This is a genomic window from Rhizobium sp. 10PS4 (genome assembly GCF_032464805.1).
In the GTDB taxonomy this organism is placed as follows: domain Bacteria; phylum Pseudomonadota; class Alphaproteobacteria; order Rhizobiales; family Rhizobiaceae; genus Rhizobium; species Rhizobium laguerreae.
The window spans coordinates 1-56,363 of the sequence record NZ_JAWDIW010000003.1; the positions used below are offsets into that span (position 1 = coordinate 1).

Annotated in this window: 55 protein-coding genes and 1 riboswitch (1 of these 56 running past the window's edge); of the genes, 39 read left to right on the forward strand and 16 right to left on the reverse strand. The window is 62.4% G+C overall.

What is annotated here, in order from left to right:
* Positions 1–179: 179 nt before the first annotated feature.
* Complete coding sequence (locus tag RWJ89_RS05765) at positions 180–1,706, reverse strand: ABC transporter substrate-binding protein (protein ID WP_316030688.1); 1,527 nt, start codon at positions 1,704–1,706, stop codon at positions 180–182.
* Between the two features lie 226 nt (positions 1,707–1,932).
* Here RWJ89_RS05765 and RWJ89_RS05770 point away from each other — a divergent pair, with 226 nt between their 5' ends.
* The 19 genes from RWJ89_RS05770 (at position 1,933) to RWJ89_RS05860 (ending at position 20,908) form a co-directional block, all read left to right on the forward strand.
* On the forward strand, positions 1,933–2,517 hold the full coding sequence (locus tag RWJ89_RS05770; RefSeq protein WP_221945076.1) for a DUF1349 domain-containing protein: 585 nt from the start codon (positions 1,933–1,935) through the stop codon (positions 2,515–2,517).
* Positions 2,518–2,742: 225 nt separating this feature from the next.
* The gene (locus RWJ89_RS05775) at positions 2,743–3,876 is read left to right on the forward strand and encodes a transporter substrate-binding protein (protein WP_131662264.1); all 1,134 of its coding nucleotides are present in this window, start codon (positions 2,743–2,745) and stop codon (positions 3,874–3,876) included.
* Entirely contained in the window at positions 3,873–4,454 is a 582-nt protein-coding gene (locus tag RWJ89_RS05780) for an ANTAR domain-containing response regulator (protein WP_168283405.1), read from the forward strand. The genes RWJ89_RS05775 and RWJ89_RS05780 overlap by 4 nt, the downstream gene beginning before the upstream one ends.
* Positions 4,454–5,302 (forward strand): ABC transporter permease, encoded by an 849-nt coding sequence (locus RWJ89_RS05785; protein WP_131640561.1) that lies wholly within the window; start codon positions 4,454–4,456, stop codon positions 5,300–5,302. The genes RWJ89_RS05780 and RWJ89_RS05785 overlap by 1 nt, the downstream gene beginning before the upstream one ends.
* Positions 5,302–6,222 carry an ABC transporter permease gene (locus tag RWJ89_RS05790; RefSeq protein ID WP_168283403.1) on the forward strand — a complete coding sequence of 307 codons (921 nt, stop codon included), beginning with the start codon at positions 5,302–5,304 and terminating at the stop codon, positions 6,220–6,222. Before RWJ89_RS05785 ends, RWJ89_RS05790 begins: the two co-directional genes overlap by 1 nt.
* A 25-nt stretch (positions 6,223–6,247) precedes the next feature.
* On the forward strand, positions 6,248–7,867 hold the full coding sequence (locus RWJ89_RS05795; protein ID WP_168283402.1) for an ABC transporter substrate-binding protein: 1,620 nt from the start codon (positions 6,248–6,250) through the stop codon (positions 7,865–7,867).
* Positions 7,868–7,934: 67 nt separating this feature from the next.
* A complete protein-coding gene (locus RWJ89_RS05800; RefSeq protein ID WP_316030689.1) occupies positions 7,935–8,879 on the forward strand; it encodes an acetamidase/formamidase family protein in 945 nt (314 codons plus the stop codon).
* Entirely contained in the window at positions 8,876–10,564 is a 1,689-nt protein-coding gene (locus RWJ89_RS05805) for an ABC transporter ATP-binding protein (protein WP_316030690.1), read from the forward strand. The genes RWJ89_RS05800 and RWJ89_RS05805 overlap by 4 nt, the downstream gene beginning before the upstream one ends.
* A gap of 160 nt (positions 10,565–10,724) precedes the next feature.
* A riboswitch (TPP riboswitch) is annotated at positions 10,725–10,821 on the forward strand.
* A gap of 51 nt (positions 10,822–10,872) precedes the next feature.
* Entirely contained in the window at positions 10,873–11,676 is an 804-nt protein-coding gene (gene thiM, locus RWJ89_RS05810) for a hydroxyethylthiazole kinase (protein ID WP_131662270.1), read from the forward strand.
* Positions 11,673–12,308 carry a thiamine phosphate synthase gene (gene thiE / locus RWJ89_RS05815; RefSeq protein WP_131662271.1) on the forward strand — a complete coding sequence of 212 codons (636 nt, stop codon included), beginning with the start codon at positions 11,673–11,675 and terminating at the stop codon, positions 12,306–12,308. The genes thiM and thiE overlap by 4 nt, the downstream gene beginning before the upstream one ends.
* Positions 12,305–13,114: a bifunctional hydroxymethylpyrimidine kinase/phosphomethylpyrimidine kinase gene (gene thiD, locus RWJ89_RS05820; protein WP_316030691.1), complete on the forward strand. Its 810-nt coding sequence runs from the start codon at positions 12,305–12,307 to the stop codon at positions 13,112–13,114. Before thiE ends, thiD begins: the two co-directional genes overlap by 4 nt.
* Positions 13,115–13,332: 218 nt before the next feature.
* The gene (locus tag RWJ89_RS05825) at positions 13,333–13,812 is read left to right on the forward strand and encodes a GNAT family N-acetyltransferase (RefSeq protein ID WP_316030692.1); all 480 of its coding nucleotides are present in this window, start codon (positions 13,333–13,335) and stop codon (positions 13,810–13,812) included.
* A gap of 24 nt (positions 13,813–13,836) precedes the next feature.
* Positions 13,837–14,859, forward strand: a complete 1,023-nt coding sequence (locus RWJ89_RS05830; RefSeq protein WP_316030693.1) for a glycoside hydrolase family 3 N-terminal domain-containing protein — start codon at positions 13,837–13,839, stop codon at positions 14,857–14,859.
* A gap of 43 nt (positions 14,860–14,902) precedes the next feature.
* Positions 14,903–16,549, forward strand: a complete 1,647-nt coding sequence (locus RWJ89_RS05835) for an ABC transporter substrate-binding protein (RefSeq protein WP_316030694.1) — start codon at positions 14,903–14,905, stop codon at positions 16,547–16,549.
* 57 nt (positions 16,550–16,606) lie between these two features.
* Positions 16,607–17,584: an ABC transporter permease gene (locus tag RWJ89_RS05840; protein ID WP_020052701.1), complete on the forward strand. Its 978-nt coding sequence runs from the start codon at positions 16,607–16,609 to the stop codon at positions 17,582–17,584.
* Between the two features lies 1 nt (position 17,585).
* The gene (locus tag RWJ89_RS05845) at positions 17,586–18,464 is read left to right on the forward strand and encodes an ABC transporter permease (protein WP_033183630.1); all 879 of its coding nucleotides are present in this window, start codon (positions 17,586–17,588) and stop codon (positions 18,462–18,464) included.
* A complete protein-coding gene (locus RWJ89_RS05850; RefSeq protein ID WP_316029213.1) occupies positions 18,461–19,264 on the forward strand; it encodes an ABC transporter ATP-binding protein in 804 nt (267 codons plus the stop codon). The genes RWJ89_RS05845 and RWJ89_RS05850 overlap by 4 nt, the downstream gene beginning before the upstream one ends.
* Complete coding sequence (locus RWJ89_RS05855; protein WP_131662083.1) at positions 19,261–20,160, forward strand: ABC transporter ATP-binding protein; 900 nt, start codon at positions 19,261–19,263, stop codon at positions 20,158–20,160. Before RWJ89_RS05850 ends, RWJ89_RS05855 begins: the two co-directional genes overlap by 4 nt.
* Positions 20,161–20,230: 70 nt before the next feature.
* Positions 20,231–20,908 (forward strand): spermidine synthase, encoded by a 678-nt coding sequence (locus RWJ89_RS05860; RefSeq protein ID WP_131662278.1) that lies wholly within the window; start codon positions 20,231–20,233, stop codon positions 20,906–20,908.
* Positions 20,909–20,911: 3 nt separating this feature from the next.
* Here the strand turns inward: RWJ89_RS05860 and RWJ89_RS05865 are convergent, their stop codons facing one another.
* From RWJ89_RS05865 to RWJ89_RS05880, 4 genes are all read right to left on the reverse strand, one after another.
* Positions 20,912–21,538: a CatB-related O-acetyltransferase gene (locus RWJ89_RS05865; RefSeq protein ID WP_131662279.1), complete on the reverse strand. Its 627-nt coding sequence runs from the start codon at positions 21,536–21,538 to the stop codon at positions 20,912–20,914.
* A gap of 110 nt (positions 21,539–21,648) precedes the next feature.
* Entirely contained in the window at positions 21,649–22,443 is a 795-nt protein-coding gene (locus RWJ89_RS05870; protein WP_131662280.1) for an HpcH/HpaI aldolase family protein, read from the reverse strand.
* Positions 22,444–22,543: 100 nt separating this feature from the next.
* Positions 22,544–22,747 (reverse strand): hypothetical protein, encoded by a 204-nt coding sequence (locus RWJ89_RS05875; protein WP_026265569.1) that lies wholly within the window; start codon positions 22,745–22,747, stop codon positions 22,544–22,546.
* Between the two features lie 101 nt (positions 22,748–22,848).
* Positions 22,849–23,751, reverse strand: coding sequence for a choline sulfate utilization transcriptional regulator (locus RWJ89_RS05880; RefSeq protein WP_131662281.1), 903 nt, complete (start codon positions 23,749–23,751; stop codon positions 22,849–22,851).
* Positions 23,752–23,893: 142 nt separating this feature from the next.
* Between RWJ89_RS05880 and betC the strand changes: the two genes are divergently transcribed.
* Positions 23,894–25,402 carry a choline-sulfatase gene (gene betC, locus RWJ89_RS05885; protein ID WP_131662282.1) on the forward strand — a complete coding sequence of 503 codons (1,509 nt, stop codon included), beginning with the start codon at positions 23,894–23,896 and terminating at the stop codon, positions 25,400–25,402.
* A 137-nt stretch (positions 25,403–25,539) separates the two neighbouring features.
* Here the strand turns inward: betC and RWJ89_RS05890 are convergent, their stop codons facing one another.
* Both RWJ89_RS05890 and RWJ89_RS05895 read right to left on the reverse strand, forming a co-directional pair.
* Positions 25,540–26,400, reverse strand: a complete 861-nt coding sequence (locus RWJ89_RS05890) for a sugar phosphate isomerase/epimerase family protein (RefSeq protein WP_131662283.1) — start codon at positions 26,398–26,400, stop codon at positions 25,540–25,542.
* A 64-nt stretch (positions 26,401–26,464) separates the two neighbouring features.
* Positions 26,465–27,835, reverse strand: a complete 1,371-nt coding sequence (locus RWJ89_RS05895) for an amidase (protein WP_131662284.1) — start codon at positions 27,833–27,835, stop codon at positions 26,465–26,467.
* Between the two features lie 274 nt (positions 27,836–28,109).
* On the opposite strand from RWJ89_RS05895, the gene RWJ89_RS05900 reads away from it, so the two are divergent.
* Positions 28,110–28,388, forward strand: coding sequence for a hypothetical protein (locus RWJ89_RS05900; protein WP_018071151.1), 279 nt, complete (start codon positions 28,110–28,112; stop codon positions 28,386–28,388).
* 173 nt (positions 28,389–28,561) lie between these two features.
* Entirely contained in the window at positions 28,562–29,002 is a 441-nt protein-coding gene (locus tag RWJ89_RS05905; protein WP_316030695.1) for a DUF1810 domain-containing protein, read from the forward strand.
* Positions 29,003–29,048: 46 nt separating this feature from the next.
* On the opposite strand, the gene RWJ89_RS05910 is transcribed toward RWJ89_RS05905, so the two are convergent.
* A complete protein-coding gene (locus tag RWJ89_RS05910; RefSeq protein WP_025397491.1) occupies positions 29,049–29,237 on the reverse strand; it encodes a hypothetical protein in 189 nt (62 codons plus the stop codon).
* An 82-nt stretch (positions 29,238–29,319) separates the two neighbouring features.
* On the reverse strand, positions 29,320–29,943 hold the full coding sequence (locus tag RWJ89_RS05915) for a TetR/AcrR family transcriptional regulator (RefSeq protein WP_168282206.1): 624 nt from the start codon (positions 29,941–29,943) through the stop codon (positions 29,320–29,322).
* Between the two features lie 127 nt (positions 29,944–30,070).
* On the opposite strand from RWJ89_RS05915, the gene RWJ89_RS05920 reads away from it, so the two are divergent.
* Entirely contained in the window at positions 30,071–30,286 is a 216-nt protein-coding gene (locus RWJ89_RS05920; RefSeq protein WP_018448558.1) for a hypothetical protein, read from the forward strand.
* A 124-nt stretch (positions 30,287–30,410) separates the two neighbouring features.
* Here the strand turns inward: RWJ89_RS05920 and RWJ89_RS05925 are convergent, their stop codons facing one another.
* A complete protein-coding gene (locus RWJ89_RS05925; RefSeq protein ID WP_003547845.1) occupies positions 30,411–31,268 on the reverse strand; it encodes an SDR family oxidoreductase in 858 nt (285 codons plus the stop codon).
* A gap of 246 nt (positions 31,269–31,514) precedes the next feature.
* Here RWJ89_RS05925 and RWJ89_RS05930 point away from each other — a divergent pair, with 246 nt between their 5' ends.
* Entirely contained in the window at positions 31,515–32,363 is an 849-nt protein-coding gene (locus RWJ89_RS05930) for an IclR family transcriptional regulator (RefSeq protein ID WP_041472614.1), read from the forward strand.
* A 22-nt stretch (positions 32,364–32,385) separates the two neighbouring features.
* Here RWJ89_RS05930 and RWJ89_RS05935 read toward each other — a convergent pair whose 3' ends face one another.
* The gene (locus tag RWJ89_RS05935) at positions 32,386–33,603 is read right to left on the reverse strand and encodes an amidohydrolase/deacetylase family metallohydrolase (protein WP_222061379.1); all 1,218 of its coding nucleotides are present in this window, start codon (positions 33,601–33,603) and stop codon (positions 32,386–32,388) included.
* Positions 33,604–33,868: 265 nt separating this feature from the next.
* Positions 33,869–34,738, reverse strand: a complete 870-nt coding sequence (locus RWJ89_RS05940) for a sigma-70 family RNA polymerase sigma factor (protein ID WP_222061378.1) — start codon at positions 34,736–34,738, stop codon at positions 33,869–33,871.
* Between the two features lie 107 nt (positions 34,739–34,845).
* On the opposite strand from RWJ89_RS05940, the gene RWJ89_RS05945 reads away from it, so the two are divergent.
* A complete protein-coding gene (locus RWJ89_RS05945; RefSeq protein ID WP_168336582.1) occupies positions 34,846–35,304 on the forward strand; it encodes a carboxymuconolactone decarboxylase family protein in 459 nt (152 codons plus the stop codon).
* 94 nt (positions 35,305–35,398) lie between these two features.
* On the opposite strand, the gene rhaI is transcribed toward RWJ89_RS05945, so the two are convergent.
* Positions 35,399–36,691 carry an L-rhamnose catabolism isomerase gene (gene rhaI / locus RWJ89_RS05950; protein ID WP_131640520.1) on the reverse strand — a complete coding sequence of 431 codons (1,293 nt, stop codon included), beginning with the start codon at positions 36,689–36,691 and terminating at the stop codon, positions 35,399–35,401.
* A gap of 78 nt (positions 36,692–36,769) precedes the next feature.
* Here rhaI and RWJ89_RS05955 point away from each other — a divergent pair, with 78 nt between their 5' ends.
* Entirely contained in the window at positions 36,770–36,928 is a 159-nt protein-coding gene (locus RWJ89_RS05955; protein WP_003547831.1) for a YqaE/Pmp3 family membrane protein, read from the forward strand.
* Between the two features lie 63 nt (positions 36,929–36,991).
* Here the strand turns inward: RWJ89_RS05955 and RWJ89_RS05960 are convergent, their stop codons facing one another.
* Positions 36,992–39,088 (reverse strand): bifunctional rhamnulose-1-phosphate aldolase/short-chain dehydrogenase, encoded by a 2,097-nt coding sequence (locus RWJ89_RS05960; RefSeq protein WP_131640519.1) that lies wholly within the window; start codon positions 39,086–39,088, stop codon positions 36,992–36,994.
* A gap of 198 nt (positions 39,089–39,286) precedes the next feature.
* Here RWJ89_RS05960 and RWJ89_RS05965 point away from each other — a divergent pair, with 198 nt between their 5' ends.
* From RWJ89_RS05965 to fhuB, 13 genes are all read left to right on the forward strand, one after another.
* Positions 39,287–40,099: a DeoR/GlpR family DNA-binding transcription regulator gene (locus tag RWJ89_RS05965; protein ID WP_131662072.1), complete on the forward strand. Its 813-nt coding sequence runs from the start codon at positions 39,287–39,289 to the stop codon at positions 40,097–40,099.
* 48 nt (positions 40,100–40,147) lie between these two features.
* Positions 40,148–41,143, forward strand: coding sequence for a rhamnose ABC transporter substrate-binding protein (gene rhaS, locus RWJ89_RS05970; protein ID WP_026265566.1), 996 nt, complete (start codon positions 40,148–40,150; stop codon positions 41,141–41,143).
* A gap of 73 nt (positions 41,144–41,216) precedes the next feature.
* Positions 41,217–42,752: a sugar ABC transporter ATP-binding protein gene (locus tag RWJ89_RS05975; RefSeq protein ID WP_131662071.1), complete on the forward strand. Its 1,536-nt coding sequence runs from the start codon at positions 41,217–41,219 to the stop codon at positions 42,750–42,752.
* A 9-nt stretch (positions 42,753–42,761) separates the two neighbouring features.
* Entirely contained in the window at positions 42,762–43,763 is a 1,002-nt protein-coding gene (locus RWJ89_RS05980; protein WP_003553868.1) for an ABC transporter permease, read from the forward strand.
* A complete protein-coding gene (locus tag RWJ89_RS05985) occupies positions 43,760–44,767 on the forward strand; it encodes an ABC transporter permease (RefSeq protein ID WP_025397480.1) in 1,008 nt (335 codons plus the stop codon). Before RWJ89_RS05980 ends, RWJ89_RS05985 begins: the two co-directional genes overlap by 4 nt.
* Positions 44,764–45,084: an L-rhamnose mutarotase gene (rhaM, locus tag RWJ89_RS05990; RefSeq protein WP_132614300.1), complete on the forward strand. Its 321-nt coding sequence runs from the start codon at positions 44,764–44,766 to the stop codon at positions 45,082–45,084. Before RWJ89_RS05985 ends, rhaM begins: the two co-directional genes overlap by 4 nt.
* A complete protein-coding gene (locus RWJ89_RS05995; RefSeq protein ID WP_132614302.1) occupies positions 45,081–46,460 on the forward strand; it encodes an FGGY-family carbohydrate kinase in 1,380 nt (459 codons plus the stop codon). Before rhaM ends, RWJ89_RS05995 begins: the two co-directional genes overlap by 4 nt.
* An 80-nt stretch (positions 46,461–46,540) precedes the next feature.
* Positions 46,541–47,299, forward strand: a complete 759-nt coding sequence (locus RWJ89_RS06000) for a fumarylacetoacetate hydrolase family protein (RefSeq protein ID WP_222061374.1) — start codon at positions 46,541–46,543, stop codon at positions 47,297–47,299.
* A 127-nt stretch (positions 47,300–47,426) separates the two neighbouring features.
* Entirely contained in the window at positions 47,427–48,311 is an 885-nt protein-coding gene (locus RWJ89_RS06005; protein WP_222061372.1) for a helix-turn-helix domain-containing protein, read from the forward strand.
* Positions 48,312–48,478: 167 nt separating this feature from the next.
* On the forward strand, positions 48,479–50,638 hold the full coding sequence (locus RWJ89_RS06010) for a TonB-dependent siderophore receptor (protein ID WP_316030696.1): 2,160 nt from the start codon (positions 48,479–48,481) through the stop codon (positions 50,636–50,638).
* A 92-nt stretch (positions 50,639–50,730) separates the two neighbouring features.
* Positions 50,731–51,510 carry an ABC transporter ATP-binding protein gene (locus RWJ89_RS06015; protein ID WP_222061368.1) on the forward strand — a complete coding sequence of 260 codons (780 nt, stop codon included), beginning with the start codon at positions 50,731–50,733 and terminating at the stop codon, positions 51,508–51,510.
* 3 nt (positions 51,511–51,513) lie between these two features.
* On the forward strand, positions 51,514–52,389 hold the full coding sequence (locus tag RWJ89_RS06020) for an ABC transporter substrate-binding protein (RefSeq protein ID WP_222061366.1): 876 nt from the start codon (positions 51,514–51,516) through the stop codon (positions 52,387–52,389).
* Positions 52,382–54,370 (forward strand): Fe(3+)-hydroxamate ABC transporter permease FhuB, encoded by a 1,989-nt coding sequence (fhuB, locus tag RWJ89_RS06025; RefSeq protein ID WP_168282222.1) that lies wholly within the window; start codon positions 52,382–52,384, stop codon positions 54,368–54,370. The genes RWJ89_RS06020 and fhuB overlap by 8 nt, the downstream gene beginning before the upstream one ends.
* Before the next feature lie 34 nt (positions 54,371–54,404).
* Here fhuB and mmsB read toward each other — a convergent pair whose 3' ends face one another.
* Both mmsB and RWJ89_RS06035 read right to left on the reverse strand, forming a co-directional pair.
* Positions 54,405–55,286 (reverse strand): 3-hydroxyisobutyrate dehydrogenase, encoded by an 882-nt coding sequence (gene mmsB, locus RWJ89_RS06030; RefSeq protein ID WP_077980139.1) that lies wholly within the window; start codon positions 55,284–55,286, stop codon positions 54,405–54,407.
* 9 nt (positions 55,287–55,295) lie between these two features.
* Positions 55,296–56,363: the 3' portion of a GMC family oxidoreductase gene (locus RWJ89_RS06035; RefSeq protein ID WP_316030697.1), read on the reverse strand. It continues 528 nt past the right edge of the window; 1,068 of the gene's 1,596 nt are visible here — the last part of the coding sequence; its start codon lies beyond the right edge, outside the window; its stop codon occupies positions 55,296–55,298.

Genomic DNA, 56,363 nt, shown 5'->3' on the forward strand with positions numbered 1-56,363 from the left:
TCCTGTGCTTGTCACAGGAATCCAGCGCGCCCAAGTCCTTGGGCGCGGAAGACTCCTTGACCGAATAAGGGTCAATCACGGCACAGACGCGCCGTGGCTGGATCCCTGTGACCTCACTCGGGCAAAGCCCTGAGGGCACAGGGATGAGGGAGCAAGCGGTGGCCATCAAAGTCACTCCATCACTTCTTGATCGAAGCATTCCAGAAATACGGCCAAGGAGCCGGATCGACGCCTTCGAGCTTGGTCGATTCTGCCGAAACGGCGTTGAAGTCGCCGATCTTCATGAAGGGGGCGTCGGCATAGATCGCCTTCTGGACATCGGCCCAGAGTGCCACGCGCTTCTTCGGATCGACTTCCGATGTAAAGGCGTCGACGGCGGCCTTGCGGGCCGGCGTATCCCACCAGCCCGGCGAGCTGGTCGACAGCGAGCCGATGAGAGCAGGCTCCGGCAGGAAGGGGCTATGGGTGATGTAGATATCCCAGAGCTTCGGATCGGCGCGGCGCTGCGTCAGCGTCGCCCAGTCCACCACCTGCATATCGACGTTGAAGCCGGCAAGTTTCAGATATTCGGCGGCGACCTGCGCCATCTTGTAGTGGAATTCGTACTGGCGGCTGGTCAGTATACGGATCGGTTCACCATTGTAGCCGGCCTTCTTGGCGGCAGCGGCCGCCCCTTCCGGATCGGCGACGTTATAGGCGCCCTCGACGCCGGCATCCGTCGACCAGGCAAAGGTCTTTGGATAGATGGCGCCGTCGAGCGCGTAGAAATCCGTGCTGCCGAAGGCCGCGGCCAGCATATCTTCCATGCTGAGCGCCTGACGGATCGCCTTGCGGACCTCGACATTCCCGGCAATACCTTCTTTCGTGTTGAAGACGAAGACGGGATAACCGAAGGGCTTCAGGATGATCGGCTGCGAGGCGGTGGAGGCCTTCAGCTTGTCGTAGGATTCGACCGGGATCGAGTCGACATAATCATACTGGCCGGAAACGGCTGCCTCGACGCGGGTGTTCGGATCCGGCACCGGCACGAAGCGGATCTCATCGAGATGCTGGTGGCGGGCGCCGCCATAACCATTGCTGTCGCCTTCGCGGGACTTGTAGCCATCGAAACGGACGAGCTGGATATACTGGTCAGCCTTGCGCTCCTTCAACATGTAGGGACCGGTGCCGATGAAGTCCTTCATCGGCTCGTCCTGCTTTTCGGACGGGATGATGATTGCGGCCGAATTGTTGAAGGCGAGAAGCGAGGTCAGCGGCGCATAGGGCTGCTTCAGCGTGATCGTCACGGTCGCCGGATCGACGGCGGTGACCTTATCGATGAAGCCGGCCACCTGCTTGCCGCGCGAGGCGATCTTCATCCAGCGGCCAAGCGAGGCGACGACATCTTCCGAGGTCATATCGCTATTGTCGTGGAACTTGATGCCGGTCCTGAGCTTGATCGTATAGGTTTTGCCGTCGGCGCTGATCTCAGGCAGGCTTTCGGCGAGAAGCGGCGTGACGTTCCAGCCTTTGTCGAAGGTATAGAGCGTTTCGAAAATGTGCTGGGTGACGATGCCGACCAGATCGGCCGTCGACGACATCGGATCGAGCGTCGGCGGCTCGCCGATCGTCGCGACATTGATGACGCCGCCCTTTTCCTGGGCAAAGAGGGTCGAAGGCAGGGCGACAAGCGCGGTGCCGAGAAGGAATGCGACCAGTGTTTTCATGTGACAGCTCCCGTTTAGTTCCACAATTATGTAATTCATATTTTTGTAACAGAATAAGAGATGGATCGATCCTGTCAAGCACGAGCGACGGATTATGCCCTCGGCCGAAGCCGAGACGCCGGAAAAACACACAACTTCGGCTGCGCCGGCCTGCAACAAGACCGCGCATTATGCCAAGGTGAGTCAAACACCCTGCGGTGACGCCTCAACAGAACGGGACAATCAGATGAGCACCAATTTCAACGACGGAAAATGGCTGAACGAACCGGCCATCTGGCACGCGGAGGAAGCCGGCCTCACCCTAACGACCGACGAGAAAACAGATTTCTGGCGGGAAACCCATTACGGCTTCACCCGCGACAGCGGCCATTTCCTCGCCTTTCCCACCACCGACGCCTTCACCGCGCAGATCCGCGTCCAGGGCGAATTCCGCACGCTCTACGACCAGGCCGGCCTGATGGTTCGCATCGACGAAAAACGTTGGGTGAAAACAGGCGTCGAGTTCACCGACGGTGAAGCCTTCCTCAGCACCGTCGTCACCGACGGCAAGTCCGACTGGTCGGTGGCACAGCCCTTCAGGGAATTGGAGGATTTCCGTATTCGCGTCACTGTCGCCAACGGCGCGATGCGCATCCAGGCCTCGCGCGATGGCAGCTTCTGGCCGCTGCTGCGGCTAGCGCCCTTCCCGGCAGCGGCAAACTACGAGGTCGGACCGACCGCCTGCACGCCGGAGCGTAGCGGACTGACGGTGCGTTTTTCCGAATTCTCGATTGGGCCGGCGACCGCCAAGGATCTGCACGATTTGAGCTAGAAGAGCGACCTTTGGCTGCTCTACCGAAAGAACAAGATCAAATGACTGCGAGTGCAGAGCAGCACACTTGACAAAGACAAGCTGCCTGTATTTTACTCAGGCCTGCGGATTAGGCAGAAGGCCAGCCGCATTGACATGACTCCGATAGTCTCTGGGCAGTTTCGCCCCATGACGCCTCATCGCTCGATGGGACCAGCGTCGTGGGGTTTTTGATGTGGTCACTTGATGAACGACGCGCTGAAAATCGGCATCCTTTTTTCGACCACCGGGCCCTACGGCTCGATGGGCCGCGACGCGCGCGACGGCGCCGATTTCGCGATGGCCGAATATGCCGGCGTCGAAGGGCTGGCGATCGAACCCGCCTTCTTCGACCCGCATGCCGATCTTGCCGCCTATCTGGACGGTGCGCGCCATCTTCTGCGCGCCGGTTGCCGCCATATCGTCGGCACGATCACATCTGCGGCACGCAAGGAAGTCATCCCGCTCGTCGAGAAACATGACGGCCTGCTCTGGTATATGTGCCCCTATGAAGGTTTCGAGGCCAACGAGAACGTCATCTATGTCGGCGGCTGCCCGAACCAGCATCTGCTGCCGCTTTTCGAGCACCTGATCCCGCGTTACGGCGCAAGGCCCTATCTCGTCGGCGCCAACTACGTCTGGGGCTGGGAGATGAACCGGCTCGCCCGCGAACTCATTACCAATGCCGGCGGCGAGGTGCTTGGTGAACGCTATCTTCCGCTCGAGGAAACCGCCGTCGAGCGCATCGTCGCCGAGATCGCGCAACGCCGCCCGAGCTTCATCCTCAACAATCTGATCGGCCCCTCGAGCTACGCCTTCCTGGAGGCGATCAAGGCCCTCGGTGATCGCGACCCGGCCTTTCGCGCGGAAAACTGCCCGGTCGTGAGCTGCGACCTGATGGAATGCGAACTCGACGATATCGCCGCCGGAGCTGCTGCCGGCCAGCTTTGCGCCGCTTCCTATTTCGATAGTATCGCGACCCCCGAAAATGCCGCCTTCAAGGCCCGTGTCACCGAGCATCACGGCGCCGAGCGGCGTGTCTCCAGCGTCTTTGCCAGCGCCTATACCGCCGTCCGGCTCTGCGTCGACGCGATCGTCGCTGCCGGTAGTGACGAGCCCGAGGCCGTTCGGCGCGAGCTCTACAATCGATCCTGGCCGACCCCGTTCGGCGCACTTTCGATCGACCGCGAGACCAATCATGCCGCCCTGCCCTTCCATCTCGGCCGGATCAACGCCGACAACGGCTTCGATGTCGTCGCCTCGCAGCCGCCTCTCGCCGCCGACCCCTATCTGACCGGCCGCAACCGACAGGCCTTGCCGCGGTTAAGGGTGGTGTCATGAGAGAGACACCCAATTTCACCGGCTGGCAGGCGATGGTCCTGCACCGCGAGGACGGCAACACCGAAAAGCTGATCCGCCAGCTTCGCCTGCTCGGCATCCATGCAACGCTGCAATGGGCGCCGCTCTCGGCCGCGACACTGCCCGATCTCGTCATCGTCGATGCCGATCAAGGCTGGGACGATCTGCTGCCCTGGAACGGCGAAACGCCTGCCTGCCCCGTCGTCGCCTTGCTTGGCTCGGAAGCGCCCGGCCGCATCGCCTGGGCGCTCGCACAGGGCGCCGGCGCGATCATCGCCAAGCCGATCGCCACATCGGCCGTCTATCCGGCGCTTGTCATGGCCGTCTCCATTCATCGGGAGCGCAAGGCGACCGTGGAGAAGCTGCAATATCTCGAAGAGCGCGTCCGGCTGCGGCCGCTCGTTCATGCCGCCGTCGAAAAGCTTCAGGCCGCACACGGCATCGACGAGGAGAGCGCTTACTCAATCTTGCGCAATTGCGCCATGCGCCGCCGCCTGCCGATGGAGCAGATATCAGCCTTCATCCTGGCGGGTGCCGAACCCCTGCCGGAGGCGGGTTGATGCATGTGCTGAAACAGATGATCCGCCAGCCGACGGCGCTGTTCGGCCTGATCGTCGTCACACTCGTCATCGCGCTCGCGATTGCAGCGCCGTGGATCGCGCCGTTCAGCCCGGACGAGCAGATGTTTGACGGCCTCTCGCTCGAAGGCGCGCCGCTGCCACCGGGCGGTCCCTATCTGCTGGGCACCGACACGCTCGGCCGCGACCTGTTCTCGCGCCTGCTCTTCGGCGCCCGCACCTCGCTGATCATCGGCCTTGTCGCCAATGGCATCGCGGTGACGATCGGCCTCTTCGTCGGCATCGTTGCCGGTTATCTCCGCGGGCTGCCGGGCAACATCCTGATGCGCTTCACCGATCTGATGATGGCATTTCCTGCGCTGCTGCTCGCCATCGTGCTGGCAGCCCTTTTGAAGCCGAGCCTCTGGATCGTTGCCATGGTGATTGCGCTGGTCAACTGGGTGCAGGTCGCCCGCATCGTCTATACCGAGACCCGCGGCCTGGTGGAGCGAGATTTCATCATGGCTGAGCGCTCGCTCGGCGCCGGCCACATGCGCGTGCTCTTCATGCATATCCTGCCGCACCTCATGCCGACGGCAATCGTCTGGGGCACGCTCGGCATCGCCACCACGGTGCTGCTCGAGGCCACACTCTCCTTCCTCGGCGTCGGCGTCCAGCCGCCGCAGCCCTCCTGGGGCAACATCATCTTCGAGAGCCAAAGCTATTTCCAAGCCGCCCCCTGGCTCGTCTTCATTCCGGGCGCGATCATCCTTCTGACGGCGCTTTCCTTCAATCTCGTTGGCGACGCGCTGCGCGACATTCTCGACCCGACCCAGCGCGGGAGGGGCTAATGGCGTCACTCATGCTCCGGAGGCTGGCACAGGCGGCTCTCATCCTGCTCGGCGTCGCGGCAATCACCTTCGTGCTGCTCTACGCCCTTCCGGCCGATCCGGCCCGCATGATCGCCGGCCGCAGCGCCACCGCCCAGACGGTCGCCAACATCCGCCGTGAGCTTGGCCTCGACCAGCCGCTGCTGGTCCAGTTCGGCACCTATCTCGGCAATCTGCTGCACGGGAATCTCGGCCGCTCCTATGCGCAGAAAACCGAGGTCTGGACGTTGATCGCCGCCCGCCTGCCGGCAACATTGACGCTGATGCTTGCAGGCATCTTCGTCGAGGTGGTGCTCGGCCTGACGCTCGGCACCATCGCTGCCATGCGCCGCGGCGGCTTCGTCGACCGGCTGGTGATGATGGCCTCCTTTGTCGGCACCTCCGCACCGCAATTCCTCGTCGCCCTGCTGCTGCTCTACCTGCTGGCGGCAACGCTCGGCTGGTTTCCGATGAGCGGCTACGGCAGCTTCTCGCATCTCGTCCTGCCTGCCGTAACGCTCGGCATCTGCGGCGCCGGCTGGTACGCCCGCATGGTGCGCTCGTCGATGATCGACGTGCTGAACCAGGATTATGTCCGCACGGCGCGCGCCAAGGGCCTTTCCTCGAAGCGCGTCATCCTGCGCCATGCGCTGCCCAATGCCGTGCTGCCGATCATCGCCATGATCGGCATCGACATCGGCCAGTTCATGGGCGGCGTGGTCGTGGTTGAAGCGGTCTATGGCTGGCCCGGCATCGGCCAGCTCGCCTGGCAGGCAATCCAGCAGGTCGACATCCCGATCATCATGGGCGTCACCCTGACCTCGGCACTCGCCATCATCATCGGCAACCTGCTTGCCGACCTCGTCGCGCCGGTCATCGACCCGCGCATCCGCACACGCTGACAGCAACCAAAGAAGGGGAACCAAGATGTTCAAACGCTGGCTGCAACAGACGACCATGGCAACGATGGTGGCGCTCGCGCCATTGTCCGTCATGGCGCAGGAAACGCCCAAGCAGGGCGGCGATATCGTCGTCACCTACAAGGACGACATCACCACACTCGACCCGGCGATCGGCTACGACTGGGTCAACTGGTCGATGATCAAGAGCCTGTATTCCCGCCTGATGGACTACGCGCCCGGCACGCCGAACCCGGTTCCCTCGCTTGCCGAAAGCTTCACCGTGTCGGCCGACGGCTTGACCTATACCTTCAAGCTGCACAAGGGCGTGAAGTTCTCGAACGGCCGCGAGGTCGTCGCCTCCGACGTGAAATATTCGATCGAACGCGCCGTCGACCCGAAGACTCAAGGGCCCGGCGCCGGCTTCTTCGGGGCGATCAAGGGCTTCGAGGATGAAACTGGCGGCAAGACGACGACGCTCTCCGGCATCGAGACGCCGGACGATAGCACCGTCATCTTCAACCTCTCGCGCCCCGACGCCACCTTCCTGCACGTGCTCGCCATCAACTTCGCCTCGGTCGTGCCGAAGGAAGCCGTCGAGGCCGCGGCCGGCGACTTCGGCAAGAAGCCGGTCGGCTCCGGCACCTTCATCCTGAAGGATTGGACAATCGGCCAGCAGCTCGTTTTCGAGCGCAACAAGGATTATTTCGTCAAGGGCGTTCCCTATATCGACAGCTTCAAGGTCGAGGTCGGCCAAGAGCCGCTGGTGGCGCTCTTGCGCCTGCAGAAGGGCGAGGTCGATATTGCCGGCGACGGCATTCCGCCGGCGAAGTTTCTTGAAATCAAGAATTCGGCCGACGGCGCGCAGATGATCGTCGACGGCGAACAGCTGCATACCGGCTACATCACCCTCAACACCAAGGTGAAGCCCTTCGACAACGTCAAGGTTCGCCAGGCGCTGAACATGGCGATCAACAAGGAGCGCATCACCCGCATCCTCAACGGCCGCGCAACGCCTGCCAACCAGCCGCTGCCGCCGCTGATGCCGGGCTACGACAAGTCCTTCACCGGCTATGCCTTTGACGTGGCGAAAGCCAAAGCGCTGCTTGCCGAAGCCGGCTATTCCGACGGCTTCGAGACCGTGCTCTACTCCACCAACACCGATCCGCAGCCGCGCATCGCCCAGGCGATTCAGCAGGATCTGGCCGCTGTCGGCGTCAAGGCCGAGGTCCGAGCGCTGGCCCAGGCAAACGTCATCTCGGCCGGCGGCACGGAAGGCGAAGCGCCGATGATCTGGTCGGGCGGCATGGCCTGGATCGCCGACTTCCCGGATCCGTCCAACTTCTACGGCCCGATTCTCGGTTGCGCCGGCGCGGTTCCGGGCGGCTGGAACTGGTCATGGTACTGCAACGCCGAACTCGACAAGCGCGCCGTTGCCGCCGACTCGATGTCCGATCCGGCAAAGGTAGCCGAGCGCACCGCCGCCTGGGGCAAGATCTTCACCGATATCATGGCCGATGCGCCATGGATCCCTGTGATCAACGAACGCCGCGTCGTCGCCAAGTCGATGCGCATGGGCGGTGCTGACAACATCTACATCGATCCGACCCGCGTCATCAATTACGACGCGATCTACGTCAAGCAATAGGCCCTGAAGAAACAAAGCCTTCCCGGTCCATGCCGGGAAGGCATCATAAAATCGAGGGAGATATGACATGTGCATCGCCTGCACCCACACCATCCACCGCGCCCAGCATAATTTCGGCTGGAACAAGGATTTCCCCCCCGCCGTCGTCGCCAAGCCCGGAGAGACGATCCACTTCGAATGCATGGATTCATCGGGTGGCCAGCTCGGAAACGACGCGACGCTCGAAACGCTGAACGCGCTCGATTTCGGCAAGATCAACCCGGTCTCCGGCCCGGTCTATATCGAAGGCGCCAAGCCCGGTGATGCGCTGAAGGTGACGCTGCGCAAGTTCATTCCGTCGGGCGTCGGCTGGACGGCCAATATTCCGGGCTTCGGCCTGCTCGCGGATCAGTTCACGGATCCGGCACTGCATGTCTGGTCCTATGACGCCAACAGCATGGTGCCCGCCCTTTACGGCCCGGGCGGCCGCGTGCCGTTAAAGCCCTTCGCCGGCACGATCGGCGTCGCACCCGCCGAGCCCGGCACCCACTCCGTCGTTCCCCCACGCCGCGTCGGCGGCAACATGGACATCCGCGACCTGACGGCCGGGGTGACGCTCTACCTGCCCGTCGAGGTCGACGGCGCGCTGTTTTCGATCGGTGATACCCATGCCGCGCAGGGCGATGGCGAAGTCTGCGGCACGGCGATCGAAAGCCAGATGAACGTCGAAGCGACGATCGAGCTCGTCAAGGACGCCAAGCTGCAGACGCCGCGCTTCACCACGACCGAACCGGTGACCCGCCACCTCGACGGCGCGGGCTACGAGGTCACGACGGGCATCGGCCCTGATCTGATGACCGGGGCGCGCGAAAGCGTCATGCGCATGATCGATCTTCTCGGCGCCGAACACGGCATCAGCGCCGTCGATGCCTATCTGCTTTGCTCGGTCTGCGGCGATCTGCGGATCAGCGAGATCGTCGACCAGCCGAACTGGGTGGTTTCCTTCTACTTCCCGAGGATCGTGTTCGCGTGAACGAAGCCATGCCCGCCGCCGCAGCGGTGCTCAGCCTTCGCAATCTGAGCGTCGATGCCCGCACCCCCGAAGGCCGCAAGCCGGTGCTCCAGGATGTCAGCTTCGAGCTTGCAAGCGGCGAAACGCTCTGCATTGCCGGCGAATCCGGCTCCGGCAAGTCGGTCACCTCGCTGTCGATCATGGGGCTCCTGCCGAAGGCCTCGCTGCGGGTCGCCTCCGGCAGCGTGCTGCTTGGCGAGCGCGACCTGCTCACGCTTTCCGACCGCGCGATGCGCAGCGTGCGCGGCGGCGATATCGCCATGGTGTTCCAGGAGCCGATGACCTCGCTCAACCCGGTCATGTCGGTGGGCAACCAGCTGACTGAGGCAATCCGCGCGCACCAGGGCAGCGACAATGCCGAGGCGGTGGCTCTGAAGATGCTCGACGCCGTGCAGATCACCGAGCCGGCCCGGCGGCTGAAGCAGTACCCGCACGAGCTTTCCGGCGGCATGCGCCAGCGGGTGATGATCGCCATGGCGCTCTCCTGCCGGCCGAAGGTGCTGATCGCCGACGAGCCGACAACGGCACTCGACGTCACCGTGCAGGCGCAAATCCTCAAGCTGATGCGAGAGTTGAAGTGCGAATTCGGCGCCTCGATCATCCTCATCACTCACGACATGGGGGTGGTCGCCGAAATGGCCGACCGCGTCGTCATCATGCAGAATGGCAGGATCGTCGAGCAGGGAACGGCGCTCGCCATCTTCCAGCGGCCGAAGGAGGCCTATACGCAGCAATTGCTCGCCGCCGTCCCGCGGCTCGGCGCGCTTGCCGGCACCGACCGTCCGCCGCGCATCAGCCAGCGCGCCATCGAGACGCTGCATCCGGACCGCACGCCGGTGCTGAACGTGCGCGACCTCACCGTCACCTATGGCAATGCCGCAAGCCGGTTTTTCAAGGGCAAGCCGCCGGTCGCAGCCGTCGAAGGCGTTTCCTTCGATATCCTGCCGGGCGAAACGCTCGGCCTCGTCGGCGAAAGCGGCTCCGGCAAATCGACCACCGGCAAGGCCGTGCTCGGTCTCATCCCCTTCAAGGGCAATGTGCTGATCGACGGCCGCAAAATTGCCGGCCTCAGCCAGCGCAAGATGCGGCCCGTGCGCCGCTCGGCGCAGATGATCTTCCAGGATCCCTATGCCTCGCTCGACCCGCGCATGGCCGTCGGTAAGGCAATCGGCGAACCGATGGTCATCCACGGCATCGGCAACCACAGCGAACGGCAGGACCGCGTCGCCGAACTGCTGCGCCGGGTCGGCCTGACGCCTGATGCGGCGACGCGCTACCCGCACGAATTTTCAGGCGGCCAGCGCCAGCGCATCTGCATCGCACGGGCGCTCGCGCTTGAGCCAAAGCTGATCGTCGCCGACGAGAGCGTCGCAGCCCTTGACGTCTCCGTCCGCGCCCGCGTGCTCGACCTGCTGCTCGAACTGCAGGAAACGATGGGGCTCGCCTATCTCTTCATCTCCCACGACATGGCCGTGGTCGAGCGCATGTCCCACAACGTCGCCGTCATGCGCGCCGGCCGCATCATCGAAACCGGCACGCGGCGGGATATCTTCGAGAACCCGACGGATGACTACACCCGCGCACTGATCGCCGCGGTTCCGATCCCCGATCCGGAGGTCTATCGCGGCAGGGAAGCGCATGCGTGATTGAGGGTCAAGCATGGCGAAACTGTCGCCAACGAGGATATCGGACGGCTGCTGACAAAGATCGTCGGCTGACCGCCTTTTCGTAGAAGAGACGCGTCGGCAGGTCGTGGAATTGTCATTTTCGGGGTGACAGTCGCCCCGTTCTCTGCGAAAAGAGCGCGATGAGAGACAGGGGCGCCCGTCGACAGACGGGCTGAGAAGCACCCTTCGAACCTGAACCGGATAATGCCGGCGGAGGGAGTCGCTCGGGGCCGCGGCACCGCCCGCATGAACCGCCCCGTGCCCGCCCCCCGCCTGAAAGGGGCCACATGCAGACCAGGACCACACCAGGAGCGATGCTGAAGGCGATGCGCGAGAAGCCGCCGCTCGTTCAGTGCATCACCAATTACGTCGCCATGAATATCGCCGCGAATGTTCTGCTTGCATCAGGCGCCTCGCCCGCCATGGTGCATGCCGCCGAAGAAACCGGCGAATTCGCCGCGATCGCCGGCGCGCTGACAATCAATATCGGCACCCTGTCGACGCAATGGATTGACGGCATGCAGGCGGCGGCGAAGGTGGCGACATCAGCCGGCAAACCTTGGGTGCTCGATCCAGTCGCGCATTATGCCACGGCCTTCCGCCGCAATGCGGTTGCCGAACTGCTCGCCCTGCGACCGACTATCATCCGCGGCAACGCTTCCGAGATCATCGCGCTTGCCGGCGGCGAGAGCCGCGGCCAGGGGGTCGACAGCCGCGACCCGGTCGAGCAAGCGGAAGGTTCGGCGCGATGGCTGGCGGAACGGCAGCAGGCGGTGGTCGCCGTTACCGGCGTCGTGGATTTCGTAACCGATGGCGAGCGAGCTGTGCGCATCGAAGGCGGATCGGTCCTGATGCCTCAGGTTACAGCACTCGGCTGCTCGCTCACCTGCCTTGTCGGCGCCTTTGCCGCGACAGCGCCTGAGGACATCTTCGGTGCGACGGTCGCTGCACTTTCAACCTTCGCCATCGCCGGCGAGGAGGCCGCCCTTGGAGCAGCCGGCCCCGGCTCCTTCTCCTGGCGCTTCCTCGATGCGCTGGCCGCGCTCGACGCCGAAACGCTTGACGCCAGGGCAAGGATATCGGCGGCATGAAGGCTTTCGACCTTTCGCTCTATCTCGTCCTCGACCCCGATCTCTGCGCGGGGATCGGCATGGTCGAGACCGCGCGCCTTGCCGTTGCCGGCGGCGCGACCATGGTGCAGCTGCGCGACAAACATGCCGGCACCATCAGGATGATCGAGACCGGCCGCGCCCTGAAACAGGTGCTGGATGGGACCGGCGCCCTCCTCATCGTCAATGATGACGTCGAGGCGGCAATCGCCATCGGCGCCGACGGCCTGCATATCGGTCAGGAGGACATGGATGCGCGTAAAGCCCGGGCGATGATCGGTGCTGAGATGATCCTTGGCCTGTCGGTCGAGAGCGAGGCGCTTGCTAACGCCGTCGATCCTGATCTCCTCGATTACACCGGCGTCGGGCCGGTGTTTGCGACACCGACCAAGGCCGATCACAAGCAGCCGATCGGCTTTGACGGACTTGCAAGGCTGGTAAAGGCCTCGCCGGTGCCATCGGTCGCGATCGGCGGACTCAAGGCGGATCATGTCGTTCAGGTGTTCGCCGCAGGCGCCAAGGGCCTTGCCGTCGTTTCGGCCATCTGCGGCACGCCCGACCCCGAAGCCGCCACGCGCCGCATCGCTGCAGAAATTAGAAAGGTCCGCACATGATCCGCAACGTTCTCTCCATCGCCGGCTCCGATCCCTCCGGCGGCGCTGGCATCCAGGCCGATCTCAAGGCCTTTTCCGCCCGCGGCGTCTACGGCATGGCGGTGCTGACTGCGCTGACGGCGCAGAACACGCAAGGTGTCAGCGGCGTGCATCTGGTGCCGCCGCAATTCGTCGCCGACCAGATCAATGCCGTCTTTGCGGATGTGCGGGTCGATGCGGTCAAGATCGGCATGATCGCCAATGCCGGCATCGCCGACGCCGTTGCCGGTGCGCTAACTGACCGCCGCGACATTCCCATCGTCATCGACCCTGTTATGATCGCCAAGGGTGGAGCCGCCTTGCTCGCGCCTGAAGCGGTCGACGTGTTGACCCGGCGGCTGCTGCCGCTTGCCACACTGCTGACCCCGAACCTGCCAGAAGCCGCCGCCCTGCTGCACCAGCCGGTGGCGACAAACCGCGCTGACATGGCGGCGCAGGCCGAGCGCCTGCGCGCGCTTGGCCCGGCCGCGGTGCTGGTCAAGGGCGGCCATCTCGACGGCGACGAGAGCCCTGACGTGCTTGCCACCGCTGCCGGACTGCACTGGTTCGAAGCTAGGCGCGTGCCGACCAAGAACACCCACGGCACCGGCTGCACGCTCTCCAGCGCGCTGGCGGCCGAGCTAGCCAAGGGCGCTTCGGCGCGGGAGGCCGTCGCCATCGCGAAGGATTACCTCGCCGGCGCGGTCGCGGCTGCCGCACGCCTCACCGTCGGCTCCGGCCACGGCCCGGTGCAGCATTTTCATGCGCTTTGGAAAGACGGCGAATAGGCGCTCGCTCAACCAACATGCCGCCAATCAAAACGGCCCGGCCCTTCCCGGGCCTTTTTTGCGTTCGGCACCTACCTTGCGTTGAAACTGCAGGACAGCGGCAGGTCGTGCCTTTGGCCGTTTGAAAAACCTTGTTGACAAGCCCGGCGAGATGGCCAAGTCTATGACACTAAAAGGGGATATGTTCTGCAATAACGGAATAATTGGAGGTGTGACAGGTGCCAGACCTGCTTGTGAGCTTATATTCCATTAAGCTCGCCGACCTGAAACGCAAAGCCGATGATGTCGGCGTCTCCATCCGTCCGGCCCTCGCCCCGGAACTGCATCTTATCGTCAGCTGGGTTCGCGAATGGTTCAGCGAGAACTGGGCGAGCGAAGTCACCGTCGCCTTCTCCCGCCAGCCCGTTGCCTGCCTGATCGCCGTTGAAGGCGGCAAGCTGCTCGGCTTTGCCTGCTACGACACGACGGCGCGCGGCTTCTTCGGCCCGACCGGCGTCGGCCCAGACGTCCGCGGCAAGGGCATCGGGCTCGCCCTCTTTTCCGCCTGCCTTCAGACCATGAAGGCGCTCGGTCACGCCTATGCCTTCATCGGCGATGCCGGCCCGGTCGATTTCTACGCCAAGGCCGCAGGCGCAATCGTCATCCCCGCCCCCGACAAGGGCATCTACGAAGGCATGCTGAGAAGCACGCCGAAATGACCAGCTGATCCCGGAGCACCAGAATTGTCCTCGACCCCGCTCGCCCTTTTCGTCGGCCTTCCGAATCCCACCATTTCGGATGATGAATTCGCCCTCTTTCGCGACACCAATCCGCTCGGCCTCTTCGTCGGCCGACGTAATCAGCGCGAGCCGGAGCAGACGAGGCGGCTGATCGAGCGCTTCCGCGAAGCCGTCGGCCGCGACGACGCGCCTGTCTTCACCGACCAGGAAGGCGGCCGCGTTCAGCATCTCGATGCCGGCCCCTGGCCGCTCTTCCGCAGTTTCGGCCAGTTCGCCGAACTTGCGCGCCGCGATTTCGATCTCGGCAAAAAAGCATTGCGCCTTTCCTCCCAGGCCATGGGCGCGATGATGACGGAACTTGGCCTTTCCAGCGGATGCTCGCCCGTTCTCGATCTCGTCTTCGAGACGACGAGCGCGGTCATCGGCGCCCGCTCCTTTGGCCCTGATCCCGATTTCATCGCTGCCCTCGGCCGCGAGGTGGTCGATGGCCTGCTCGAGACCGGCAACATGCCTGTTATCAAGCACATACCCGGCCATGGCCGTGCGACGCTCGACTCCCACAAGGAGCGTCCGGTGGTCAATGCCAGCCGCGAGACGCTTACCGCCACCGATTTCAAGCCATTCGTGGCGCTGAAAGATACGCCCTGGGCGATGGTCGCCCATGTCGTCTACTCGGCCTATGACGCCGAGCTGCCGGCGTCCGTCTCGCCTGTTATGCACGACGTGATCCGCAAGGAGATGGGTTATGACGGCGTGCTGATTTCCGACTGCATCTTCATGGAGTCGCTCTCCGGCACTTTGCCGGAACGTGTCAAACAGGTGCTCGACGCAGGCTTCGACATTGCGCTCCACAGCCACGGCGACATTCCGGAAAGCGAAGCCGCCGCCAAGGCCGCCCGTCCGCTGACGGAAGCTGCCCTGCAGCGGATCGCTGCCGGCAAGGCCCGCCTCGGCAATCTCAAGGTCGATGTCCGCGCCGCCCATGCAGAAGTCGAAGACATGTTTGCAAGCGCGTTTGTCTCCTGACCGGCGCGCCATCTCTCACCGCATAAGAAAAGGGGAATAAAACATGAAGAAACATTTTCTTGCAGCCGCAGCAATCACCCTGCTTTCCGGATCCGCCATGGCGCAAACGGTGCTGACGGCGAATATCGAACCGGCAACGACCTGGGTTCGCAACTTCAACCCGTTCAACCAGACCTCGGCGCGCCAGTCGACGCTCGATTTCATCTACGAGCCGCTGGTCGTCTTCAACCGCTTCGACAGCAACAAGCCGGTCTATCGCCTGGCCGAAAGCTTCAAGCTCTCCGATGATCTGAAGAGCATCGAATTCAAGCTGCGCTCAGATCTGAAATGGTCTGACGGTAAGCCGCTGACGGCAGCCGACGTCAAGTTCACCTATGATTACCTGAAAAAATTCCCGGCGCTCGACTTCGTCAGCATCTGGACCTTCGTCACCGACGTGCAGGCGGTCGACGGTCAGACGTTGCGCTTCACGCTCGCCAATCCGAGCTCGCTTGCCGCCGAGCAGATCTCGCAGCTGCCGATCGTCCCGGAACATGTCTGGAAGGACGTCGCCGATCCCGTGACTTTCGCCAACGAGACCCCTGTTGGTAGCGGCCCGCTGACGGAGGTGCCGCGCTTCACCGGCCAGACCTATGACCAGTGCCGCAACCCGCACTATTGGGACAACGCTCACCTGAAGGTCGATTGCATACGCTTCCCGCAGCTTGCCGACAACAACCAGATCCTGACGGCAACGGCCGACGGCACGCTCGACTGGGGCGTCTCCTTCATTCCCGATATCGACAATGTCTATGTTTCCAAGGATCCGGCGCACTTCCATTACTGGTATTCGCCAAGCAGCATGGTCGCCTTTCTGTTCAACTTGGAAACGGCAAACGAGAACAACAAGAAGGCCTTCAACGACCTGAAATTCCGCCGTGCGGTCAGCATGGCGCTCGACCGCAAGACGATGATCGACGTCGCCGGCTATGGCTATCCGACGCTGAACGAAGACCCCGGCCTGATGGGCGAGCTTTACAAGAGCTGGGCGGACCCATCCATCAAGGCCGACTTCGGCAAGTTCGCAACCTATGACGCCGATGCAGCCAAGGCCCTGCTCGACGAGGCAGGCTACAAGGACAAGGACGGCGACGGCTTCCGCGACAATCCCGACGGCAGTAAGATCTTCTTCTCCATCATTGTCCCGAATTCCTGGACGGACTGGGTCGATACAGTCAACATCGCCGTGGAAGGCATCCAGGCTGTCGGCATCGACGCCAAGATCGAAACGCCGGAGGAAGCCGTCTGGACCGGCAACCTCATCAACGGCACTTTCGATGCGGCGATCAACAGCCTGCCGGCTTCGGCTTCGCCCTATTACCCCTATAAGCGCGCCTTCAGCGCCTCGGACAAGGGCAAGACCCGCTTCACCGCGCAGCGCTGGTTCAATCCGGAGGTCGAAAAACTCGTCACCGAGTTCACTCATACCGCCGATCTTGCCAAGCAGAAGGACGCGATGAACAAGGCGCAACGCATCGTCGCTGAAAACATGCCGATGATTCCCGTCTTCAACAATCCGAACTGGTATCAGTACAACACCAAGCGCTTCAGCGGCTGGTCGACCAAGGAAAACCCCTTCGTCAATCCGTCGATCTCCCGGACCAACCCGGCACGCCTGCTGAACCTCCTGGCTCTCGAGCCGGTCAAGTAAGCATCGCAAATTCTCGGGAGCGGCGTAAAACGCCGCTCCCGTCACGACGGAGTTCCCATGGCTTTCCTGCTTCGCCGCCTCGTCTTCTACATGGCAGCTTTCATCGCGGCAGCGACGATCAATTTCTTCCTGCCGCGTCTGATGCCGGGCGATCCGGTGCAGATCATGTTCTCAAGCGCCGGCACCGAATTGCCGCCGGAAAGTCTGCAGGCGCTGAAACTCACCTTCGGCTTCGTCGACGGGCCGCTCTGGCAGCAGTACCTCACCTATCTCGGCAGCATCTTCACCGGCGATCTCGGCCGCTCGATCAAGTATTTCCCGCTACCCGTCACCTCGGTGCTCGGCAATGCGCTCATCTGGACCGTTGGCCTGATGGGTACGGCGACGATCGTCAGCTTCGCGATCGGCACCTTCCTCGGCATCGTCGCCGCCTGGCGGCGCGGCAGCAAGTTCGATGTCGTCGTCTCCGTCGGCGCGATCTTCGCAACCTCGGTACCGGCCGTCGTCACCTCGCTGATCGTGCTCTTCATCTTCGGCTTCACGCTCGGCTGGTTTCCGAACGGCTATGCCGCCGACCCATCGCTCGATCCCGCCTTCAGCCTGCAATATATCGGCAGCCTCGCCTACCACGGCATCCTGCCGATGGTGACCCTCTGCACCGTGCTGATCGGCGGCTTCACCGTCACCATGCGCAACAACATGATCAATCTGCTCGGCGAGGACTATATCGTCATGGCCCGCGCCAAGGGCCTTTCGGATCGGCATGTGATGCTCTGGTACGCGGCGCGCAACGCCCTGCTGCCGACCGTCTCCAGTCTTGCCATCGCCATCGGCACCATCCTCGGCGGATCGCTGGTGACGGAGGTCGTCTATAACTATCCCGGCCTCGGCAACATTCTCTACCAGGCGATCCTCGCCCGGGACTACCCTGTCATCCAGGGCCAGCTCCTCATCATGACCGCAACCATGCTGATCGCCAATTTTATCGTCGACGTCAGCTATGTGCTGCTCGATCCCAGGCTGAAGGGAGCGTGAAATGAAGACCCTGCTTCGAAACCGCAAGGCGCTCGTCGGTCTCGTCATTATCGCCTTCATCGTCCTCGTCGCGATCGCAGCGCCCCTGCTGACGCAGTACGATCCCGCCGCCCGCACCGGGCGGCCGCACCAGCCGCCATCGCTCGATCATATCCTCGGCACGACCCGCATCGGCCAGGATGTCTTCGCCCGGCTGATCTACGGCGCCCGTACATCGCTTGCCGTCGGCTTCGGCGCCGGCCTGCTGATCACCCTCGTCGGCACCGCGCTCGGCATCATCTCCGGCTATCGCGGTGGCAAGACCGACGAGATCATCAGCTTCTTCACCAACATGGTGCTGGTCGTTCCGAACCTACCGTTGCTGCTCGTGCTTGCCGCCTTCATCGGCCAGGCAAGCCCCCTCGTCATCGCCCTTATCCTCGGCGCCACCTCCTGGGCCTGGGGCGCACGCGTCACCCGCGCAGAAACGCTCTCCGTCAAGCAGAAGGATTTCGTCAAATCGGCCGAGATGATGGGTGAGCCGCAATGGCGCATCATGACATTCGAGATCTTTCCCAACGTGATATCTATCGTCGGCATCAATTTCATCGGCAGCGTCATCTTCGCGATCATCACCGAAGCGACACTCGAATTCCTCGGCCTCGGCGATCCCCGAGCGATCTCCTGGGGCACGATGCTCTACAATGCACAGAAGGCCTCGGCCCTTTCGGTCGGCGCCTGGTGGGATATCCTCACCCCCTGCTTCGCGCTCGCCTTCCTCGGCATCGGCATGTCGCTCTTGAATTTCGCCGTCGACGAGATCGCCAATCCGCGACTGCGCACCGGCAATCATCTGAAGCGCTGGTCCCTGCTCGTTCGAACAGGGGAGGGCCGCCTGTGACGCAGCCGCTGCTCTCGGTGAGGAACCTCACCATCGACTATATCGGCGAGGAGAAGGATTTCCGGGCCGTCAGCGATGTCAGCTTCGATGTCGCGCCCGGCGAAGTCTTCGGCCTTGCCGGCGAATCCGGTTGCGGCAAGAGCACCATCGCTTTTGCCATCAGCCGCCTGCACAAGCCGCCGGCGCTGATCCGCAAGGAGAGCCGCATCCTGCTCGACGCTCGCGACGTGCTCGGCCTCGACCGGCAGGCGCTCAACGCATTCCGCTGGCGCGATGTCGCCATGGTCTTCCAGAGCGCCATGAACTCGCTGAACCCGGTGCTGCGCATCGAGACGCAATTCTACGACATGCTGCGCACCCACAAGGGCATGAGCCGTGCTGCAGCCCGCGAGCGCACCGCCGAGATGCTGACGCTCGTCGATATCGCGCCGGATCGCATGCGCGACTATCCGCACCAGTTTTCCGGCGGCATGCGCCAGCGCATCGTTATCGCCATCTGCATGGCGCTCGATCCGAAGCTCGTCGTCATGGACGAACCGACGACGGCGCTCGACGTCGTCGTCCAGCGCGAGATCCTGCAGCGCATCAACGAATTGCGCCGCAGCTTCGGCTTCTCCGTGCTGTTCATCACCCATGATCTCGGGCTGATGGTGCAATTCTGCGACCGCATCGGCATCATGCTATCAGGCCAGTTGGTGGAGCAGAACACGGCCGAGGCGATCTACAGGACGCCCAAGCATGACTACACGAAAAAGCTCTGGGCTTCCTTCCCCTCGCTGCATGGAGGAGTGCTGCTATGACAGACGCCATTCTCGCACTCGACACGGTGACGAAGACTTTCGGCCATGGCTTCGGGGCCGTGCATGCGGCGCGCGCCATCTCGTTTTCGCTGCATGCCGGCCGGGCGCTGGCGCTCGTCGGCGAATCCGGCAGCGGCAAGACCACCTGCGCCCGCATGGCGATGCGCGAATATCTGCCGACATCGGGCCGGATTCTCTACAAGGGCCGGCCTGTCGAGGCGGCGAAATCCGCCGAGATCGCCCGTTACCGCCGTTCGGTGCAGATGATCTTCCAGGACCCCTTCGCCTCGCTGAACCCTGCCCACACCATCGCCCATCATCTCCGGCGGCCACTGAAACTGCACCGCCCGGAAATCAAGGGGGCCGAGATCGACGCCGCGATCCGCGAACTGCTGCAGCGCGTCAGGCTCGATCCCGATCTCGTCGCGCCGAAATATCCGCATGAGCTCTCCGGCGGCCAGCGCCAGCGCGTCAACATCGCTCGCGCCTTGGCCGTCAAGCCGGAGGTGATCGTCGCCGACGAGCCGACCTCCATGCTCGACGTCTCGGTGCGCCTCGGCGTGCTGAACCTGTTGAACGAGATGAAGCAGGAGATGAATCTCGGCCTGCTCTACATCACCCACGATATCGCCACCGCCCGTTATGTCGCCGAGGACATCGCCGTGATGTATGCCGGCCAGATCGTCGAATGGGGCAGCGTTGCCAAGGTGATCGACAATCCGCTGCATCCCTATACCCAGCTGCTGCTCTCGGCCGTGCCCGATCCCGAGGTCCGGTTCGAGGATCCGAAGGCGCGGCTGAGGCCCGACGAGGTGGAGGACATCCGCCGCCGTTCGGCCCTGCCGCAGGACGACATCGTCGAATTCGAGCAGGATCATTTCATGCGGATGATCTGAAGCCGGCTTGCTGGCCTCATCTAGCGCCCTATGCTAGGGGACGGTTCCTTTCATGCGAGGCGAAGCCGTCATGCTGCCCTGGATCCAACTCGATTCCGCGACCATTCCCGGTGAAAACGGCGAATTGCGGCTGAAGCAGCGCGGCAGCGAGTTCTCGATCATGCTCGGCGCCAACGAGCTGATGAACAGCCGTCTCAGCGGCTCGGAAGAAGCGCTGGCGACCCTTTCCTGGGATCGGATCAAGTCGCAGCCGAAGCCAAGGATGCTGATCGGCGGGCTCGGCATGGGTTTCACCCTGCGCGCCGCTCTCGCCATTCTCCCGAAAGATGCCGGCGTCACCGTCGCCGAACTGGTACCGGCCGTGATCGCCTGGGCCCGCGGGCCGATGGCCGAGGTCTTCAAGGGCTGTCTCGACGATGCGCGCGTCGGCATCCATCAGGGCGATGTCGGCGAGGCGATCCGCGCCGGCAAGGCTGCCTATGACGCCATTCTGCTCGATGTCGACAACGGCCCTGATGGCCTGACCCGCAAATCCAACGACCGGCTTTATGATTTTGCCGGCCTTCGCGCCGCCCGCGACGCGTTGCGCCCCGGCGGCGTGCTCGCCGTCTGGTCGTCCGGTCCCGATCCCAATTTCACGCGCCGCCTCAGGGACAGCGGCTTTGTCGTCGATCTCGTTAATATCCGCGCCAACCGCAAACGCGGCGCCCGCCACGTGATATGGCTTGCCGTCAAATCGGCCGGCTGACGCTCAGGCGGCGTCCGTCCGCTGCTCGCCGATCGCGTCCTGGCCGCGGAATGCCTGCAGCATGAGGTCCAGAAGCTCCTTGGTAGGCTCGCTGCAGGACAGTATCTCGGAAATCTGCTTGATGCTTTCATCCGGCAGCTCCCACCATCTGAGCCGCATCATAAGGTCGCGCATCTCGGCGTTGAAGCGGTATCTTATGTGCTTGGCCGGATTGCCGCCGACGATCTCGAAAGGTTCGACGTTGCGATAGACGTGCGCGCGGGCGGCGATGACCGCCCCATCGCCGATGGTAACGCCCGAAAGGATGGTGGCGCCGAAGCCGATCCAGACGTCGTTGCCGATGACGACATCGCCTTTCGTGCCGCTCGGCTGCGTAATCCCCTCACCGCCGAGTTCCACCAGAAATTTCTGATGGCCGAAAGGATATGTCGTGAAGCGGTCGGTCCTGTGCTCTCCGCCAAGCAGGATGTTCACGTCCATGGCCACAGAACAGAACCTGCCGACATGCAATGACGCGCCCTGATCATAGGTAAAGATCCGCGTCCCCAAAACACCATAGGAATACTTGCCGATATAGACGCGGCTTGCGCCAAATTCGAGTACGCGGTCCTCAGCTGCTGCATCATCCATAGACGGTCTCCCAATTACCTGAGATCATGTCTGGCGAAGCTTTCGCGAGGCTTGCGTAGACGCAACAAATGCGTGTCCGGCGAGGGGCTGCGCAATGAGGCGCGTTCGGATCAGCTACCCGAAGCGATCCTGCGGGCGGCATTGATGGCGCGGCGGGCACCGGAGCGCAGTTGCGCGGTCTCCGCACCGGCAATGACCAGATCGAAGCCAAATTTCAGTAGCTCGCCCGCCCGCTCGCCGTCGGCGGCGAAGGCGCAGGCGAATTTGCCATGGGCGCGGCAGCGCGAAACCGCATGCTGCATGGCGCTGTCGATCTCGGCGGCGTTCGGCGCAACCTGGTCGCCGTTCGAGAGTGCGATCGAAAGGTCGGAGGGGCCGATGAAGATACCGTCGATGCCGGCAACGCCGAGGATTCTGTCGATCGCCTCGAGTGCCGCCCGGGTCTCGATCATGGCGATGGCGACGGTCAGCGCGTTGGCGTTCTTCAGATAATCATCGGCCGACAGGCCTGTATGGTTGAGCGCCAGCGACGGTCCCCAGCTGCGTTCGCCGAGAGGCGGGTATTTCGTAGTCCTGACGAAGGCTTGCGCGTCTTCGGCCGAATTGATCATCGGCGCTATGATGCCGGAGGCACCGGCATCGAGCAGGCGCGAGGCGGACGCGAAATCACCGACCGGTATGCGCGCCAGCGCCGGCTTGCCGGCAAGCCGCACCTGGGCGACGGCATTCGCTGCCGACGGCATGTCCCACATGCCGTGCTGCATATCCAGCACGATGGTGTCGAAGGCCTCCTGCGCCAGGTGATTGGCAAGCGTGGCGTCGGGAATACCGATCCAGGCGGAGATCATTCCGCCCCGCTGATGCCTGATCCGGTCCGCAAAGCCGTCGATTTCAGCTGCGCTCATGCCATTCTCCTCAATTCGACAGGCCGCCAGCGGCCAGATATTTCTGCTCGAGGAACTCTTGAATGCCGAATTCCCTCAAAGCTATGCACGGGTTGCCGGCTCATCCTCTCCGGCGCAGTCGTGAAATAATGATTGTCACGGCGAGCCCAGCGACAGCCATGATGCTTCCCCAGAGAACCCAGATGCTTTGGTTGATCATGAAACTGGATGCAGGATAGGGAAAATAACCGCTTCCCTGGGCGATCCAAATCAGCCCCAGGAGGATCATGAGCAGTCCAACGACGTATCCGACGGTTCGCGACATGCTTCGCCCCTTCCCTATGAATCGATGCCACAATGTCGATCGGCGTCGGTCATGACAAGGCTTCTCTCCTGAGAGCGAACATATTCCGGATGCAATGAATGTCATGTCCTGCCGACTTCATCCACCAGCCAGGTGCTGAGCCTCTCGCTATCAACATTTGCCGATCGCGGCGGTATCAGCCAATAACCGCGGTCCCAGGCCTCGAGCGGCGGCCCGGCTTCCACCAGCATATGCGTGAAGAGAAGCGTATCGACCAGACCCATCCAGCCGATCGCCACGCCCTGTTCGCTGAGAGCGGCCTGGACGACCAGCGAGTAGGTGTTGAAGCTGACATCGCCGCGGCCGGCGTGGAGATCGCGAGTAACGGAGAATTCGGCAAAATAACTTCGCCAGTCGAACCAAGGCGATGGCATCGGCGAATCGAGATGGATGAGGATCGCCTTGGCAAGCTGCTGCGGATCGTCGAACGGGCCGTTGCGATCGAGAAAGCCTCGAGTGCAGACAGGCACGACCTTTTCCGGCAGCAGAAGCGACCCGATAGCGCCGAATTCGGCATTTGTGCCGAAGACCACCACCACATCTGCGTCGTCACGAAAGCCGGGCTCAAGCCTTTGGGTCGCGACGATCTGAATATCCGTTTCGGGGTGAAGCAGGCGAAAACCATGCATGCGCGGGATCAGCCAAAGCGCTGAAAAGGCATAGTCGGTTCTCAGTCTGACAACCGGCCTTTGAGCCTCAGTACGGAAACTGCGCGCCAGGGCATCGACGTCAGCGACCGTCTTAGCGGCAACCAGGAAAAGCCGTTCGCCCTCCGCGGTCAACTCGACGCCGCGGTGCTGGCGGCGCAGAAGGGCGACGCCGAACTGCTCTTCCAGCCGCCGAATCTGATAGCTGACGGCAGGCTGCGTAAGGCCGAGAACTGCCGCCGCGGCCGAAAAGCTGCCGAGCCTTGCGACCTCAGCGAAGATGCGCATCCATCCCAGCTCAGGCAGGCGGTCTGGCATAAAAAATCCTTTTGGCAAGCATCAAAAAAAGCTGGCTTTACAAGCGGTATGATAGTGGTTTTGATAAGATCTGCAAATAGCAAGGGACGTCCCCTTCCAGGAAGATCGGCCCGACCTTTGAGACCATAGGAGACAATTTCACATGGCGCGTCCGAATATCCTCATCCTGATGGTCGATCAGTTGAATGGCACTTTCTTTCCCGATGGCCCTGCCGATTTCCTGCATGCGCCACATCTGAAATCATTGGCGGAGCGCTCCGTGCGTTTCACCAACGCCTATACGGCAAGCCCGCTCTGCGCACCGGCGCGGGCTTCCTTCATGTCCGGGCAATTGCCGAGCCGAACCCGCGTCTATGACAATGCGGCGGAATTTGCCTCTGATATTCCGACTTATGCGCATCATCTGCGCGCGGCCGGATACCAGACCGCGCTTTCCGGCAAGATGCATTTCGTCGGCCCCGACCAGTTGCATGGCTTCGAAGAGCGCCTGACGACGGACATCTACCCGGCCGACTTCGGCTGGACGCCCGACTATAGCAAGCCCGGCGAACGTATAGACTGGTGGTATCATAATCTGGGTTCAGTCACCGGCGCCGGCGTTGCCGAGATCACCAACCAGATGGAATATGACGACGAGGTCGCTTACCAAGCCGGCCGCAAGCTGTTCGATCTCTCGCGCGGACACGACGAGCGCCCCTGGTGCCTGACCGTCAGCTTCACGCATCCGCATGACCCCTATGTCGCGCGCCGCAAATTCTGGGACCTCTATGAGGATTGCCCGGCACTGGACCCGGCGGTTGCGCCGATTGCCTTCGAGCGGCAGGACCCGCACTCGCAGCGTCTGATGAAAGCCTGTGATCACGACGCTTTCGACATCAGCGATGAGCAAATCAGGCGGGCAAGGCGAGGCTATTTCGCCAATATCTCCTATGTCGACGAGAAGATCGGCGACATTCTCGACGTCCTGGAACGAAGCCGCATGGCTGAAAGCACGATCATCCTCTTTGCCTCCGACCATGGCGACATGCTCGGCGACCGCGGCCTCTGGTTCAAGATGAACTTCTTCGAAGGATCGGCCCGCGTTCCGCTGATGATCGCAGCACCCGGCTGGCAGCCCAGACGGATCGACCAGCCTGTCTCCACTCTCGACGTGACGCCGACGCTTGCCGGTCTTGCGGGGATCGATATTGCCTCGCTGAAGCCATGGACCGAGGGCGAGGATCTGGCTGCACTTGCCCAAGGCACCGGCAGCCGCAGCCCGGTGCCGATGGAATATGCCGCAGAGGGTTCCGAGGCGCCGCTCGTCTGTATCCGGGACGGACGATACAAGCTCTCACTCTGCGAGAAGGACCCGCCGATGCTGTTTAATCTCCAGGCCGATCCGCAGGAGCTCGACAATCTGGCGTCCGACCCGGCGCATGCCGAGATCTTGGCAAGGCTTGTCGAACAGGCCGGCCGGCGCTGGAATCTTGCCGATTTCGACGCCGCCGTGCGCGAAAGCCAGGCGCGCCGCTGGGTGGTCTATGCGGCGCTGCGCAATGGGGCCTATTATCCATGGGATTATCAGCCGCTGCAGAAAGCCTCGGAGCGCTATATGCGCAACCACATGGATCTGAACGTGCTGGAGGAAAACCAAAGGTTCCCACGCTAGAACAGGATGATTTTAGGCCGGGTCGGCCTAAAATCTGAATCCTGTTCTACATTATATAGTTAGAGCATGATGTCGTCCGAAAACCGCTCACACGTTTCGGCATCATGCACTAGGAATGAGCAAGAAGCGCGTCTGATTTAAGCCGTCCTGCGCGCCGGCGCCTCACGCAGGAAATCCTCGATGAAGGCCTTTTGCAGCAGGATGCCGTCCCATTCATCGGGGAAGAAGGGCGAGTCATAGATTAGCGTAAAGGGACCGTCGTAACCGGCTCTCTCGCACATCTCCAGGCACCTGCGGTAATCCTCGGTGTCGAGACCGGCGGCGCCGTAATCGGCCTTGGCATGGCAGATTTCCGCCCGGCCCATGATATCGGCAAGGCCTTCATATTTTGCTGGCGCCGGCCAGTTGCCAAGGTCGCCGTTGAGGCCGACCCTGCCGTCCAGCCGGTCCAGCAGCCAGTTCATCTCGACCGGCGACGGCAGCAGGTCGAACCAGTTCTCGACGACGACACGCACACCGCTGTCTTCGGCCTTTCCGGCCAGCCAGTTCAGATGGTTGGCGGCACGGGTAAGGTTTTCCTCCGTCGGCTTCTGCTTGCCGGCAATGACGCGCATCCTCTGCGCGCCGAGGGCTGCGGCAATGTCGATCCACCCCGCCATCCATTCGACGTCGCGTTCGGCTGTCTCGGGATGGCTCGGATCGCCGTCCTCGACGAGCAGCGTCTGGAACAGAACGTTCGAGGCCGCCATCGCGCCACGCAAGTCGCTCATGTAGGCGGCGTCGAGGCTCGGCAGATGGAAGGAACAGACCTCCAGCCGGTTAACGCCGCGCGCCGAGAGCGCCGCCGGCACGTCGATCAGCGCCGTGGCACCCGGGCCATAGGGTTCTTTCGGCGCAGCGCTTTTGTCGGGATCGGGACTATAGGCATGAACGGCGCCAAGCAGCCGATGCAGCGACCATGTCGAAACCGCGAAACGTCCGTTTTGCAAAACCTGCACCTGTCTTCCTCCAGGATCTCCTCATGCCATCAATGGCAACAAAAGCCAGTCGGTTCAATTGCCATCAGGCAAAATCGCCGCGGACAACCGCCTCGGCGGCAAGGGCAATCCCCAGCAGCGCCTCATCCCGATGGGCAGTGGCCGAAAGCAGCAGGCCAACCGGCATGCCAGCCTCGCCGGTGCCGCAGGGAATGGAAACGCCGCACCAGTCGAGGAAATTGCCGAGTGCGGTGTTGCGCAACGTCTTGTTGTTCGTCGCGAAGAACAGTTCGTCATCCTGCTCCAGCGGCCCGATCGGCGGCGCGACATGGGCGACAGTCGGAAAGGCGAGCAGCCGGTCGCCGACAAGGCGCTCGACATCGGCGATCAGGCGGCTGCGCGCCTCGAGGATTCTGAGGTAATCGGGCAGCGTCGTCCTGCTTCCGAGACGGGTGCGCATGACGACACGGTGATCCATCCTGTCCGCGTCCGGTCCGGCCAAGCGTTCCTGGTGAAGTGCGAAAGCCTCCGCCGTGACCAGCGGACCATATCTCGTCATCAGCTCGAATATCTCATCGAAGGCGGGGATGACGGTGCGGGCAACCTTGGCGCCCGCCTTTTGAAGACGTCCCAGAGCTGCCTCGAACGCATCGACGACCCCGGCTTCAGCGCCATCGAAGACGACATTTTCAGGCACGACGAGTTCCAGCCCTTGCAGGGGATGCGTGGCGACATCGGGCACCGTCAGGCCGCGCATTGCCGCGTCGATCCAGACCGCGTCCGTGACGCTGCGGCAGAGCGGTCCCAGCGAATCCAGGCTCTTTGCCAGCGGATAGACGCCCGCCATCGCGTGGCGGCCGCGTGTTGCCTTATAACCAACGATACCGTTGAAGGCAGCGGGAATGCGCACCGAGCCGCCGGTATCGGTGCCCATGGCGACCGACACCAATCCGGCCGCGACGGCGACACCAGCACCGGAGGATGAGCCGCCCGGAATGCGCGGGAGATCGGTGCCGCGCGGATTTGCCGGCGTGCCGTAATGCGGATTGATGCCGAGGCCGGAAAAGGCGAATTCGCTCATATTGGTGCGTCCGACGGCGACCATGCCCGCCTGCTGCAGGAGAGCGACGACAGCCGCATCGCGCTTGGCCGGCATATCCTTTGCCAGTACGACGGAACCCGCCGTCGTCGGCAGGCCTTCCATGTCGAAAAGATCCTTCCAGGCAATCGGAATGCCGTCCAGCAATCCAAGCGAGCGCCCTTCCCGCAGACGTCTCGATGAGGCGCGCGCCTCCTCCATCGCCCGGCTTTCGAGCAGTGTGGTGAAGACCGCCTTGTCGGCATAATTCGTGATGGAATCGAAGACCGCCTCGGCCACCTCGACCGGGTCGGCCGCGCCACCTTGAATGAGGACGGAAAGCTGCGCGACCGACATCGCGCCGAAGGATTTGCTCATGGGACTATCCAGAAGAGAGATGTTCCTCTCTGGACTACTCCGGATCATTCCGGTGAACCAGAGCTTCACGATATTTTGCATTTATTGGTACGATTTTTTGAACACTGAGTTTGAATATCGCCCCTTCAATTGCCACGATCGAAGACACACATGCTGCTCGCATGCGGAAGCGGTTCGGCACGAGGGTGGGATTTGCCCTAGAGAGACCGGCGCCGCATGTGTTGCAGGAGTAAATAAAATGACAGATTGTGAAACTTTAAGCCGTCGCCAGGATATGGTGACCCTCCATGTAAAAGAGGACGAAACCGCCGGTTTAGGCGAGCGCGATTATGTAGATCATGTCAGCGCCCAGAAACTTTCGGCCTTCGAGCGCATTGTCGTGGTCGGAGCGCTGGTTCTCTTGAGCTTTGCGGGTTTTGCCGCATATTCTTCCGGCAATACGGACCCGATGACGACATCGGCCATTGCCGCCCCGGCCGGCGATAACACGCCGCCGCATCCGGCTTACGGCCATTGCCGCGACAGTAGCCCCTACGCTGAGAGGGTCTGCTGATAGCAGCTACAGCGCCGCGTTTCTTTTCGGACGCGCAACGGACGCTGTAGCACTTTGAATTGCTGCGTAATTTTGCCCTTAAAATCGATTCCGATTTAAGGAATTATGCAGTGGCTCGCCGGGCATGGAGACCTTGGCCCAGGCTGCATCGACAGCAGGAAGGGAAAAGGACCATGGCCGGTGAAATCGACTATAATCTCGATCGCTTCATCGATGCCCAGAACGGCATCTACGAACAGGCGCTTTTGGAGCTGAAAGCCGGACGCAAGACGTCCCACTGGATGTGGTTCATCTTCCCGCAGATCGCCGGTCTCGGTACGTCGGCGATGGCCGAAAAATATGCGATCCGCTCGGCCGAGGAAGCCGCCGCCTATCTCGCCGATCCCATTCTCTCAAGCCGGCTGTTGCGCTGCGTCGAAGCGATCCTGTCGGTGGACGGCCGATCGGCGCACGAAATCCTGGGCTCACCCGACGACCTCAAGCTGCGCTCGTCGATCACCTTGTTTGCCGCGATCAGCGACCATGGTTCGCCCTTCCACCATGCGATCGAGCATTTCTATCAGGGAAAATTCGACGATCGGACGATGGAAATCCTCAGCGCCAGCACAGACTGATCTATGCCGGTCGGCTTAAAATCTGAATGCTGTAGCAATCATATAGTTATCGGCCCGGCCTGCTCTCCAGCGAAGCAATTTCCTCTGAAATTTCGCTCAGCCGCTGACGCAAGTCGCTGTCGGTGCCATCATCGACCTCTTCCTCGCCGAAACAATAGCGCGCATCATGGAGCTCCAGCTTGGCTTCGAGCTCGGCGCGTTTGGCATACAGGCGTTTGAGATAGACGTAGTTCATCTCCCTGCCTCCACATCGCCCTCGGGTTAGTTTAAAAACGGCATGGAAGCGGTAAGGTTCCCCTCCCACACACTTGCGGCGGTCAGGCGAAGGAAGCGATCGCTGCGTGGCAGGCCTTGGCGAAATGACCGCAGCAGCCGGCAGCGCCCATGGCCTGGCGGCTGACGCGCGCGCCTTCGAGCAGCAGCGTCAACGTATCGGCAAGAAGCCGGGGTTCGCGCGCGCCGGCCGCCGAACAGAGCGCGGCCAGGCGATCACGCTGTTCGGCCTTGTGCCGCTCGATCATTTCGTGGGCGGGATGGCCCTCGCCCTTCAGCTCGATGGCGGCATTGGCGAGATCGCAGCCGGCGGGCTCGCCGTTCAGACATTGCGCCCGCAGCTCCACCCAGGCGTCCAGCTGGGCGCGCGGATTGCCGGGATAGGCCGATTCCAGATCGCGCCAGATGGCACCCGCCTTTTCGGAGGCGCGGCGCAGCGTCTCGCAGACCAACTCGTCCTTCGAGCCAAAATGCCGATAGAGCGTCATCTTGTTGGTCAGAGCCGCGTCGGCAATGGCATCGACGCCAATGCCGCGGATGCCGCGCTCGCGGAAAAGCTCCGAGGCTGTCGAGACGATACGCTCGCGCGGGGGCAAGCGATCTTCTGGAACGGCTGCGGGGATTTCATTCGAAGTTTCTGATTTTTTTGCGGACGTAGTCCTTGACATCAATGTGACCGATCGGTAACAAATGTATTGTTACTTACCGGTAACACCACGAAACGCGAAAGTCAATGCCGAGGGCATGGCAGCGAAAAGTGGAACACGGGCGACCGCCCACGAAAGGAGGACAGCCATGACAAAGACCAGAGATGACCTGACGATATCCGAAGCCCTTCGCGACCCCCTGATCGCCATGGTGTTGCGCGCCGACGGCGTAAAGCTTGAAGACTTCAAGCAACTCCTGGAGACGGCCGCCCGCAAACGCGAACCGCGCTCGACATCGGTGGGCAATATGATCGGAGCGCTCGCAAACCGCGCCAATCTGCCGGCAATGCCCTGCTTCGGCTGAACAAGCCGCCTGACCAGCTTGGGGATCTCTCCCTGCCCCCGTCAAGGGCTGCCGTCACAACCAGACGGCGGCCCTTGTCGCTTCAAAGCATGTCGCGCAAAAGCGTCCAACGGAATTGCGCGCTTTAGAGGATCGGTTTGCCGCCGGTCACCGCGATTGTCGTGCCGGAGACATAGCTCGACAAAGGATCGGCCAGCATCACATAGGCTGTCGCAAGCTCGGCCGGCTGTCCCGGCCGTTTCATCGGCACCTGCTTGCCGAAATTGCTGACGCTTTCTTCAGGCAGTGTCGAAGGGATGAGCGGCGTCCAGATTGGCCCTGGCGCCACCGCATTGGCGCGAATGCCTTTCTCGGCCAGAAGCTGGGCAAGGCCGGCAGTGAAATTCTGGATCGCGCCCTTGGTTGTCGCATAGGCAAGCAGCGTCGGGTTCGGATTGTCCGAATTGATCGAAGCCGTGTTGATGATGGCGCTACCGGGCTTCATATGGGCGACGGCTGCCTTGGTCAGGTAGAACATCGAATGGATATTGACCTTGAAGGTCAATTCCCACTCTTCATCGCTGATCTCGTCGATGCTCTTGAAGCTCGCCTGATGCGCGGCGTTGTTGACCAGAATGTCGATACCACCGAGCTCCTTGACCGCCGTCTCGACGATCTGCCTGCAGTGAGCGGGATCCTGGATGTCACCGCTGACGAGGATAGCCTTGCGTCCGGCCTGCTCGACCAGCCGTTTCGTCTCGTCGGCATCCTCATCCTCGTCGAGATAGGAGAGCACCAGATCGGCACCTTCCCTGGCATAGGCGATTGCCACCGCCCGGCCGATGCCGCTATCGCCGCCGGTGATGATTGCCCGCTTGCCCTTCAGCCGCTCGGAGCCGCGATAGCTCTTTTCGCCATGGTCGGGAACGGGGTCCATCTGTGCCGTGAAACCCGGCATCGGCTGTTTCTGGGACGGGAAAGGCGGTGTGGGATAATTTGGCATCGTGACCTCCTGAGTTTCAGAGATCAAACTCGGCCTGATGCTTGTTGTTCCAAGTCTCGCGGCGGAATGACTTCTCCAGCAACCTCGCGCTGAGCATGCTCACGGCCGCCGCCGCATCCTAAATTTCCGGTGATTATTGAAAACAGAGCCTCATCTAGTCGGCCCAATGCGACTAGCAACCCGCGAAATGTTGCCATTTGTCACAGCGACGGCTATGCCATAGTAATGTAACATAATCGCGTTTGCATGAGGTGCGTGGAATTGGACGGAAAGACATCATCCGCAGTTTACTCCGAAGATGAGGGCGTTGCCGGCGAGGCCGGCGGCAAGGGTGCGCGTCGCGCACGCGTCAGCGGCATCGACCGGGCGCTTCAGGTGATCGACCATCTTTACGAGACCGGATCACCCGCCGGCGTCTATGCCATCGCCAAGGCGGTGAAGGCGCCGCTGTCGACCGTTTACGTGATCGTCGACGATCTCGTCGAGAAGAACATGCTGACACGCCAGGCCGACGGCTCGATCTGGCTCGGCGCGCGGCTCTACCATTACGGCCTTGCCTATGCCAGGTCGCTGGACTTCATGAGCATCGCCACCCACGAAATGCACGATCTCTGCCGCCAGGCCGGCGAAACCGTGCAGGTCTGCGGTCGTGACGGCGACTATATGCTGGTGCTCGCCATGGCCGACGGCCCGAGCCATTTTCAGGTGGCGTCCCGCGTCGGCACAAGGGTGCCGCTGAACTGGACGGCCTCCGGCCGCCTGCTCGTCGGCCACCTGGCCGAGGAGGAGCGCATCGAACTCTTCAAGCGCTGCGCCCGATCTTCACCGACCGGCCGCGCCGAGATCGATCCGGGCACGCTGTCGGAAGCCGCTGGCAAGGCCTTCGAATCGCGGCTGTCGATCCAGGCGGGGGAATCGGATTATGCGGTTGCCTGCATCGCCTCGCCGATCTGCGATCGAGACGGCCAGTGCGTCGCCACCATTTCCATCGTGCTGCCGGAACAGAAGGCGTTTTCCGACGAGAACCACTATACGGCCCACGTGCGCAGTTCAGCGGAACGGATCGAAAAACTGATGGGCTGGCGCAACCGCTGAGCATTGCGCCCTTCAGCGGATCCTACCTGTAGGAATAGCCGTGGCTGTGGCGCACCAGCTTGCGCGCCCGCGGCACATAGCGGCTGGCGGTAAAGGCATCGGCGCCCATCACCGCATAGCGCGGCTCAAACAGCTTGTTGAGGACCGAAACGTCGCCGTTGGAATCCGTCGCCTCGAGGTCGGAATCGACCAGATCGAAAATGGTGAATTCCGCTTGTGAGCCGACCGCAAGCCGGTTCTCCATCGACAGCTTGATGACGGATGCCGGCGCATGGGTGACGGCTTCCACCACCTTGTCGAAAGGCATGCCGACGCTGAGCAGCTTCGACATCGTGGTCGCCAGGTCCCAGACCGGGAAATTCATCGAATGGCCGTGCAGATCGGTCGAGATCGAGAACGGCAGAAGCCCGCGCTCGATTGCCGCCTCGGCGACCTTGAAGGAGAAGGAGGCGCCGCCATGGCCGATGTCGAGACGGATGCCCTCGGAGGCGCAGCGCTCGGCGAGATTGAAGAGGTCCTCGTCTTCCATGATGCTCGACCCGGCCTTGCCGTTGAAGCAGTGGGTGACGACGTCGCCGGGGCCTAAGATCTCAAGCACCTCGTCATAGAGCGCCGGCGGCTCGCCGACATGCACCATCATCGGCACTTTCAGGATCTTGGCAATCTTCTTGCCGAGCTTGACGGGAGTGATGCCCCAGGAGCCGGTGATGACATGGCTGGCGCGCACCTTGATGCCGACGATGTGCTCGCTGTTTTCGGCATAGACTTCGAGGATGCGGCCGAGATCGATATCACGGATATCCCGCAATTCCGCGACGCGGTTGCAGGCGACGAGGCCGATCGAGCCGAGATTGAGGAAGGCCTTGATCCGTTCGCGCGAGGGCTCAATGATGTATTCCCGAAAGCCATGGAAATTCGCCTCGCCGGCTGAACCGGCATCGACCAGCGTGGTAACGCCGCGCTCGACGCCGCATTCGGACGGGCGGATGGAAATATCGGTGCCGCCGTGCCAGATATGCACATGCAGGTCGACCCAGCCCGGCGAAATGAAGGCGCCCTTGCCGTCGATGCGCGCAACGTCCCGCGAGACCGCGAGCGACGGACCGATCTCGGCGATCCTGCCGTCGGCATTGACAAGAATGTCGATTGCCCCCTCTTGTGTGCCCGCACCAAAAGCCATCGGTTTGACATTGGTGAGGAGAAGCGGCTTCTTCATCTGGTCGCCGGACATGACATGCATTCCTTTCGAAGTCTCGGACCGGGATCACTCCTCGGCCATCCGTCTGCGGGTCATTATGGAAGAGTGTTGGGTAGCGAAAGATGCAGAGAGGTATCTGGATCGCTACAATTCCATAGTTATGTTATATAAATCTTTATAATAGAATAAAGTCGAGGACGCCGCTGTCAAGAAAAATGACCCGGCCGTCGTCGCTGAAGAAACGTGAGCGGCGCGCGCCATCCGAGGCGCGCCTGGTTTCGAAGAGCAGGCGAATTCGCGTTTCTTTTCAATCTCGAAGAATAGAATAGTCAAGCCGTTCCAGGTGATCGGGATCGGCGATGGCGTCGATCGCAGCGATCCTGCCATCGGCGATCGTCAGCGCCACCACGACGCGAAGCTGGCCCTTGATCTCCACGACGAATCCGAGCTCGCCGCCGACGATGGCGATTTCTGCCGCCTGCGCCCGACCCTTGAAGGCTTCGGCCACGTGAGCTGCGCCGCGCATTTCGCCAATCGTGCCGAAGCGGGCTGCCGTCGCATCCGGCCGGAAGACGACGTCAGGGGCAAGCACCGCGATCAAGCCCTCCAGATCACCGTTGCGCGATGCCGTCAGAAAGGCCTCGGCGATCGTCCGCTTGCGGCCGAAATCGACATCCGACGCTTCGTCCACCCCCTGCACCCGACGGCGGGCGCGGCTTGCGAGCTGGCGGGTGGCACCGGACGAACGGCCGATGATCGGCGCGATCTCGTCGAAGGGCAGGTCGAACATATCGTGCAGCACGAAGGCGACGCGTTCGGCGGGCGCCAGCGTCTGAAGCACGACGAGCAATGCCAGACCGACCGAATCGGCAAAGGCGGCTTCGCGCTCGGGATCGTTCGCGGGATCGGCGATCCCGCTATGGACAGGCGCCTCCAGCGGCTCCTCGCGTCGGGTCTTACGGGCGCGGAGCATGTCGAGGCAGATGCGCGCCATCACCGTCGTCAGCCAGCCGCCGAGATTGCCGACCCCTGTCGTATCCGCGCGGCTAAGCCGCAGCCAGGCCTCCTGAACGGCATCTTCCGCCTCGCTGCGCGAGCCGAGCATGCGATAGGCTGCGGTCCTCAGATGCGCTCTGTTCGCCTCGAATTCGTCAGTCAGCCATTTTTTCTCGTCCATTTGTCACATTCCTCCGCTGCGTTCCGTCAAGGCCATGACGAATGAAACCCAGCCGATGTGACAGCGCCGGCGGATCGTCGAACACGAAACGTATAAGGAGACATATCATGCAGGAGCGAATGGGAAATCCCGCCCTCGTCCTTCCCGCAGCCATGCAGGCGCTCAATGCTCTCAGCAAGGTGCCGGCCGAATCCGGCCTTTCACCGAAGCTGCTCGAACTCGTCAACCTGCGCGCCAGCCAGATCAACGGCTGCAGCGTCTGTGTCGACGGTCATCCCCGCATTGCAAAGAAGCTCGGCGAAACCGACGAAAGGCTCTTTGCCATCGGCGCCTGGCGCGACTCGCCCTATTTCAGCGATGCCGAGCGGGCAGCCCTTGCGCTCACGGAGGCGCTTACCCGCCTTAGCGACCGCGCCGACCCAGTGCCGGATGATATCTGGGACGAAGCAACGCGGCACTATGACGGCAAGAGCCTTGCGGCACTCGTCATCGCCATCGCCAATATCAATGTGTGGAACCGGCTGAACATCGCCACCCGCCAGATCGCCGGGGTCTGGAAGCCGTAAACGGCGAGGTTGCCGGCAGCGCGTCACCCCTGCGCTGCCGGCAATCATCATCCCTAATCAGCATGGCTTCAGCCCATGTGAAACAATCGAGCGTTTAGATGATGCCGCCGCCGCCGGCAGCGGATGCCGGACGCTCGGCCGCCACTTGTCTGCGATAACCGCTGGCGCGGTAGACGGCGATCGGGTCGATCGCGCCGCCAGCTCTGCGGCGAGCTTCGGCCAGAATCGGCTCGACGTCGGCGCGATAGGCGCGCTTCAGCGTTTCCGACGCCATCAAGGCGTCGTTGTCATCCTGGTAGCCGGAGAGCGCCTTGCGGTCGACGAGCAGCGCCTGCGCATAGGCGCGGCGGATTTCGTTGGCGCTGTTGATCAGGCTTTCGATCGGGTCGGTAACATTGTGCGACTGGTCGATCATATGGGCCGGGTTGAAGTCGTTGACGCCGCGCTGCTCGGCGTCCACCAGTTCGTTGAAAACCAGGAACAGCCGGTAGGGATCGATCGCGCCGGCGTCGAGATCGTCATCGCCATATTTCGAATCGTTGAAGTGGAAGCCGCCGAGCTTGCCGAACTGGATCAGTCGGGCGACGATCATCTCGATATTGGTGTTCGGCGCATGGTGGCCGAGATCGACGAGGCAATAGGCCTTAGGGCCGAGCGTCTGGGCGATCAGGTAGTTGGTGCCCCAATCCTGCACGATGGTCGAGTAGAAGGCCGGCTCGTACATCTTGTGCTCGGAAAAGAGCTTCCAATCGTCAGGCAGCGCCTTGTAGATATCCGCCATCGAGGCGAGATAACGCTCGAAAGCCTTGGTGAAATGGCTCTGGCCGGGGAAGTTCGAGCCGTCGCCGATCCAGACCGTCAGCGCCTTGGAGCCGAGCGCCTTGCCGATCTCGATGCATTCAAGATTGTGCTCGACCGCCTGCGCCCGCGTCGCCGCGTCGGTGTGGCTGAGCGAGCCGTATTTGTAGGAATGGGCCTGGCCGGGCGCATCGGAAAAGGTGTTCGAATTCATCGCATCGAAGCCGAGGCCGAGCGCGTTACCCTTGGCCTTCAACTCCCGGGCATCCGCCTTGTCCCAGGGAATATGCAGCGAGACCTTCGGGGTCGCCTGCGTCAGCTGGTTGATGACGGCGCAATCGTCGAGCTTGTCGAAGATGCCGCGCGGCTCGCCGGTACCGGGGAAACGGGCAAAACGCGTGCCGCCGGTGCCGACGCCCCAGGAGGGCACAGCAACGAAGAATTCCGCAACCTTCCGGGTGACCGCCTCGATATCGACGCCGCGACGGGCAAGCGTCGCGCCCAGTGCCTCGTAATCGGCCTTCAACGCGGTTGCCCGCTTGTCGTTGTCAGTCGCGACCAGATCTGGCGCAATCCTGGAATCTGTCATCTATTCCTCCCTGGTCGCGAACCATAGGGGCACGGTTCGCGTTCAAACGCTTACATGTCTTCAAACGAAGGAGCTACGATGGACGTTGTCCGCATTCTTCTTGCGATCATCCTGCCGCCCCTTGGCGTATTCTTGCAGGTCGGGATCGGCCTGCATTTCTGGCTCAATATATTGCTGACACTCTGCGGCTATGTGCCGGGGATCATCCACGCAATATGGGTGATCCTCCGGAAATAGCTCTATCCGTTTGCTTTACGCGCTCCGGACGCAAAACCGCTGCGCACCGTTGCTGGAATTGCTCTAGCGCGTAAAACTCTGCACGTTGCCGGCATCGACGTTGATGATGTTGCCGGTCGATTTCGCCGAAAGGTCCGAAGCGAGGAAATAGATCGCCTCGGCGATATCTTCCGGAAACACGTTGAGTTTCAGCATCGAACGCTTGCGGTAATGTTCCTCGAGATCGTCCACCTCGATCTTCGACGAGGCAGCGCGCTGCTCGCGCCATTCGCCGCTCCAGATCTTCGAACCGCGCAGGACCGCATCCGGATTGACGGTGTTGACGCGGATGCCGGCATCCGCACCTTCTAGCGCCAGGCAGCGGGCAAGATGGATTTCGGCAGCCTTTGCGGTGCAATAGGCAGATGCATTCGGCGAAGCGGCCAGACCGTTTTTCGAAGCGACGAAGATGACGTTGCCGCCGAGCGCCTGACGGCGGAACAGGCGGAAGGCTTCGCGCGAGACGAGGAAATAACCGGTCGCGAGAATATCGATATTGCGGTTCCACGTCGCAAGCTCGGTCAATTCGATCGGCGCGGAGGAGGCAATGCCGGCATTGGAGACGAGGATATCGATGCCGCCGAATTCGACGCAGGCTTCCGCGAAGGAGGCGATCACCGCATCTTCCTTGGTGACGTCAAGCCGGACGCTGCGCACGGCGTCAGCGCCGAACTTCTTGACGAAATCGGCTTCGGTGCCCTCAAGTGCTGCCTGGTCGATATCGGCAAGCACCACGCAGGCGCCTTCGCCGACGAGGCGCGCGGCCGTCGCCCGGCCGATGCCGCCGGCGCCGCCGGTGACGAAGGCGACGCGGCCGGCAAGGCTCTTCGGCTTCGGCATGCGCTGCAGCTTAGCCTCTTCGAGCAGCCAATATTCGATATCGAAGGCTTCCTGCTCCGGCAGTCCCTGATATTGCGAAACCGTCGAGGCGCCGCGCATGACGTTGATGGCGTTAACGTAGAATTCGCTGGCGATGCGGGCCGTCGCCTTGTCGCGGGCAAAGGACAGCATGCCGACGCCGGGAACGAGGAAGATGACGGGATTGGCGTCCCGCATGGCGGGCGAATTGTCATGCTTGCAGTCGTTATAATAGCGGGCGTAATCGGCGCGATAGTCTTCCAGCGCCTTGTCGAGACCGGAAACGATCGCGTCGACATCCGGCTTGGCCGGGTCGAAATCGACGATCAGCGGACGGATCTTTGTGCGCAGGAAATGGTCAGGGCAGCTGGTGCCGAGCGCGCCGAGCGGGCGCAGATCGCTGGAATTGACGAATTCGAGCACGGCGTCCTGATCGTCGAAATGACCAAGCTTGCGCTCCTGCTTGCCGATGCGGCCGCGGATCTCCGGCATCAGCCGGGCGGCGATGGCGCGGCGTTCGGCAACGGCCAGGCTCTGTGCGACCGCGCCGCCGAAAATGGTCTTGCCTTCGGTCTTTTCGGCAAACCAGACGATCGCCTTGTTGATGATATCGAGCGTCAGCTCGTAGCAGGCTTTGGCATCGTTCGCCCAGGTGAAGAGGCCGTGGCTCTCGAGCACGACACCCTTGGCATTCGGGTTTGCGGCAACGAATGCGCCGAGATCGAGGCCGAGCTGGAAGCCCGGACGGCGCCAGGGCAGCCAGCCGATCGCATCGCCGAAGATTTGCTGCGTCAATTCCTTCGAATTCTTCGACGCGGCGATCGCGATGATCGCATCGGGATGCATGTGGTCGACATGAGTGAAAGGCACGAAACCGTGCAGCGGCGTGTCGATCGAGGCGGCACGGGCGTTCAGGTTGAAGGTGCAGTGCGGCAGGAAGCCGACCATGCGGTCCTCGTCCTCGACACCCTTGTAGATGCTCTTCAGCGATTCCAGCTTGTCCTGGTAGAGCGTCGCGAAACCGTCGAGCTTAATCGTGCCGACGTCGCCGCCCGAACCCTTGACCCAAAGCACCTTCACCTTGCCGCCGGCCAGCGGATCGGTTTCCATCACCTTCGCCGAGGTGTTGCCGCCGCCATAGTTGGTGATGCGCTTGTCGGCGCCGAGCAGGTTGGAACGATAGAGCAGCTTGCCAGGCTCATCGAGGCCCGCCGCGTAAACATCATCCCACCGGTTTTCCAGAAGCCGGACGTTCGCCGCCATGTCATCCTCCCACATGAAATCATCATCGGAGCGCAAAGTTCGCGCCCCTTTTCGCAGACGGTATCGCTCATCAAAACCGAGGTTGTCAATCGAAAACGATCAAATTCGATTATTGTGCAGCGCAATATGAAAATTTATGATCGTTTTTGATTGACACATTGTCATATGTGCGAAATAAACGATCGAAGGAGGAGCCCCATGCACGAACGCGAACGCCATCGCATCATTCTGAGCGCCGTTCAGGAAAAGTCCGTCGTGACAGTTCAGGATATTTCCGAACTGACCGAGGCTTCCGAGGCGACGATCCGGCGCGACATCGCGGCTCTTCATGTTCAGGGCAAGATCCGCCGTGTGCGCGGCGGCGCCGAAGCGGTGCATCCGCCGCAGCTCGGCAATCTCGCCGGGCGCCCCTTCCGCGTTTCGGAATCGGTCAATATCGACAAGAAACGCGCAATCGCCCGCCAGGCGGTCGAGCTTTGCGATCCTGGCGACGCGATCATCATCAACGGCGGCACGACCACCTTCCAGATGGTGCATTTCATGGCGGCGCACCGCCTGCAGGTAATGACCAATTCTTTCGCCATCGCCGAACATCTGGTCAAGCATTCGAAGAACACGGTAACGGTGCCGGGCGGCGCGATCTATCGCGAGCAGAGCCTGATCCTCTCCCCCTTCGACAACGACGCGATCCGCAATTTCTACGCCCGCCGCTTCTTCATCGGCGCGCAGGGCATCGGCCCGCTCGGCATCATGGAAGCCGACGCGCTGATTATTCAAAGCGAACAGAAGCTGATGCATCAGGCCGACGAATTGGTCGTCATGGCCGATTCCAGCAAGCTCCATCGTCGGTCGAGCCTCATTCTGTGCCCGCTCGAGCGTGTGTCTACCATCATCACCGATGACGGCATTCCAGAGGAAGCCGTCAGGATGATCGAGAATGCCGGCATCAGGCTCATCGTTGCGAGCCCGGCCGCCCAGGCAATCAAGGAGGATTCCTCGTCGGTCGCATAAGGCGCCGGGGAGGTGTGAAGAGTGTCAATTAAGTGGGAGGATGAAAGCATGAAACTCGCAAAGAAACTCGCAATCGGCGTGGCATTTGCCGTCGCGATGATGGCCGGCACGGCAAGTGCTGCCGACATCAAGATCGGCCTCGTCGTCAAGTCGCTTGGCAACGGCTTCTTCGATGCCGCCAACAAAGGCGCGCAGGAAGCCGCCAAGGAACTCGGCGGCGTCGAGGTCATCTATACCGGTCCGACGACGACGACGGCCGAAGGCCAGATCGAAGTCATCAACTCGCTGATCGCCCAGGGCGTCAGCGCCATCGCCGTTTCGGCCAACGATCCCGACGCGCTCGTTCCGGCCCTGAAGAAGGCTGCACAGCGCGGCATCAAGGTCATCTCCTGGGATTCCGGCGTGGCACCTGAAGGCCGTATCCTGCAGCTCAACCCGTCGTCCAACGAGCTGATCGGCAAGATGTGCCTGACGCTTGTCAAGGATCATCTCGACGGCGGCAAGGGTGACTTCGCCATCCTGTCGGCCACGACTACCTCGACCAACCAGAACATCTGGATCGACCAGATGAAGAAGCAGCTCAAGGATTTCCCGGGCCTCAACCTCGTCACCACCGTCTATGGCGACGACCTCTCGGACAAGTCCTACCGTGAAGCCGAAGGCCTGCTGAAGGCGAACCCGAACATCAAGGTCATCGTCGCTCCGACGACGGTCGGCGTTCTCGCCGCTTCCAAGGTTGTCGAAGACAAGGGCCTTGTCGGCAAGGTCTACGTCACCGGTCTCGGCCTGCCGTCCGAAATGGCCGGCGCGATCAAGTCGGGCGCGACGAAGGAATTCGCCATCTGGAACCCGATCGATCTCGGCTATTCCGCGACGCAGATCGCCTATCGCCTCGTCAAGGGCGAGACCGACGGCAAGCCGGGCAGCGAGATCGAAGCCGGCCGCATGGGCAAGATCAAGGTCGGCGACAATGGTGAAGCCGCCATGGCCGACCCCTTCGTCTACAATGCTTCGAATATCGACCAGTTCTCCAAGGTCTTCTGATCTGGAGCCACCGCATTAAAGCCCGGCGGCCTGATGGCCGCCGGGATTCTCATTCGACACTGGTAGAAGCTCGATGAACGCCGCCTTTCAACAAACCGCCACGGACAGCAAAACCGGTGATGCGCCCGCCATTCTGGAAATGCGCGGCATCTCGCAGATCTTCCCGGGCGTGAAGGCGCTCGACAATGTCAGCATCGCGCTGCATCCCGGCACGGTTACCGCGCTGATCGGCGAAAACGGCGCCGGCAAATCGACGCTCGTCAAGATCCTGACCGGCATCTACAGGCCGAACGAAGGAGAGATCCTCGTCGATGGCCAGCCGGTGACCTTTGCCAGCGCCCAGGCCGCGATCGATGCCGGCGTCACCGCCATCCATCAGGAAACCGTGCTGTTCGACGAGTTGACGGTTGCCGAAAACATTTTCCTCGGCCATGCGCCCCGCACGCGTTTGCGCACCATCGACTGGCAGGCGATGAACAGCCGCGCCAAGGCGCTGCTGACAGCGCTTGAAAGCAATATCGATCCGACAATTCGGCTGAAGGACCTCTCGATCGCGCAGCGCCATCTGGTGGCGATCGCGCGTGCACTGTCGATCGAGGCGCGCATCGTCATCATGGACGAACCGACGGCAGCCCTTTCCCGCAAGGAGATCGACGATCTCTTCCGCATCGTCCGCGGCCTGAAGGAAAAGGGCAAGGCAATCCTCTTCATCAGCCACAAGTTCGACGAAGTGTACGAGATCGCCGACGATTTCGTCGTCTTTCGCGACGGCCGCGCCGTCGGCCAGGGCCGGCTCAAGGAAACGCCGCAGGACGAGATCGTCCGCATGATGGTCGGCCGCGACGTCGAGAACGCTTTTCCGAAGGTCGACGTCGCCATCGGCGGCCCGGTTCTCGAGATCCGCAATTACAGCCATCGCACCGAATTCCGCGACATCTCCTTCACGCTCCGCCAGGGCGAGATTCTCGGCATTTACGGTCTGATCGGCGCCGGGCGTTCGGAACTGTCCCAATCGCTTTTCGGCATCACCAGGCCGCTCTCCGGCACCATGATGCTCGAAGGCCGCGAGATCACCATCCATTCGCCGCAGGATGCGATCCGCGCCGGCATCGTCTATGTGCCGGAAGAGCGCGGCCGCCACGGGCTGGCGCTGCCGATGCCGATCTTCCAGAACATGACGCTGCCTTCGCTTACCCGCACCTCGCGCCGTGGCTTCCTCAGGGCGGCAGAAGAATTCGCGCTCGCCCGCAAATATGCCGAACGGCTGGACCTGCGCGCCGCTGCTCTTTCCGTGCCCGTCGGGACGCTTTCCGGCGGCAACCAGCAGAAGGTCGTCATCGGCAAGTGGCTGGCGACGGCGCCGAAGGTCATCATCCTCGATGAACCGACCAAGGGCATCGACATCGGCTCGAAGGCGGCCGTGCACGGCTTCATCAGCGAACTCGCCGCCGAGGGCCTGTCGATCATCATGGTCTCGTCCGAACTGCCCGAAATCATCGGCATGTCGGACCGCGTCCTGGTGATGAAGGAAGGTCTTTCCGCCGGAATTTTCGACCGCGCCGAGTTGTCGCCGGAAGCGCTGGTGCGCGCCGCCACCGGCAATGCATAAGGTAAGAGCATGGCAAGACTGATCAGAAAACGCGAAACCCTGCTGTTCCTCATCATCGTGGTGATGATCGCGATCTTTTCGACGCGCGCTGCCGATTTCGCAACGCCGGAGAATCTCGCCGGCATTTTCAACGATACCTCCATCCTGATCATCCTGGCGCTGGCGCAGATGACGGTCATCCTGACGAAATCGATCGACCTGTCGGTCGCCGCCAACCTCGCCTTCACCGGCATGGCGATCGCGATGATGAATGCCGCCTATCCCGACCTGCCGCTCGTCGTGCTGATCCTTGCCGCGATCGTCATCGGCGCCTGCCTCGGCGCCATCAACGGCTTTCTCGTCTGGGCGCTCGAAATCCCGCCGATCGTCGTGACACTCGGCACGCTCACCATCTATCGCGGCATGGCCTTCGTGCTGTCGGGCGGAGCGTGGGTCAACGCTCACCAGATGACGCCGGTCTTCCTGTCGGTGCCGCGCACGCCGATCCTCGGCCTGCCGGTTCTCGGCTGGGTGGGCATCGTCATCGTGCTTCTGATGTACGTCCTGCTCAGATACACCCAGTTCGGCCGCTCAGCCTATGCCACCGGCGGCAACCCGACCGCAGCCGTCTATGCCGGCATCGATACGGGCTGGACGAAATTTTTGGCCTTCGTTCTGTCGGGCGCCCTTGCCGGCCTTGCGAGCTATCTCTGGGTGTCGCGTTATGCCGTCGCCTATGTCGATATCGCCAACGGCTTCGAGCTCGACAGCGTTGCGGCCTGCGTCATCGGCGGCATTTCGATTGCCGGCGGCGTCGGCTCGGTCGCCGGCACCGTGCTCGGCGCGCTCTTCCTCGGCGTCATCAAGAATGCGCTGCCGGTGATCGGAATTTCACCCTTCACCCAGATGGCGATCTCAGGAACCGTCATCATCCTCGCTGTCGCCTTCAACGCCAGGCGTGAGCGCAACCGCGGCCGCATCATCCTGCGCGACCGCGCCGCAGCCGAGATCAGAACGGAGGCCGCAGCATGAGCACCGTGTCCACACACGAAAAGCGGGTCATCCCCGACCGCCTTGGCACACCCTTTCGCCGCATTGTCGCGAGCTGGGAAGTGCTGCTCTTTGCCGTCGCCGTGCTGATCTTCATCTTCAATTCGCTCGCCTCGCCCTATTTCCTCGATGCCTGGAACCTTTCGGACGCCACCTTCAACTTCACCGAAAAGGCGATGATTGCCTTCGCCATGGCGCTGCTCGTCATATCGGGTGAGATCGACCTCTCGGTCGCTGCGATCATCGCGCTCGCCTCGACGGCGATGGGCGCGGCTGCGCAGGCCGGCATCGGCACCCCGGGCCTGGTCGCGATCGGCATCGGCACCGGCCTCCTCTGCGGCACCTTCAACGGCGTTCTGGTCTCGGTGCTGAAACTGCCGTCGATCGTCGTCACCATCGGCACGATGAGCCTTTTCCGCGGCATTTCCTATATCGTGCTCGGCGATCAGGCCTATGGCAAATACCCTGCGGATTTCGCCTATTTCGGCCAGGGTTATGTCGTCTGGGTGTTCTCCTTCGAATTCGTGCTGTTCATCGTGCTGGCGATCCTCTTCGCCATCCTGCTGCATGCGACGAATTTCGGCCGGCAGGTCTATGCGATCGGCAACAATGACTTCGCCGCCCGCTTCTCCGGCATTCCGGTCGAACGCGTCAAATTCATCCTCTTCCTGCTGACCGGCGTCATGAGCGGCATCGCCGCCGTCTGCCTGACCTCACGCCTCGGCTCGACCCGGCCGTCGATCGCCCAGGGCTGGGAACTCGAGGTCGTCACCATGGTCGTGCTCGGCGGCATCTCGATCCTCGGCGGTTCCGGCACGATCGTCGGCGTCGTCATCGCCGCCTTCGTCATGGGCCTCGTCACCTTCGGCCTCGGCCTGCTGAACGTGCCCGGCATCGTCATGTCGATCTTCATCGGCCTACTTCTCATCATCACCATCGCCATCCCGATCATCGCCCGCCGCATCAAGGTCATGAGCTCCCGATGACTTTAGAAAAACACGCCTTTAAAATGCACCTCAATCCCGGCATGGAAGCCGAATACCGCAGGCGTCATGACGAGATCTGGCCGGAACTGGTCGATCTCCTGCACAAGTCAGGCGCCAGCGACTATTCCATCCATCTCGACCGCGAGACCAACACGCTGTTCGGCGTGTTGACGCGGCCCGCCGATCATACGATGGCGAGCCTGCCGGAGCATCCCGTCGTGAAAAAATGGTGGGCGCACATGGCCGATATCATGGCGACCAATCCCGATAATTCACCGGTCCAGAGCGACCTGGTCACCGTCTTCCATATGCCATGAACGCTAGCTCCTACCGCCGCATCGCCGTCCTCGATATCGGCAAGACCAATGCCAAGGTCGTCGTGCTCGACAGCGAGACCGGCGCCGAGATCGCCGTGTTGAAACGGCCGAATATCGCGATCAAAACCGGTCTCTATCCGCATTACGACGTAGAGGCTCTCTGGTCCTTTGCGCTCGATGCGCTGAAGAGCCTTGCGCGCGAGCCCGGCTTCGACGCCATTTCGATCACCACCCATGGCGCCTCCGCAGCACTCCTTGCCCGGGACGGCACGCTTGCAATGCCTGTCATCGACTATGAACACGAATATCCGCAGGACATTCGCGACGCCTATGCGCGGCTGCGCCCCTCCTTCGACGAAACCTTCTCGCCGCGCCTTGCCATGGGTCTCAATGTCGGCGCGCAGCTGCACTACCAGAAGACCGCCTTTCCCGAGGAATTCGCCGAGGTGGCGACCATCCTCACCTATGCGCAATATTGGACGGCGCGGCTGACCGGTGTTGCCGCCAATGAGCTGTCTTCGCTCGGCTGCCATACCGACCTCTGGAACCCGAGGGCCGGTAGTTATTCCTCGCTCGTCGACAGGCTCGCCATCCGCGACCTCATGGCGCCGATCCGCTCCGCCTTCGAAGCACTCGGCCCGGTCCTGCCCGACATCGCCGCGGAGCTCGGCCTCACGTCCCCCGTGCCGGTCTATTGCGGCATTCACGATTCCAATGCCTCGCTGCTGCCGCATCTGGTGCATCGGGAGGCACCCTTCGCCGTCGTCTCCACCGGTACATGGGTCATCAATTTCGGCGTCGGCGGCGATCTCGATCATCTCGATCCGAAACGCGATGCGCTCGCCAATGTCGATGCCTATGGCCGCGCCGTCCCCTCTTCCCGTTTCATGGGCGGCCGGGAATTCGAGATCCTTTCGGCCGAGATCGGCCCTGTCGACGAAAAAGCCACCCAGGCGGCAATCGGCCCGGTAATCGGAAAGGGCATGATGCTGCTGCCGAATATCGCCCCCGGTTCAGGACCTTTTCCGGGAAAGGCAAGTCGTTGGATCGGCGCCGAAGAGGCAAGCCGCGAGGAGCGCTCTGCCGCTGCCTGTCTCTATCTCGCCTTGATGACCGATGCCTGCCTCGGACTGATCGGCGCCAAGGGCCCCGTGATCGTCGAAGGGCCTTTTGCGCTGAATGGGACCTATCTCAAGCTGCTCGCCGCCTTGACCGGCCGCGAGGTCATGGCCCTTCCGGGTTCTACCGGCACCAGCCAGGGTGCCGCCCTTCTCACCGGCATCCGGCCGGTATCGGGTGCCGAAACGCATGTTCCGCCGACCGCCATCCCCGGACTGACCGCCTATCGCACCCGCTGGCACGCGGCGATGGAATAGGAGTCTTTCCAAAAGCGGGCCTTGTTCGTCCCTGCCTTCTCGTTAGTGTGGCACCTCGAAAATCAGGTCGAGGAGATAGCATGACAGAGAGATTCGATCCGCGCGCCCTTGTAGCCAGGCTTCACAGCCTGCGACAGGCCGGCCGGCAGGAGGCAACCGACACTTTCGCGCTGCCGGCCGATCTCCATCAGGCGATGGAGGCGCAGAATTTGCTCACTGCTGCAGACCATATTTCGAGCAACGCCTGGAAAGTCACGGTCTCGCCGCAGGGCCAGGCGGTTACCGCTCCACTGTATCCCTATGCCAAAGCCGCCTCGGGTGCTGATATTCCATGGTATCCGGGCCTGAAATTCGAAACCGAGATCGCCGTCCGTCTCGGCGGCGACCTGCCGGTCCGCGCGGGCATTCCCTACAGCCGCGCCGAGGTGGTCGAGGCGATTTCCACTGTTTATCTCGGCGCCGAGCTGCTGGTCAGCGCCGTGAAGGAAAGCGGCAGCGTTTCGTTTCTGCTGTTCGTCGCCGACCGGCTCGGCAATAGCGGCTACGTGCTCGGCCCGGAGGTCGAAAAAAGCGTCGTCGATACCGCCGCCGGCACACCGCTCAAGGTCACCCATGCCGGCCGCACGATCTATGATGGTCCGGCACAGCATCCGAAAGGCGACGTTCTCACCTGGCTCGTCGATTATGCCAATGACGGCGTGCGCCCCGAGACATCGCTAAGGGCCGGTGCGCTGATCACGACGGGTACGTTGAGCGGCGCGATCGAACTGACCGAACCCGGCGAGATCGACATCCTGCTCGGCGACATCAGGCTCAGCTTCTCGGTGTCGAAGGCTTGATTTGACCCTGGTTTTTCCCCGGATTGGCGTCGGATTTGGTAATTGCCATCCGCTTCCGCCTGCGGTAATAAACTTGAGTATAATTTGAAGGTTTAACTCCGACGCATGGCCGGAGGCGGAAATGGAAATGACGTTTCAACCGCGGATGCAGAACAAGATCCAGGGCTTCTCCGTCATCGGCGGCGTGCATCGCCGCCTGTGGAACGGTATCGTCGCCGATGTCTGGGACGTGGAGTGCGCCTCCTATGCTGGCGGCTATTATGTCTCGCGCGACCCGCGGCTGTTCATCATGCTCGACAAGCGGGGACCGGGCAATTCGCGTATCAAGCTCACGCCAAAGGCGCAGGGCACCGTCCAGGACACGGAGATACGGCCGATCTCCTATGTGCCGGCCGGCATGGAAGTCTGGGCGGATCTGACCGACGTTCATTCGGTGCGCCACCTCGACATCCATTTCGACACGGAGACCGTGAGCCGCCGGCTGATGGAGGATATCGATCCGCGCCGTCTCGAAAACCCGCAACTTCTGTTTTCCGATGAGCGGGTGCTGTCGCTGGCACGGCTGGTCGCCGCCGAATGCCTCAATCCGGAGCCGCTGCACGATCTCTATGGCGACGGCCTCGCATTGGCCTTGATCATCGACGTCCTGAAGCTTTCCAAGGCGATACCGCGCAAACGCAGCAAGCTGGCCGGCTGGCAGCTTCGGCGCGCGACCGAATTCATCGAGGAAAATTGCCTGCGCAATATCCGCCTCGAGGAACTCGCCGGCCTCACCGGCCTGTCTCAATCGCATTTCAGCCATGCCTTCAAGGCCTCGACCGGCATCGCTCCGCATCAATGGCAGACCAATGCCCGGCTCGACAGGGCCAAGCGGCTGCTTGTCGAAAGCGAAAATGCGTTGACCGCAATCGCCGCCGAAACCGGCTTTGCCGATCAGGCGCATTTTACCCGCGTCTTCCGCAAGCATGTCGGCATCACCCCGGCGAGCTGGAAGAAGGCACAAGTTGCCTGATTGCAACGCTTGGCGGGCAATTGTTTGCAACGCGGAGAATTGCCCAAAAACGTTCAATTTTCCCCGATCGCGACAATCCACCCCGGTAAAACTGAGTTAATCACTCATCTTATTCAGGGCTTCGCCGCACGCTATGCATCGCGCGGCACGAGTGGGGTATAGGACATATGCGCGGGCAGACCAGGGGTCTCAATTTCAAGGTAATGCTTTTGGCAGGCGCCGCGGTCGCCGGCCTGATGGCGGGCTCCGCCGCGGCACAGGAAGCGAATTCGACTGAGCTCACGCCGATCGTGATCCAGGGCGGTGGTGACACCGCCACCAGTCCGGTCAAAGGCTATGTCGCCAAGAACTCCTCCACCGGCTCGAAGAGCGACACCCCGCTCAACGAAATTCCGCAATCCGTCTCCGTCATCGGCACGGAGGAAATGGACGATCGCGGCATCACCAACAAGATCGACGAGGTGCTGCTTTATACGCCTGGCGTCACCGCGCAGCCCTTTGGCGGCGACGGCGATACGGATTGGTTCTACATTCGCGGCTTCGACGCCGGCCAGACCGGCGTCTTCTTCGATAATCTGACGCTTTTCAGCTATGGCTTCGGCGGCTTCCAGCTCGATCCCTTCATGCTGGAGCGCGTCGAGGTGCTGAAGGGCCCGGCCTCCGTGCTTTACGGCGGAGCAAACCCCGGCGGCATCGTCAATCTCGTCCGCAAGCGCCCGCTCGACGAACCGCTCTTCTATACCGAGATCGGCATCAACAGCAACGGCAACGCCTTCACCGGCTTCGATGTCTCCGACAAGGTCGGCTCCATTGGAACGATGAGTTATCGCATCACCGGCAAGGTTGCCGGCGGCGACAATTATTCGGATTTTTCCGAGGATCTGCGCGGCTTCATCATGCCGCAGCTCACCATTTCGCCGGATGACAGCACGAGCCTCACGGTCTGGGGTTACCTCGCCGGGCTCGACCAGGTGCATACCGGCAACGGCTTCTTCCCCTATGTCGGCACCGTCGAGGATGCGCCTTTCGGCAAGATCGACCGCGACGCTTTCTATGGCGAGCCCGACATCGACAATGGCAGCTATGTGCAGAAGATGATCGGTTACGAATTCGAGCATGAATTCGACAATGGCATCAGGTTCTCACAGAATGCGCGCTACGGCCATCTCGATAAGCATGAGATCGGCCCCTATCTGAACGGCTGGGTCGGCGGCGTGCCGACGGGTCCGGACTACCAGCTGGCGCGCATCGGCTTCGAAGGCCGCTCGGGGGTCGATAGCTTCTCGATCGACAACCGGCTCGAAGGCGAGACCGAAATCGGCGGCGCCACGCATAATCTTCTCGTCGGGCTCGACTACACCTATTACCGCCTGGAAAATTGGCAGGCCTGCTGCGGCTCCAATTCGATCAGCGCGACTGATCCCATCTATGGCACGACACAGGGCGCCAATTTCGTCTATGCGGACGGGGTGGTGACCAAGAACCAGATCGGTGTCTACGCCCAGGATCGGATCCATTTCGGCGATGGCTGGCTGCTGACGCTCAACGGCCGCTACGACTATGTCGATATCAACCAGGAGGCCGTAATCGGCACGACCTACAGCACCAACGACAGCGCGCTCAGCGGCCGTATCGGCCTTGCCTACGAATTCGACAACGGCCTGACGCCCTATGTCAGCGCCGCGACTTTCTTCAACCCGCTCGTCGGCACCGGTGTTTCCGGCGCGTTGAAGCCGGAAGAGGGCGAGCAGTTCGAAGGCGGCATCAAGTATGAGCCGGCCTTCATCGACGGCTCGCTGACGGCCTCGGTCTTCCACATCACCAAGCGCAACAACACGGTGACCAATCCGCTGACCTTCGCCCAGAGCCAGCTCGGCGAGGTGGTTTCGCGCGGCGCCGAACTCGAAGGCAAGGTCAATATCAACGAGAACTGGAAGGTTCTCGCATCGCTCGCCTATACCGACATGGAGGTGATGGAGAACGACGCCAATCCGGCGCTGGTCGGCAATTCACCCTATATCGTCCCGAAGGTGACCGCCTCTCTCTGGATCGACTACACGCTGACGACAGGGGCTTTCGAGGGCATGAGCTTTGGCGCCGGCGTCCGCCATCAGGGCTGGTCCTGGGCCGATGAGGCCAATACCGAGAAGGTGCCGGCCGCAACCATCTTCGACGCTGCGATCCGCTACGAGAAGGAAAATTGGGGGGCCTCGCTCAATGTCGCGAACCTCTTCGACAAGGAATATGTCAAGGGTTGCGGCGGGCTGACCGTCTGCGGTTACGGCGATGCCCGCACCGTCACCTTCAAGCTCAGCAGAAAGTGGTAAGTTGACAATCTGAGTTTAGTTTTGCAGGAACCTGTGGGGAAAGGGAGGGCCTGCCCTCCCGAACCCGTTGCGGCGCCGAACTGGAGCAGACTATGCCTTCGCCTTTCCTTGCCCTGTCGGCGATAGATTATGCCATCGGGCCGAAATCCATCCTGTCCGACATCGACCTGACGCTTGAGCGCGGCCGCATTTACGGACTGGTGGGGCCGAACGGGTCCGGCAAGAGCACTCTTTTGAAGATCATCGCCCGCCAGGTCGGGCCGAAATCCGGCGCCATCTCCTTCGACGGCAGGCCGGCGGGTGACTGGGGCAGCCGGGCCTTTGCCCGGCACGTCGCCTACATGCCGCAATTCACGCCGGCGACCGACGGGATGACCGTGCGGGAACTTGTGGCGCTCGGCCGTTTTCCCTGGCACGGCACGCTTGGCCGCTTCACCGCGACGGATCGCAACATGGTCGAGGAGGCGATCGTCCGCACCGAGCTCGAGGATTTTGCCGATCGTCTCGTCGCCAGCATGTCCGGCGGCGAACGCCAGCGCGCCTGGATCGCCATGATGCTCGCCCAGGACGCCCGCTGCCTGCTGCTCGACGAGCCGACGTCGGCGCTCGACCTCGCCCATCAGGCCAGCGTGCTCTCGCTGGTCAAGGAACTCAGCCATGGACGCGGGCTGACCGTCATCATCGTGCTGCACGATATCAACCTCGCCGCGCGCTATTGCGACGCGATCATCGCGCTCAACCGCGGCCGGATCACTGCCGAGGGCACGCCCTCCGAGATCATGCAGGCCGACACGCTGCAGTCGATCTTCGGCGTCGGCATGGGCGTCTTCCCGCATCCGGTTCGAAACGAGCCGGTCAGCTATCTGTTGTAGGCAATGGCGTATTTCTCCCGCAGACAGTTTCTGGCCGGTGCGGCGGCCTCGCTCTCCGTCCCCGCGTATTCGCGGGCGGCGGAGAGCGTGCGCGTCGCAACGCTCGACTGGGCGCTGCTCGAAACCCTGCTGGCGATCGGGGGGAATGTCGTTGCGGCAACGGAACTGCGCCAATTCCGCGAGGTGGCGATCACGCCTGACGTGCCGGCCACGACCGCCGATCTCGGTCTGCGCGGCACGCCGAATTTCGAGGTGCTGCGGTTTGCACGCCCGGACCTGATCTTCAACTCGAACTTCTATGCCTGGGCAGACGAACGTATGCGCGGGGTCGCGCCTGTGGAAAGCCATGCGATCTACAAACCCGGCGAAAGCCCCTTCGCGCTCGCCGAACAGGCCACACTTGCAATCGGCGAGCGCCTGCAGCTTGCCACTGCCAGACAGTTGACCGAAGAGCTTGCAGCCAGGCTCGACCGTTACCGGGCTCTCCTTGCCGCCGGCGACGGGCGCTCGGTGATCCCGATCAATCTTGGCGATGCCAGGCATTTTCGCGTCTTCGGCTCCGACAGCATGTTCGGCGAGGTGCTGAAACGCGTCGGCCTCACCAATGCCTGGCAGGCTCAGACCAGCTACTCGGCCGCCGCTCCCGTCGGCATCGAGATATTGGCATCGATGCCTGACGCCTGGATCGTGATGATCCCGCCACACCCGGCCGATGCGCTCGCCACGCTCGCGACCAGCAGCTTCTGGAATGCGTTGCCGGCCGTGCGCGAAAAACGCGTGCTGATGCTCGGCTCGATCAATCCCTATGGCGCACTGCCGGCGGCCGGCCGCTTTGCCGATCTTCTGGCGGAGGGGCTTCAACATGCATGGAATGGTTAGCCGCGCCAAGCCCGTAGGAAGCGCGGGCACGCCCGTCTTCGCGATATTACTGCCCGTACTTTGCATTGCGGCCTTCGCACTCCTCATCGTAACGCGTCCTGAGGTTCCGCAGGGCGATGCCGACGCAGCCATGCTGAACGGGGTGCTGCTCTGGAACAGCATCATGCCCCGCGCCATGCTGGCACTGATCGCGGGCGCGGCACTCGGCCTTTCCGGTACATTGCTGCAGCGCGTCCTGCGCAATCCGATCGCCGATGCTTCCACGCTCGGCATTGCCTCCGGGGCGGAACTGGCAATGACGGCGGCCATGGGCTTCTCGCCCCTGCTCATCGGATTTTCGCTTGAGATGGCCGCCTTCGGCGGCGGTCTCGCGGCTGTCGCCATCGTGCTGGCTTTGAGCTGGCGGCGCGGGCTCGATCCGCTGACCGTGGCACTCTCCGGCCTGATCGTCAGCCTCATCGCCTCGGCCCTCAGCGTCACGCTGATCCTTTCGCGCGGCGAATATGCCATGTCGATCTATATCTGGGGCGCCGGTTCGCTCAGTCAGCAGGATTGGAACGGTGCGCTCTCGCTCGGGCCCAGGCTTATCCTCGGCTTTGCCGCCGCTCTACTCCTGGTACGGCCACTCCGCATCCTTGCCCTCGACGACAGCGGCGCCAGGAGCCTCGGCCTTGCCCTGCATTCGACCCGCCTGGCGATCGTCGCGCTCGCCGTCTGGCTTGCCGCCTCGGTGATATCAGAGGTCGGCGTGATCGGCTTCATCGGGCTCGCAGCACCCGCGATCGCAAGGCTTGCCGGCGCGCGCAGCACCGGCAAACTGATGCTGACAGCGCCGCTGATGGGCGCCGGTCTGCTGTTCCTGACCGATTGCCTCACCCAGATCCTCGGCCCCGGCTTTACCGACCTTGCCCCGACGGGAGCCGCGACCGCCCTGCTCGGCGGTCCCTTATTGCTCTGCCTGCTGCCCAGCGTGCACTCCGTTTCCGCCGTTGCCGCCCAGTCGACCGCAGCGCTGAACAGGCTCACCAAGCCGCTTCTGGCCCTTGGCGCGCTCTTTACTTCCTTCGCCCTGATCTTTGCCGTCGTCCTCACCCTCGGCCCTGCCGAGGACGGCTGGCATATCGCGACCGGCTCGCTCTTGACCGATCTCCTGCCCTTCCGACTGCCGCGAACGATTGTGGCAGCCGGGGCCGGAGCCATGCTGGCGGCAGCCGGCTTCATCATGCAACGCGTCACCGGCAATCCGATCGCCAGCCCCGAAGTGCTGGGCGTCAGCAGCGGTGCCGGTGCGGGTCTGACCGTGGCGCTCTTCCTCTTCGGCTTCCCCTCGCCCATCATCATGCTGCTTGCCATGGCGCTCGGCGCGCTGGCCGCCTTCCTTGCGATGATCGCCATATCAGCCCGCGCCCAATTCTCGCCGGAACGCATGCTGCTAGCCGGCGTCGGCATCGGCGCCTTCGCCATGGCGATCGTCACCATGGTGCTCGCCCAAGGCGATATGCGCGGCTATATCCTGCTGACATGGCTTTCCGGCTCGACCAACCGCGCCGGCGCCTTCGAAGCCTGGACGGCCATCGTCTCGCTCGTCGTGCTGACAGCACCCTTGCCCTTCCTCAGCCGCTGGCTGACGATCCTGCCGCTTGGCGCCGGGCCCAGCCGTGCCATCGGCCTTCATGTCGGGGCAAGCCGACTGGCGCTTGCCGTCCTCGCCGCGCTAATGACGGCGATCGCCTCCTTCCTTGTCGGACCACTCAGCCTCACCGGTCTCATTGCGCCGCATCTTGCCCGCCTTGCCGGCTTTCGCGCCCCGGGCCACCAGCTGGCGGCGAGCCTTCTCTTCGGCGCCGGCGTGCTGATGGCGGCGGACTGGCTGTCGCGCGTCGTCATCTACCCCTACCAGGTGCCGGTCGGCCTCTTCGCGGCGCTGATCGGCGGCCCCTATCTAATCTGGCTGCTTTCGCGAAAGGAGGTTCAGCAATGATGGCTGAGCGGTTCACGGCGCGCTGCGGTGCTGCTTACGCCTTCTCGCGGAACATCTCGATGATGGCGGAAAAGTCCCTTCCGCCATGTCCTAGTTTGTCGAAGAGCGCATAAAGCTGCGCTGCTTCCGCGCCAAGTGGCGTGGAGGCGCCGCTCGCTAGCGCCGCTTCCTGTGAAAGCCTCAAATCCTTCAGCATCAGTGCCGCGGCAAAACCCGGCTTGTAGTCGTTGTTCGCCGGCGAGGTCGGCACCGGTCCGGGCACCGGGCAATAGGTATTGATCGACCAGCACTGGCCCGACGAGGTCGAGGCGACGTCGAACAGCGCCTGATGCGAGAGGCCGAGCTTTTCGGCAAGCACGAAGGCTTCGCAGACGCCCACCATCGAGATGCCTAGTATCATGTTGTTGCAGATCTTCGCCGCCTGGCCGGCGCCGGCCTCGCCGCAATGGACAATCTTCTTTCCCATGGCCTCGAGGATTGGTTTTGCCTTGGCGAAGGCGTCTTCCGAGCCGCCGGCCATGAAGGTCAGCGTGCCCGCGGTCGCCCCGCCCGTGCCGCCGGAGACGGGAGCGTCGAGCGACAGGCAGCTTGCGGCCTTGGCCATCTCATGCGCTTTGCGGCTGCTTTCGACATCGATGGTCGAACAATCGATGACCAGCGTGCCTTGCGCGGCGGACTGCAGGATATCGGTCCAGGCCGTCAGCACGTGTCTGCCTTGCGGCAGCATGGTGATGATGATCTCCGCATCCTTGACCGCCTGGCTGGCATGGCTTGCCGGCTTGACGCCCCTCTCCTCGGCGGCCTTCAGTACCGAAGCCGCCAGATCGAAGCCGAGGACCTCGTGACCTGATTTGACCAGATTGGCCGCCATCGGCCCACCCATGTTGCCGAGGCCGATGAATGCGATCCTTGCCATGGTCTTCTCCTATCGATTGTCTTCGAGGATCATCGCTGCCGCCTTTTCGGCGATCATGATGGTCGGCGAATTGGTGTTGCCCGAGGTGATCGACGGCATCACCGAGGCGTCGGCGATCCTCAGCTTGCCGAGCGCCCGGAGCCTCAGCCTGGGATCGACGACGCTGTCCCTGTCGGCGCCCATGCGGCAGGTGCCGACGGGATGGAAGATCGTCGTGCCGATCTCACCCGCCGCCCGCTCCAGATCGGCCTCCGTCTGATAGGCAGGCCCTGGCTTGAATTCCTCCGGCCTGAAACGGGCAAACGAAGGCTGCGCGACGATCTTGCGCGTCAACCGTATTGAACGGACAGCTATGTCACGATCGCGCTGCGTCGAGAGGTATTTCGGGCTGATCGTCGGCTGGGCGGCAAAATCCGGGCTGGACAGGTGGACCGAACCGCGGCTTTCGGGCCTCAGATTGCAGACGCTCGCGGTGATTGCCGGGAAAGGATGGACGGGATCGCCGAACTTCTCCAGCGAGACCGGCTGCACATGATATTGCAGATCTGGCGTTTCCCGGTCCGGGCCCGATCGGGTGAAGATGCCGAGCTGGCTCGGCGCCATCGCCATCGGCCCGGAGCGGCGGACGAGATATTCGAGCCCGATCGCCGCCTTGCCGATCAGCTTCGTCGCCTTCTCGTTCAGCGTCGGAACCCCCGTCACCTTGTAGGCCAGACGCAGCTGCAGATGGTCCTGCAGGTTCTCGCCGACACCCTTGACCTCGGTGACGACATCGACGCCCGCCTGTCTGAGAACCTCCCCCCTGCCGATGCCCGACAGTTCGAGGATATGCGGCGAGCCGATAGAACCGGCTGAAAGGATGGTTTCTTTGGCGGCATAGGCGCGTTTTGCCACGCCACGATGCTGGAACTCGACGCCGGCAACGGCGCCTTCCTCCACCAGCAGCCGCCGGACCTGCGCCTTGGTGAGCACGGTCAGGTTGGAGCGCCTCATCGCCGGGCGCAGGAAGGCCTTCGAGGTATTCCAGCGAATGCCGGAGCGCTGGTTGACGTCGAAATAGCCGGAGCCCTCGTTGCT

Coding starts and splice junctions, on each gene's coding strand:
- RWJ89_RS05920 (WP_018448558.1), top strand. CDS start 30,071: ATGACAAAGACCAGAGATGACCTGACGATATCCGAAGCCCTTCGCGAC.
- RWJ89_RS05895 (WP_131662284.1), bottom strand. CDS start 27,835: ATGAGCAAATCCTTCGGCGCGATGTCGGTCGCGCAGCTTTCCGTCCTC.
- RWJ89_RS05925 (WP_003547845.1), bottom strand. CDS start 31,268: ATGCCAAATTATCCCACACCGCCTTTCCCGTCCCAGAAACAGCCGATG.
- RWJ89_RS05795 (WP_168283402.1), top strand. CDS start 6,248: ATGTTCAAACGCTGGCTGCAACAGACGACCATGGCAACGATGGTGGCG.
- RWJ89_RS05875 (WP_026265569.1), bottom strand. CDS start 22,747: ATGTCGCGAACCGTCGGATACGTCGTTGGACTGCTCATGATCCTCCTG.
- RWJ89_RS06010 (WP_316030696.1), top strand. CDS start 48,479: ATGCGCGGGCAGACCAGGGGTCTCAATTTCAAGGTAATGCTTTTGGCA.
- RWJ89_RS05835 (WP_316030694.1), top strand. CDS start 14,903: ATGAAGAAACATTTTCTTGCAGCCGCAGCAATCACCCTGCTTTCCGGA.
- RWJ89_RS05965 (WP_131662072.1), top strand. CDS start 39,287: ATGCACGAACGCGAACGCCATCGCATCATTCTGAGCGCCGTTCAGGAA.
- RWJ89_RS05980 (WP_003553868.1), top strand. CDS start 42,762: ATGGCAAGACTGATCAGAAAACGCGAAACCCTGCTGTTCCTCATCATC.
- rhaS (WP_026265566.1), top strand. CDS start 40,148: ATGAAACTCGCAAAGAAACTCGCAATCGGCGTGGCATTTGCCGTCGCG.
- fhuB (WP_168282222.1), top strand. CDS start 52,382: ATGGTTAGCCGCGCCAAGCCCGTAGGAAGCGCGGGCACGCCCGTCTTC.
- RWJ89_RS05765 (WP_316030688.1), bottom strand. CDS start 1,706: ATGAAAACACTGGTCGCATTCCTTCTCGGCACCGCGCTTGTCGCCCTG.
- RWJ89_RS05840 (WP_020052701.1), top strand. CDS start 16,607: ATGGCTTTCCTGCTTCGCCGCCTCGTCTTCTACATGGCAGCTTTCATC.
- RWJ89_RS05910 (WP_025397491.1), bottom strand. CDS start 29,237: ATGAACTACGTCTATCTCAAACGCCTGTATGCCAAACGCGCCGAGCTC.
- RWJ89_RS05940 (WP_222061378.1), bottom strand. CDS start 34,738: ATGGACGAGAAAAAATGGCTGACTGACGAATTCGAGGCGAACAGAGCG.
- RWJ89_RS05900 (WP_018071151.1), top strand. CDS start 28,110: ATGGTGACCCTCCATGTAAAAGAGGACGAAACCGCCGGTTTAGGCGAG.
- RWJ89_RS05955 (WP_003547831.1), top strand. CDS start 36,770: ATGGACGTTGTCCGCATTCTTCTTGCGATCATCCTGCCGCCCCTTGGC.
- RWJ89_RS05935 (WP_222061379.1), bottom strand. CDS start 33,603: ATGCATGTCATGTCCGGCGACCAGATGAAGAAGCCGCTTCTCCTCACC.
- RWJ89_RS05865 (WP_131662279.1), bottom strand. CDS start 21,538: ATGGATGATGCAGCAGCTGAGGACCGCGTACTCGAATTTGGCGCAAGC.
- thiM (WP_131662270.1), top strand. CDS start 10,873: ATGCAGACCAGGACCACACCAGGAGCGATGCTGAAGGCGATGCGCGAG.
- RWJ89_RS05785 (WP_131640561.1), top strand. CDS start 4,454: ATGCATGTGCTGAAACAGATGATCCGCCAGCCGACGGCGCTGTTCGGC.
- RWJ89_RS05960 (WP_131640519.1), bottom strand. CDS start 39,088: ATGGCGGCGAACGTCCGGCTTCTGGAAAACCGGTGGGATGATGTTTAC.
- RWJ89_RS06005 (WP_222061372.1), top strand. CDS start 47,427: ATGACGTTTCAACCGCGGATGCAGAACAAGATCCAGGGCTTCTCCGTC.
- rhaI (WP_131640520.1), bottom strand. CDS start 36,691: ATGACAGATTCCAGGATTGCGCCAGATCTGGTCGCGACTGACAACGAC.
- thiE (WP_131662271.1), top strand. CDS start 11,673: ATGAAGGCTTTCGACCTTTCGCTCTATCTCGTCCTCGACCCCGATCTC.
- RWJ89_RS05860 (WP_131662278.1), top strand. CDS start 20,231: ATGCTGCCCTGGATCCAACTCGATTCCGCGACCATTCCCGGTGAAAAC.
- RWJ89_RS05945 (WP_168336582.1), top strand. CDS start 34,846: ATGCAGGAGCGAATGGGAAATCCCGCCCTCGTCCTTCCCGCAGCCATG.
- mmsB (WP_077980139.1), bottom strand. CDS start 55,286: ATGGCAAGGATCGCATTCATCGGCCTCGGCAACATGGGTGGGCCGATG.
- RWJ89_RS05775 (WP_131662264.1), top strand. CDS start 2,743: ATGAACGACGCGCTGAAAATCGGCATCCTTTTTTCGACCACCGGGCCC.
- RWJ89_RS05800 (WP_316030689.1), top strand. CDS start 7,935: ATGTGCATCGCCTGCACCCACACCATCCACCGCGCCCAGCATAATTTC.
- RWJ89_RS05780 (WP_168283405.1), top strand. CDS start 3,873: ATGAGAGAGACACCCAATTTCACCGGCTGGCAGGCGATGGTCCTGCAC.
- RWJ89_RS05975 (WP_131662071.1), top strand. CDS start 41,217: ATGAACGCCGCCTTTCAACAAACCGCCACGGACAGCAAAACCGGTGAT.
- RWJ89_RS05995 (WP_132614302.1), top strand. CDS start 45,081: ATGAACGCTAGCTCCTACCGCCGCATCGCCGTCCTCGATATCGGCAAG.
- RWJ89_RS05880 (WP_131662281.1), bottom strand. CDS start 23,751: ATGCCAGACCGCCTGCCTGAGCTGGGATGGATGCGCATCTTCGCTGAG.
- RWJ89_RS05870 (WP_131662280.1), bottom strand. CDS start 22,443: ATGAGCGCAGCTGAAATCGACGGCTTTGCGGACCGGATCAGGCATCAG.
- RWJ89_RS05915 (WP_168282206.1), bottom strand. CDS start 29,943: ATGTCAAGGACTACGTCCGCAAAAAAATCAGAAACTTCGAATGAAATC.
- RWJ89_RS05770 (WP_221945076.1), top strand. CDS start 1,933: ATGAGCACCAATTTCAACGACGGAAAATGGCTGAACGAACCGGCCATC.
- RWJ89_RS05930 (WP_041472614.1), top strand. CDS start 31,515: ATGAGGTGCGTGGAATTGGACGGAAAGACATCATCCGCAGTTTACTCC.
- RWJ89_RS06015 (WP_222061368.1), top strand. CDS start 50,731: ATGCCTTCGCCTTTCCTTGCCCTGTCGGCGATAGATTATGCCATCGGG.
- RWJ89_RS05905 (WP_316030695.1), top strand. CDS start 28,562: ATGGCCGGTGAAATCGACTATAATCTCGATCGCTTCATCGATGCCCAG.
- RWJ89_RS05985 (WP_025397480.1), top strand. CDS start 43,760: ATGAGCACCGTGTCCACACACGAAAAGCGGGTCATCCCCGACCGCCTT.
- RWJ89_RS05845 (WP_033183630.1), top strand. CDS start 17,586: ATGAAGACCCTGCTTCGAAACCGCAAGGCGCTCGTCGGTCTCGTCATT.
- RWJ89_RS05790 (WP_168283403.1), top strand. CDS start 5,302: ATGGCGTCACTCATGCTCCGGAGGCTGGCACAGGCGGCTCTCATCCTG.
- betC (WP_131662282.1), top strand. CDS start 23,894: ATGGCGCGTCCGAATATCCTCATCCTGATGGTCGATCAGTTGAATGGC.
- rhaM (WP_132614300.1), top strand. CDS start 44,764: ATGACTTTAGAAAAACACGCCTTTAAAATGCACCTCAATCCCGGCATG.
- thiD (WP_316030691.1), top strand. CDS start 12,305: ATGATCCGCAACGTTCTCTCCATCGCCGGCTCCGATCCCTCCGGCGGC.
- RWJ89_RS05855 (WP_131662083.1), top strand. CDS start 19,261: ATGACAGACGCCATTCTCGCACTCGACACGGTGACGAAGACTTTCGGC.
- RWJ89_RS06020 (WP_222061366.1), top strand. CDS start 51,514: ATGGCGTATTTCTCCCGCAGACAGTTTCTGGCCGGTGCGGCGGCCTCG.
- RWJ89_RS06000 (WP_222061374.1), top strand. CDS start 46,541: ATGACAGAGAGATTCGATCCGCGCGCCCTTGTAGCCAGGCTTCACAGC.